The following is a 57,671-nucleotide window of genomic DNA, read 5'->3' as shown; positions in this document are numbered from 1 at the left end:
TCGCCTCACACCAGCCATGTTGCTCAAGTAAGCTTAACAACATATCTTCATAGCCGGTTGCATGTTCATCATCCCAGTATGGGATAAAAAACTGCGCTAAATAAATTGCATCATTAGCATCTTTAGCCGCCATCATATACAGGGCTTCAGCGCCAAATACCCGAGTATCATCGAGCCACATCTTACTGGTATCGTTTTCAAAGCGGGCGTAATTGACCATGGCTTGCGCGGTTATACGCAGCTGTGGGGTTAGTGAATCGTGCTCAAGCGCAAGGGCAAATAGCAGGGTTTCAGACAGATAAAGCTCGCGGTCATTGCTAACGATATAATTGCTTCGATAGCCGCCGTCTGGATTCAGGCTCAGCGCCTTCATTGCTAGCTGTTTATCTTGTAGGTTATCAAGTTGCAGATGCTCACGCGCGCCGCTGCTGTTATCCATAAATACCAAGTTTAATCGACCGCTTTTATCAAAGGCTTGATGAGCTTCTAGTTTGGCTTGATAGATTTGTAAGGCTTGCTCGATGCTAGTGGCTTGGTGGCGGTTAAACTCGATAACTTGCAGGTGGCTGAATGCGTCCATACTTCTGTCCTATTAACATTGAATCCATTCCAAATATGCTGGAATGCCGACGATATTTACATGGGAGATTAACTGATTTATTGTTTGATAGTAGAGGTTTAGCTAATAAAGTTACTTTGTAACTGGAAATGTGTGATGACAGTGGCACAACGTGCTTGTTGCTGGCGAAAATTCATTCGATGCAATGCGATAGCTTGATGAATGCGTGGTCTTCTGTATATGAATGGTACCGATTGAACTATCAGCTACCCCGAGTCATATCTAGATTAAACTGAACTAAAATAGTGACCTTATTTTAGTTCTTTTATTTTAGCTATCTTAACTTAGTTATCTTATGGGGCTTGAAACTGTGGCTTTTGATTGTTTACTATGCGTGCTAATACGATATTTATCGTCATCATAAAAAGGAACTATACATGGATTGGTATCTTCTTGCTTTTAAAAAATATTTTGATTTTTCAGGCCGCTCAAGACGTAAAGAATATTGGATGTTTGCCTTATTCAATATCATCTTCAGTATTGTTCTATCAGTGCTTGATACCCTGTTTGGTACCATGAGTTTAGAAACCGGATTGGGACTGTTTAGTGGTTTGTATGCGCTAGCGGTATTTATTCCTAGCCTTGCGCTATCCGTTCGTCGTCTGCATGACATCAACAAGAGTGGTTGGTGGTTGCTGATCTTATTGATCCCATTTATTGGTGCGATAATCCTGTTGATTTTCTTTGTGCTTGATAGCAAGACTGAAGACAATAAGTGGGGCTGCAACCCTAAACTGGCTTAATACTGTTATAGAGTTAGCGCGTAAATAAAAATGCCTGTCAGAATGTGTGACAGGCATTTTTGTGAGTGCTTTGCACCCATGGCTGGCTAGGGCTTATTTACAGCCTGCAGCGCCATTATCTACCCATACACTGGCAACGCCAGGCTCATCGCCTTTTGTCCACCACTTTGCTTGCCATTGACGGCCGTTGTGCATCGAGATGTCGTTGCCGTTATAGGCTACGCCATTGCTCCAGCCAAGCTGTACATTGCTGACTAATAACCATTGGTCTGCAGTACGCGATGGCGTGTTACCTTGAGTCCAATATTTAGCTTGCCATACTAGGTTGTCATGGCTAACGGTATCACCACCTGTGTAAACGCTAGCTGATTGCCACGCAGGGTGGTTAGCGGCATCTGGATCGGTTGCGCCGCAGCCGTTATCACCGCCATCATCTTTAACGGTCACTTTTACCATGCTTGAGGCACTGGCATCTAAGCTGCCGTCAGACACAGTTACAGAAACGCTAAACTCAGTTGCCTCTGTTACCCTTGGCGCAGTCATCGTAATGCTATGGCTGCCTTGACCTGTAAAGGCGATATCCGCTGGTACGGTCCAAGCATAAGTTAGCGCATCGCCATCTGCGTCAGCCGCTTTTGCATTTAGGCTTACTTTCTTAGCAGATTCCACTGCAACACTCGCCACTAAGGTTACGCTTGGTGCTTGGTTAGCTGCAGGGGCTTTATTGGTCACAGTGATGGTATCTGTTGCTGACAAGCCTTCGATATCGGTCACTGTCAGGCTAAATTCATATTCAGTATCAAGCTCAACTAAATCTAAGTAGATATTGGCAATGGCGCTATCGTTGTTGCTGATGGTTAGCGCAGGGCCAGAGACTTGAGTCCACAGATAAGTTAATGCGCTGTTTTCAGGGTCGCGAGAGTTGGAACCATTTAGCTCGGCATCTGCCGGGCCCGTCACTGTGATATCAGCACCGGCGTTAGCAATCGGCGCTTTGTTTACAGGTGGCGTTGTACCTTCACCATGACCTAAGCCTTCGTGCATCGCATTAAGTAAATCACCGTTATCGGCATCAATTTCCCAAGAGAAAATACCAGCAAGTTGATTGTCTAATACATATTGGCCTTTGGCTTTAACCGAACGCTCATCATCATAAGTGATTAAATCACCGCTTGAGGCTTTAAATAGGTAAGGCGCTTCAGCTGCAGTGTCGTAACCATATTCCCACTCTGGGCCCATGTGGTTATTAACGATGTCGCGGTAATCAATAACGCCATCTTCCCAAGTACCTTTGATAGGACCTGTGGCAGTACCAGTAAATGGATTGCCATTGCTGTAATCGCTGACGCCCGTCCAGCCGCGGCCATATTTAGCCACGCCTAGAACCAGTTTAGCGGGATCAACGCCTTGCTCTAGCAAGATGCGCGTGCCTTTATCGGCGGTGTACTTAGTGTTTTCTTGCCAGTGACCATCGTAAAGGGCAGTCTGATGGCCTAAATCTGTGTTCTGCCATGCGCCATTGAAGTCATAGCCCATCATAAAGATGTAGTCCATGTACTGCTGAGCGTCGGCGTAATTCACGGCCGCTAACTTGTCATAACCGACGTTGATAGCCGATGTTAGCTGGTAAGTACGGCCTGTTTCAGCGCTTAACTCGTCAAGCATTGCGCGCAGTTCACGCATCAAGGTTACGTAGGTTTCGCCGTCTTTGCTGCTACCTAGGTTAGGGTTAGCGCCGCCGCCACCTGGGAATTCCCAGTCGATATCTAGACCGTCGAAGAACTTCCACGTTAATAGGAATTCACGAGCTGACTCAATGAACGTGGCACGCTTAGCTTTGTCATCAAAGAAGAAGAAGGGATCTGACAAGGTCCAGCCGCCGATTGATGGCAAGATTACTAAGTCAGGTTGCGCTTGCTTAAGTGCCATTAACGCGCCGAAGTTACCTTTGTAAGGCTCGTTCCAGCCTGAAAGACCTGATTGTGACATTTGAATCGCCGCCCATGGATCATGGATTGCGACTTTAAAATCTTCGCGACCTTCACAGGCACGTTGCAACGCTTGGAAGCTACCTTCGATAGTTTTTAAGCTGTCGTTGATACCGTCACCACCACAGATTGGCGTAAAGCCATACAATACGTGAGTTAAGTTTTGCGCGGGCATTTTTTCAACCGGGAACTTTCGGTCGTATACGCCCCATTCAACGTAATAAGTACCGACGACTTTGCCGGTCTTATTTTGGTATGGACGGTTGTTTTCAAGCATGGGGGCATTGAGCGGTTTTAGGTGGCTACCATCGGTATCTGCAACCACAATTTCTTTGCTGGTGCTCATTGAGCAGCCATCAGCATTACATAGGCCAACCTGCATTTGATAGCGGCCACCTTTGCTGACTTTAAATGTGGCTTCACCTGACGCGGAAGCGGGGCCTTGCCAAACTTCATTACCGTCTAAAAATACCTTAGCAAGGTCACCGAAGTCACCGTTCCAAAGGTTCCAGTTAACCGACACATCAGCAGCGTCTTTGACTTTTATTAGTTTATTGTAAGCCGTTGCAGATTGGTCGACTTCGATGATTGAGAATTGTGATTCACCCCAGCCTAAGCTTGGTGTGCCTGGCAGCGCAGCATAGCTGTTAGCCGCGAGCAGTGAAGAAACCACTAATGTGGATATTGAAAGTTTAGCTTGCAAGAGAGTGTTCCTTATTGAGTTTTCAATAAGGCAAACAAAGCATGAGCACAGTTAAACTAGCGCCAAGTGTATTGGTGCTAACTTATGGTTGGCGTCCCCGCTATCTTAGGAAATTCCCTTAGACCGGAAGCTTTGCGTCCCAGCATTTCTACTGGTTTGCCTTTTTCTATAATGTCAGTGGTATTGCTGACAGAGGAATAGAGTAATCGCAAAAAAATATAATGCAATAAGTTATTGAAATTAAGGAGTTTATACTTTTATTGGTGACAGTTGGTTGACATAAGCATGTCCAGATTAGTCACAATATAAATTTGATATGAAATGAGATTAGTTATTGAATTTGCAGGGTTTTAAAATGTGTAACTTGTGGGGCTCGTTTAGTGGTTGCGTTAATAACATCCAAGTGCCAAAAACTCGGCACAAATAAATCGATATTAAAGCCTCTGTGGCAGGCGAATAAAAGCCTATTCGACTACCACAGAGTCAATGTTTTTACATCTGGTTACTCTTCGTCGTCGCCGAAGTCACCACCGAAACCGCCATCATCAAAGCCACCAAAGCTTTCATCGCCACCAAAACCTGTGTTAGCAAACGTGTCTTCGCTAGCATATTCAGAAGCAAAGTCTGAGTTGCCATCTAAGAAGCTTGAACCGCTATCTTCCGTTGCTGCCGTTTCTGTTGGCGCTTCTGTTTCTGGGGTAGCTTCTGGTGCCACTTCAGGGGTTGTTTCTGCTGTTGCTGGCTCATCTTCGCCAAACAGTGCGTTGCTAATTAGGTTACCCGCTACCATACCCGCTGCGACACCTGCTGCTGTTTGCATGAAGCTACCAAATGCACTTGGTTGGCGCACTGGTTGTGGCTGCACTGGCGCAGGGTTAGTACCGCCCATCATGCGGCTCAAGGTGCCACGCTCAGATTCTTTTCTAAAGTGGTCGACTTGGCCCTCTAAAAAGTCACTCTTTGACTTAAGCTCTTTAAGCGCCATCTCTTGCACAATTACGGCTTGAGTTAGCTTGTATACGATATCTTCTTGAGCTCCGATCTCTTGACCGATTAAGCTTTCAGCTTCAGCATCTTTAGGCTTGTTTGGGCTAGCCTTTAATTTGTTAGCAACGTTCTGGATCAGTTCTTGTTCTTGCGGAGTCATGTTTAAATTCCTAAATGTAAGGATACGTCTTTACGTATTTGACGCGCATCCTAGCCTAAGGTTCACTGAGTACGTATCACTAATAATTATTTAGCGAATCAACAGCTTAAATAACTGCCAGTTAACAACAATTAACAAACAAGCAGCTTTAAAAACTTACAAAGATTAAGAGAGTTTTATCTAAAGACGACACTATATAGCCGTTTGCAAAGGAAGGTGTTGGTAGAGGTGGAGGCGATAGTGGCCTAGTTGCAGCAAAAACGGCATAAAAAAATGCTTAGACTCGAACAATGAGCTAAGCATTTTTGGTCATGATAGCCACAGCTTGGTCATAATGACTGCGCGGCTAAAGATGACTTAGAAAGACATAAATAAACCAACAACAGTCGCTGACAATAAGTTAGCCAAAGTTGCAGCTAATAGTACTTTCATGCCTATAGAGGCGATGTAGCTAGACTTGTTAGGGATCATGGTACTTAGCGCGGCAACCACCATAGACACTGAACCTATGTTAGCGAAACCACATAGAGCAACAGTAATGACGGCAACAGACTTAGGCGACATTACTTCGCCAGTTGCGGCAACCACAGTTTCACCAGAGATATAAGGTGCAAAGCCTGCGTAAGCGACAAACTCGTTGAGCACTAGTTTTTGTGCAATAAAGTTACCGGCAACATTGGCTTCAACCCAAGGAACACCAATCAACCAAGCAATAGGTGAGAACGCGTAACCCATTAGTAGCTCAAGAGTTATGTCTGCATAGCCAAATAAGCCAGCCGCCCAGCCAATCATGCTGTTTAGCATGGCCATTAAGCCGATACAGGCAATCAAGATTGCGCCTACAACAGCAGCAATTTGCATACCTGCAATCGCGCCCTTAGCAATCGCATCGATAAAGTTAGATGGTTTTTCATCATCAGGCAGATCCGGTACATGATTCACTGGCTGCTCTGTTTCTGGGATCATCAATTTGGCAAACAGTAAGCCTGCTGGTGCGCTCATAAAGCATGCCATAACCAAATAGCGAACTTCAACGCCCATACCCGCAAGGCCCGCCAATACTGAACCTGCAATTGAGGCTAACCCCCCCACCATGATGGCAAAAATCTCTGATTTAGTTAGGTGAGGGTGCCAAGGCTTAACAAATAATGGTGCCTCGGTTTGGCCACAAACCGTGTTAGCAATCGCATTCATCGATTCAGCTTTAGATGATCCAATGACCTTTTGTAGTCCACCACCGAGAACCTTAACCACAAACGTCATGATGCCCATGTAGTGCAGTAAGCTGACTAATGATGCGGTAAAGATAATCGCAGGTAACACTTGGAATGCAAAAATAAAGCCCAGGTTTTCAACCTGGAAGGTAACCAAGTTACCAAACACAAAAGAGATCCCTTTGCTGGCAAAGCCAAGTACATTGGCAACGCCATTTGATACCGACAACAGCACATTGGCACCAAAGCTAGTGGCGAGTACAAAGCCTGCAATGGTAATTTGAATAATTAGCGCGCCACCGACGGTGCGCCAGTTGACTTGTTTTTTAGCATTACAGAAAAGGTAGCCCACGATAAGTAGAGCTGCGATACCGAGTAAAGATTGCAACATAATGATAAGACCTATTGTTTATTTGATTAATTAAGACGATTAATTGAGTTGATAAGGCGCTCAGCATGTTGCTGAGACAGCTCGATAACCGTGTTTTGATTGCCACCTTCATCGGGTGTTGAATTCATTTCAAACGTGATGATGGTGTCGACGATATCCATTTGCGCCGCTTTAATCGGATGCACTGCAGCTTGTATATATTGCTCCAGTGGTAAAAAGTTAAATTCGCCTGGTTGGTACGAGTTCTCAGTCGCGCCGCAGGTAATCGATAGAATAACTTTTTTATTTTTCAACTTGCCGCCTTCAGGGCCGAAAGCGAAGTTATAGGTAAACACTTCATCAAACCAAAGTTTCATTAATGCGGGGTAGGTGGACCAGTAAAGGGGAAACTGGAACACGACTATACCGGCTTGGCTCAGTAACGCTTGCTCTGCTTGGACGTCAATCTGATAGTTGGTACATGCCTCATCGAGTTTATGGATCGTAAATAGACGGGTCGTATCGAGTCGTTTAAGGATTTCTTTATTAGCAACGGAGCGGCTGAGATCGGGGTGGCCCGAAACAAGCAGGACGTTACTCTTCATGTCTTTCATGTTTTCTACACTTAAAATTAGTCAAAAGTAAAATTAAAGTGCACGTAGTCTCCTCTGAGTTTGATACACGAGGATGCCCATCGCTTTATAAAACGAGGATATAAAATCTGCCTAAAAGCCGAGTTTATAAATTGGTTTTATAAGCGTTATATTTTGGGTCTAGATCTACGGCGCGCTAATATTGCATAGTGGCCAGATAAAGTAGATTGGCTTGATGAGTTATTGGAATTAGAGTCACATTTAGCGGATAAGTTGAATATGCCTTAAGCGGTATTTGAATGGGGAATGGTATAAAATAGGCTTGGTTTTGTTGATTAAAAGCTTATTTATTAGTAGGTTAATTAGCTGGCGCTTAATCGTTGTAGGCGTTTTTGGGGCAATAGAGCGTAATGATGGTAAGTCGTAAGCCGCAACGTCATATCAGAGTCTCAATGGTGAACAGAGTCGTACTAGTGGGATAAACGTCTGGGCTAGTTTGGCTTTCTTCTTAACGAAATATCACCGCTAATAATTTCGACTCTTTCACCTAATAAACTAACTAGTTTGGCTTCTATATGCATCGACATAGGAAATCGGCTGTCGGGTTGCTTGATAATGACTTCTGCATAGGTTTTAACGCGATTTGATAGGAAGTAATAAGTACCATTCCATAAACAATCAAAGTAAAAATCAGACTCGCTTAAGTTAATATTCTCGAGACGATTTTTAGAATGCCTCAAGTAATTATCAGTGGTGATAATACTGCAAGTATTGTTAGGGCTGCCATCAGTGTGAGTAAACTTAAACGTCAGTGCAGACTTATTATTTAATTTGCCTTGGTGGCCACCCAGGTATTTGTTGAGCTCAATAGTTTTGGCTACATCACTATTTGATACGGTTGTTGATGTAGATACTGCTTTGGGAACAGAGCGCTCACCCGCTTGAATTGTTATGGACAATAGCAGCAAACTTGCCGCCATAAATAAAGCGCTAATCCAAAGTCGAATATGCATGTCGCTTCCTTGTCGCTTATCTAATTATGCTAGCACTCTACTGGCGCTTAAATAAATCATGCACTCGAACAAGCATTTCAGCAAGTTTTGATATGTAATTAAGTTATTGATAATTAAGAACGCCATTGAAACACTATTTGGCGATATCGGCTGATGTCATTCGAAGTTGATGTAGGTTGTCGCTCGCAAAAGGCGACGTGGATGATGCCGGCTTACTTTGCAGTCGTTACGTTGAGGAGTGGTAGGCTTAAGTGATAAATACCAAGAGGGATAAACCTAGGTTTATCCCTCTTGGTCGTTCTCTCGATAACCCATTAACGAATAACTTAGGCTAACTTTTTAAGCTAAAGCTCAGCTATTTTTCAAGCTAAAACGTGGCTAAAAAAGTGGCCTTAAAGTACGCTTAGTTGTACTTAAGTTGCGTTAATCATTATTGCTTTTGTGCACTTAGCTCGACCGTTGACTCAACGGCCGCGGCAATATCACTTTCAGTAAATAAGAAAGGACGGAACTGCTTGCTGCTAGAATAAAGTTCACTTTGGTCATTAAATTGTGGGCTTAACATATTGCTCGACTGTGAGTACGTTAAGATGCCTTTAGCCACTGGCCCTTGATCGGTAAAGCTCACCGCCATCATCCAGCTTGAACCATAACGGATAGCATAGCCTTGCTCAGATAGACCCGATGCCAATGGTTTGCCGGTAACGGCATCCATCACTGCGGCATACTCATGCTGAGGAACTAGCGTATCGTCACCCGATAAACGGGTAGAGAATACGTTAAAGCCCCCCTCGGCATTATGGGTACCAGGCCACGGCAATTTAGTACCTGATGGCGTGCCATCCGGGAGTGACTTTTCAACAAACTGCACAGTGCCCATGGCGGCATCAACATCAAAACCTGCGGCTTCAACGTTTAACGCTGCTTTGGCAAAGGCGACTAAGGCGCTGCCATCTGTGGCTAGAGTGTTTGGTGTAGTAGCGGCATTATTGGCATCAAATGGGACGGTAAGCATACTTGCTTGGTCAAATTGATGGGCGAATTCTCGTACTAGAGCACCAGCAATGCTGTCGTTATCTTGCTTGCCGTTCCACTGTTTAAGCGCCGTACAAGCTGCGCTGATATCTTTAGATAGGGCAGCGCTAACCATTACAGGTGTATCGCCTTGAGCTTCACATTGGGTAATTAAATCAGTAAACACCAAGCTATTAAGATAGATGTCATTAGCTAGTGCAGCCGCTTCTAACTCATCGATATTGAACTTACCATCTTCACCCGCCGCTTCTTCCATCAGCTTTAATGCCATACGGGTACGTAGAGACTGTTGTCCACGCTCAGCGCCATACATTGCAGAGTAACCTTCAAGTGGTTGGCTTAAGTTGGTTGACCAAAACGAGTTATTAGAGTTTTGCACAAAGTCAGTGCGCTCAAGCTTGGGTGCATGCTTGTAGGCCATGGGTTTATCAAAGGCAAACATAGAGTCGTTGCCCGGTAAGATGGTAAAGCCAGCCTGCTCACGTGTGGCAATAATACCGGGGTGAGTTTTTAACAAGCTATTGGCAATACCCGATAGGCCTGGAACGGTAGAGTCATCAATATAGAAGGTATTTCCCTCTTTATCTGCATACATGGTGTTATTAAAAATTACCCCATCGTAGTTTTTAAAGGCTTGCTGAAACTCATCTAAATTGGTCGCTCGGTTCATGGCTAACCAATGATCGATTGGATCTTTGTTAGCCATATTGGCATCTTGCAACATGAAGGCTTGGCCATCATCCCAACCAAATGGGGCTTGGTTAGCCGGCGCTTCTGCAATGGGGCCTTTTGGCGTGGTGTAGATATCTTTTTCTGCCACCAACATACCCGCTGGGCCGCCATTTACCAAAATCTGTACCGTTTCTTTAGTGATTGGCATAGCCTCATCATCAAACAGATACTGCAGGCGATCGCCACTGACTAGCTCAAGGTTATATAACACAAAATGTTCAGCGGTTGAGAAGGTATGTGTCCATGCAACATCTTTATTAAAGCCAATGTTAACCGTGGCAGGCATACCGACTAGTGAACCTCCCATTACGTCGATATGACCCGGAATCGTCAGGTGAGATTGCCAAAAACGTAGGTTACCAGTATGGGGAAAATGCGGATTACCCAAAACCATACCTTTGCCATTTTCAGTCTTGTCTTTACCTAAGCCCCAACCGTTTGAACCGAGATCGCGTGGGTTCGTCTCAGGTGTCGTAATAGCACTTTGATAAGCGATAAATTTGCTATTCACATCATTAATAAAGGCGGTTTGCGCTTGAGATGGAGCAGGGCCGACAATGCGCGGCAAATATTCTTGGCCATCCCCCGGGTTAGCGTAAAAAATCAGATCGAGAAAATTTGCAGCACCTGGCAGTAACGCGATTGAGAACAAGTAATTAGCTACATCTACGCCATCAATGGGCTTAACCCACGGCTGACCGGCACAAAAAGGTTCACCGACTTGAGTTCCCGCTTCAACATCGGCTAGAAACTGGTTATAACCAGCACTGAAACCTTCCATTAATGCACGTGAATTGTAGCTAAAGCTTGGGTATTGCGTTTCCGCTTTTTCACGGATCTTCAGTGCCTTGTAGGCAAAGTCTGAAATTAAGTTGCCGTTGTCTTCAGCCGTTGGCAAGCCCGTGGTGAAATCGATAGAAGCATGAGGACCAAAGTACATCGAGCGTTCAGAGTTAGCCTTGATAAACCCATCAGCGAGCACACATAAGTTGTCTTGAGCCTGAGCATAACCGCTGCCAAAACCTAAGCTTTCAAGATTGTCGGCTTGGATATGGGGGACGCCATAAGCGGTGCGGCGAATTTGGGCTTTAAGCTGCCCTTCTGGGGCAAAAGCTTGCAGCGGAGGGATCACTTCAGGTGTGGGTTCTGGTACAAAGAGTGAGTCACTTTTGTCAGTTTCTTCATAGCCGCAACCGGTTAAAACAACCGTCGAAGCCATCCCCAAAGCGAGCACTAACTTATTTAAGCGCATTAAAAGATCCTTTTTATTGTGTTGTTCCATCAATCATTGTTGATGGATACTTTTATTATTTCGGATGTCTTAATTTTGATAGTAAAACATATGCTTACTGAACTAGTGAACGAATAAGTACCCAAAATATTTTTATCAAATACGACAAAGACATGTTGGTTAGTTAACCAGTCATTTAAACGTTTGCCTACATCTTGTTAACTTTTGGGCGTGGGGAATAGAGCTGCCAGAAGGCTGCTGTAATTAAGATGATAATGGAACTAATAGAGTGAGCTTTTAATAGTAATTAAGTCGGTTTTTAGCGAGTTGTAGCGCCGGAGTGTGCCGGCGCATATAAAGGATTTTATGTAGAGCTGTTAATGAATGTTCTGGTGGCTGAACCGCAAATGCTTGGCATCTTTTATTAGCCTGACAAAAGCTTCGCGGTTCATGTGCACCAAGCTGTTATGATCGCCAGCCTCAAAGTAGATCTCTTTCGCTTCGACCAGTAGATCGTCGTAAACCGCCTCGAGGTTAAACGCATCGCCTAAAGAAGGGATCGCTCCTTTTTGGCAATCGCTAAACATGTCATAAACTTCCTTTTCTTCAATCAAGCGTAGATCGCGGTTTAGCTTGTCGCCTAATGTTCGTAAGCTGACCTTATGGTTAGCTGGCAAGACAGCCATGACTCTTCGTCCTTGATGGTCTTCTAAAATCACCGCTTTAGCCAACTTTGATAGGGGGATATTGGCTGCAATTGCACTACTTAACGAGCTAGAACTATGGGGGTGAGGCACAAGCTCATAGTCAACGTTATTGTCATCTAGATACTCATTTAATCGGGCTGAAATAGACATGGTGTTACCTCTTAAAGGCTAAATGATGCTATCTATTATTATAGTTCAGGGGGCTGGTCTTGACTGAGAAGGAAAAGCGGTTATAGAGACGTTTTATCGTGGCCGGCACAATATGGTAAGCTCTACGAGAGCAACGTTTTTAGACCCTACTCTCGTAATTTGGTGTTACCTCAATACCTTGCTTAAAAACGCCTGGGTCCTGGCTTCTTTAGGATTGCTAAATAAAGCTTCCGGTTCACTTTGTTCGACAATTACGCCGCCATCCATAAAGATCACTCTGTCTGATACATCCCGTGCAAAGCCCATCTCGTGGGTAACAATCACCATGGTCATGCCTTTCTGGGCGAGTGATTTCATCACATCGAGTACATCACCGACCATTTCTGGATCAAGCGCTGATGTGGGTTCATCAAATAACATCAGCTCAGGCTTCATTGCTAACGCTCGTGCAATGGCTACCCGTTGTTTTTGTCCACCTGATAGGCTCGATGGATAGGCATCGGCCTTATCTTGTAAGCCCACTTGCTCAAGTAGCTTATCGGCTTCAATGTCGGCTTCTTGTGCAGTCATCAAACCAAGCTTTACTGGTGCCAAAGTGATGTTTTGTTTCACTGTTTTATGAGGAAACAGATTAAAATTTTGAAACACCATGCCTACTTTCTGTCTTAGCTTATCAACGCAGGCGCCCGCTGCAGTAATTGATTGGCCATCGATGATAATGTCGCCTTGATTCGGCTGCTCAAGTAAATTGATGCAACGTAAAAATGTGCTTTTACCACTGCCTGATGGACCAATAACACTGACTACTTCACCTTTGTTAATTTGCTCACTAATGCCTTTGAGTACGTGGTTGTCAGCAAAGCTTTTATGTAAGTTATTTATTTTAATCACTTTGTTTTAACCTCGTTTCGAATTTAGACAGCATAAAGGTAAAAATATAGGTCAGTAGCAAGTAAATAATGGCGCAAGTAAACAGTGGCACACTGTCTTCAAAGGTGCGGCTACGGATGATTTCACCTGCCCTCATTAAGTCCACGCCACCAATAAAGCCAATCACTGCAGTCTCTTTGAGTAACACAATAAACTCGTTACCTAGCGACGGCAGAATATTTTTAATCGCTTGCGGTAAAATAACGTCTTTCATGGTCGACCAGTGTGACAAACCTAATGAGCGCGCGGCTTCCATTTGGCCTTTATCAACAGCTTGAATACCTGCTCTTATGATCTCTGAAATATAAGCGCCACTGTTAAGGCCAAAGGCGATGATTGCTGCGGTGATTTTATCAACATCTAAAGATGCCAGAACAATAAAGTAAAGGATCACTAACTGTACAACCACAGGTGTGCCCCGAATAACGCTGACGTATAGATTAGCAGGCCATCGTAAATACCATTTTGACGACATCTTCATCAAGGTGGTACCAATACCGAGAATTGACCCCATTATCATGGCAAAGAAAGTGACGATGAGCGTGACTTTTAAACCATTTAAGATGAGGTAAATACCGATTAAGCCATCTTCGCCAATAGGGGTAAATAAAGAGTTAACTATTGCATCTATCATTAGCTGCTCACTTCATGTATTTCGTCACAAGGGCGTCGTACTCGCCATTGCTTTTCATTGATTTAAGGGTGCTGTTGATGTTGCTAAGTAGCTCGGTTTTGTTCTTTGGCACAGCGAGTCCATAAAATTCGGGCTCGAAATCTAGCTCAATCATTTTCAGTTGTGGATTTTTATTCAAAAAGCTAGTTGCGGGTTCACTGTCAAAAAGCACTAAATCAACTTTGTTATTTTTAAGCTCCATGACGGCTTCAAAACCGGTATTGAATGCGGTGACTTGTTGGCTATAAGTCTTTGCCATAATGTCGCCTGTAGAGCCTAGCTGCACCGCAATACGTTTACCATTAAGGTCATCAATACTGTTGATACTGTTATTGTCTTTATTAACCAGTACCATTTGTGTGGCTTCATAATACGGAGATGAGAAGTCGACACTGGCCTGGCGTTCAGGTGTGATGGTCATGCCCGAGGCGATGAAGTCGATTTTACCTGAGTTAAGCGCGACAATTAACGAGTCAAAGTTCATGTTTTCAACCTTAAGCGTTTTACCCGCATTTTTGGCTATCTGACGCGCCAAATCGATATCAAAGCCCTTGATTTCATCTCCGCTGACACCGCCTACGTATTCAAAAGGGGGAAACGTTGCATTGGTGCCTACCACAAGTACATCATCACTTTTACCGCAACCCACGAGTAATAAAACACCTGCTAACCCCAAACCTAAACCCGCTATAGCTGACATCGACTTTTTCATTTTTAGTTCTCTTTATCAAATGACTTAACTGGCAACGACTATAATCGGATTGAAAATTAATGCAATAATTATGCGAAAATAATGACTATTAATTCATTGGTGGTGGTTTTTATGGTCGGTTTTTAGTCGTTTTAGCTTGAATTTAACGGCCTGTTAACAACCGTGTGGTAAGGGCGAGGCTTTTATTGGTACGATTTTTGGATTGTGGCGTGATAAAGTTGGAGTTGAATAGTTAGTTACTATTTTCTTAGGTGGTGAATGGTGAATGGTGAATGGTGAATGGTGAATGGTGAATGGTGAGGTGGTAAAGCATTAGAGATGGAGCTGTACATGTTTAACGATAAGGTTATCGAGATTAGCTTCTAGATAGCTGAAGTGAAATGATGTTAAATACTGTTGCACTTGTCTTTATACAGCTACTTTACTGCCATTTTGTCGCGTTGTCGCGTTGTCGCAGTTTTGCTTTGCCGTTTATAGCCCCTAATGATTAACCCAAGAGGGTTAATCATTAGTATGTAGCTGCTAGATTTTTACACAGGTAAAAATAGCATTGCCTGACTGGCCATCCCACGAGATGATCTTATCGTAATCATGCTCGAACATGTGCACTTCAAAGTAAGGTGCTAGCAATTGTTGTAACTGATCAAAGCTGACTGCCACCATAGTGTGCTCATCTTGCCAAGACTGAGTCACTAAATCAGTGGTTTTCTCGATACTGATTTTAAGCAATTGCTTCTCGCCATCGCCGCAATAATCCCAACCTGAGCTAAAGGTGAAATCACCACTGTCGTGTGCGAGTTGATGCTTAATAAATGAATCGTTAACGATCATCTTTTTTTCAACAGCATTAAAGCAAAATACACCACCAACATTCAGTGCTTTATGGGCACTTGCGATACAAGCTTTTAGCTTTTCAATTCCGTCACTATAGTGAATTGAATATAAAAAACAGGTGATTAAATCGAGCTTTTTAGCAACGCTAAATGCACACATATCCTGTAAGCTAAACTCAGCCTCAGGGCAGTGTAACTTAGCAATGTCGAGCATTGGCTGGTTAATATCTAGACCTTGGCTTTGATAACCACTGTCGATGAAATATCTAACGTGTGGACCTGTGCCGCAAGCAAGGTCAAGGTGGTTTTTGTCACCATTGCCAAAGATTTGATGCAGTCTGCGAATGCACTCACTTTGTGCTGAATAGTTAATTTCAGCGCACATTAAATTGTAGTAACTCGATAAGTCAGTATATAACGCGGTAGTTGGTGCGGTAAGCAAGGCTGTTGACCTGTAAATTGGGGTGCGGCATCTTATACCAATCAACATTATTTACGACGAATATTGCAGCAGATTGAGATCTAAATCTCGTTATATCAGCATAAACTTAATAAATTGGATTCGCTACAAGCTTGCTAAAGAAGGACTGAGCCAATAGTACATAATGGATATTATTAATCGGGCTGGATAAACCTTGCTAGTCAATGCAGCGGTCAATAAAGTCTACTGCCGTTAATGAGTGGCGGTAATAATGAGTGATGCGATTAAAAGTGAACTGAATAAACCAATGCACAAAAATGCATTGGCTATGCAAGATCGCGGTAAGTGATTTTAGCCATCACAGGCTACTTGGCGGGTTAACCCTTGTTACTCGCTAACTTGAACGCCATCATCGACTTCATCGTCACTTAACTAAGGTGTTTTACTAATATCTAGCTGCGAGAGTGGGTTGCCAGTGGCCCAAAGCGCTCTGAGTTTTTACTCAAATCTAGCTGAGTCAGCTTTGACTTAGTGATAGAGATTTCTATGAGTTTAGGCTTGTGGCTGACATCAACTAGGCTTAATTGAGGCCCTGCAATCCAAAGTACTTTTACTGCCGGAAAGTGACGCAATTCATCGACGTTATTGACCTTAGCATGACGACAAACGAGCGATTGCTCATCGCTGTAGGATCTTCAACCTTTTGTGCCAACACACAGTTTTAAAGGTACTGTCTTGGAACGGAATATCATTAACGTTCTGGTAATCAGGGCCGACGCAACTGCTACTAATAATCAGGGCTAAAAGAGCCATGGCTAGCGGTTGTGTACAATGCATTTTTTGGCATGATTCTTTATGGTGTCATTGGTGATAAAGTTAATAAAAACAACGTGTAGGCTGCTTTTTATGCGAGTGTTTATATTAGCTTTAATCCGGCGCAGAGTGCTGTTATATAGGCCGACTATGAGCAGACCGTATCAGAATATGCTGGCGTAGGGGGCTATTGAGCTAACGCAATAGCAGGATCATTGTGGAGGATGTGAATAGCGCGAATAACAATCAACATTAAGCAAATAACACTTTAATGCTCCGCTATCTGCAGGCTTTAGCTAAAAAAGTGATTTGCAAAAATGTAATACACGCAGCGTTATCGCTAAAATAGGTGGTTGCTCACTTTGTGTATTGGTTTAGCAAATCTTGCAACCCGCGAGCACTGAATAATCTTTAATATCATCAGAAAAATGGAGTTTAGTATATGTTGAGACGCTATGCCTAAATAGCCGTTTATTGACAGTTTATGCTGCGCCCCACACGGTTTTACTCACTAATATCGCCCTTGGAATTGCATTCGCTTAGGGTATTGATCGTTGTCGCTGTCGCTGTTCATGTTTTGTGTAATTCGGCGCATCATATCGTCTAATTGATCCAATTCATGACTGCTCAATGCTGATAGCATCTTCTGCTCTTGACTATGTAGTTCGGGCATAACCTCTTCGACCAAGTCTTTACCTTTAGCTGACAGCACGACTAACTTGCTGCGCTTATCTTCATAGTTATCACAGCGCTCAATTAATCCTGACTCTTGTAAGCGGACCAGCACTTTAGTCAATCCCCCAGAGCTAAATAGCAAACTTTGATACAGCTCTGTAGGCGAGAGTACGTGGGGGGCAGGTTGACGACGAAGGCAACTAAGTAAGTTGAAGTCAATGGGCTGCAATTGATAATGGCCAACGCACTCAGTGATAACTTGGATAAAAATGTTATTTACCTGAGTCAGTCGCAATAAAGCTGGGTAGGAAGTTTTTGCACACTCAGGCCAGTTCGCCGCATTCTGTTGCAGCACTTCTTCCATACTCTTTTCCACTTGCGTTACCTCTCAAAATCAATATTTTGCGCACAATATACCTTGCTGGAAAGCTAAAGGCTATCTAGTATCTTTCGAGAAAGAATCTTTCTTGAAAGGTAGTTTGCGTCAGCCTATATTTAGCTGCTGAAGCATCACTTTTCAATCGATAAAAAATGTAATTGGAAGGTCTTTCAAATAGTTAACCACAACTAATCAATAGCTTACTTGGGGAGGGTAACCCGTTACTACAGGCTACTGAAAAGTACGCTATTGAGTACGCGTGGTAACCAAGGCCTTAAGGCTTAATTGGCAGCGTTTTGGGGGCACAACATTGGTCTCCAGCGTGAAGATATTTATAAAAATGAGGAATGATATGAAAAGGTTCAAAACGGGATCAGCAATATTGCTAGCCGGGCTGGCATTAACAGCTTGTGGTGGCGATGATTCAAATTCAGTGCCATCGGTAGACAATTCTGCGCCGGTTGCTGTCGCAGATGCCACAATGGCTTTGCTAAATACCCCTGTACATATTGATGTATTGGCTAACGATACTGATGCAGACAACGATGCATTGACACTATACGACTTTGTTCTTACTCAAGGCGATGATGAAGTGACTCAGTCGGGTAACAATATTGTCTTTACGGGGAAAAATGTTGGCACCAGTATAATTGATTATACGATTGTTGATACTCATGGTGCTAAAGCTACGGCTACCGTGACCATTACGGTACAAGCACATGCGGTGGAGTTTGTTGGTTCTCAAACTTGTATCGCTTGCCATACCGATAAGCAAAGCTTTTTCGAGACAGGCCATAACTTCAAATTGAACAAAGTGGTTGATGGTAAGGCGCCAGAGATGCCATTCACCAACTTAGAAGGCTCGGTTGAGCTATTCAATGGTGTGGCAAATAGCACTAACAATATTGCTAACCCTGGTGATTTTGAGTGGACTTGGAGTGACATCAGCTATGTTATTGGTGGGTATGATGCTTGGGCAAACTTTATCGACAAAGATGGCTATATCCTAACCGGTAAGCATGTTGCGGTATCCATGCCGCAAAACGGTGAAGCGATTTCAGAAAAGCATATGCAGGGGTTTTCGTCAGGTCCGTTAACAACGCCTAAGGAATTTGATTGTGGCCTTTGTCACTCTACTGGATGGAAAGATTTCACGCCTGATTCAGAGCTAAACCCCAACCGTCAAGACGGCATGAAAGGTTTTGGTGGGACATTTAACCAAGCAGGGATCCAGTGTGAAGCTTGTCATGGTGCCGGTGGGCAGCATATCAAGAGTCAATCTAGAGATGATATCGTATTGGCAGCTAAAGGCCGTTTAGCAGCTGATTTACGTCAACCTGATATGGGCTATGGTTTGGCAATTAAGTGCTCAGAATGTCATACCAAGCAGACGAACCGATTCTTTGTTAACGACTTTGTTAGCGAGCATAACCGAGACTTTTGTGGTGAAAATGCCATCTGTGACGACACTATTGGTGGACGTGCAATCAATTACTTCGATGGCGGTCGTTTTGCTGGAGATGCACTACTGGGTTTAGATGCAAATACTGGCGAGCCTACGGGTAAAAAGCGCAATATGGCATGTCATACTTGCCACAACCCACATGCTTCTATGAATAATAGAGACAAGCCAGGCCATGAAGATGCGCTCGTCACTAGTTGTACCAATTGTCACGACAATAAGACATTCAGTGCTGATCTAGAGATGCATGCTGAGATTGACTGTACGACTTGTCATATGCCATCGAGTAAACACCTTTTCCGCATTAACTTAGCATTCCCTTCTGACGACATTAGAAACTACTCTGAGGCGAATGAGGCGACGAATACTAAGGAGAAGCAATTTGTGCAGCCTTGGAATATCGCTAAAGATAGTTGTGGTAGCTGCCATAAAGAAGACTACGATGCACGCGCAGCAGCGATTGTAGATAAGATGCATAACTAAACAGTATCTGTCCCCTCTAACTCATGCACCCAGTATTGATTTGCTCAAGCTGTGTGCATGACATTAATTGAGAGGAATAAGTGGGATTATCAGTCATCTCCTACTTCCCCCCTCATGTGTTTCATTAATTTATACATCATCACGCTATATTCATTGGGCTTGATTTGACTTTTGACTGAGCACAGTTGCTCAAGCAAGTTGCTTGCAGCGTCATAATGCCGCCAAATCTATCGCTCGTCGCCATGCTAAATACTTTGAATTAGAAACTTGTGTTAGTTGCTATAGTAGATCCTATATGAAGGGGAATGTGCGAGGTTTCAACATTTAGAGCATGTAATCCATGATAATTCTCATACTTTAGTGACCGAAAAGGCAATAAGTACACAGGTCAAAGCGTCAATGTAAGTTGTGGCGGCTGTCACTTTTAAAGTGATATAGAGCAACAAGTCGCTGATTCACACGGCTCTGAATTAACACTAGCCGCAGCTTTAATGCTGCTTGTCACTCGGATAATTTCCAAATCCATAACAGTTTTGTTGAGTCAAGTAGCGCTGTAGGTTTCACGCTTAACGACAATATGCAACTGGGTGATTGTGCTGCACTTCAACTTTGAACAAGAGCGTTAGACTCATGGCACTTGGGCCAATGCTGCAAACCAAGGCGCCATAGAGATGAAGTTACATCGCACCCATCAATCTCAGCAATCGTATCTGATTGTAGCCAATGCCACAGTAAGTTTAACCTTGCCTCATTCGAGCATAAGACGCCGTTAGCCACCCAAAAGAACTTGTACAGTTCACCTTGGGCGGCAACTTGTGGGTCTTGTCATGACTTTGATCGCAAGATGAAGGATGGCACGGTTGCTGAGCATATGATGGACTTTGGTAATGCCTTTATCAATATGCCACTAGAAAGTGCGATTAGCATGGAGTCGTGTGGTATGTGTCATACCCCATCACTTAGTGATCATAGTGCCCGCAAGTTCTAATCTTCAATGACTATATATAAGAAAAGACAGCCGAGGCTGTCTTTTCTTTATCAACTCAGTTAGGAAAGTTGTTTAGGTTGCTCTTAATTAAAACCCTTGTGACACACGTTTACAGTAACGCTGCTCAAAATTAAATGGGGTCATCTTCAATGTACGAACCGCATCGACCCAACCAACGACCATAGGCACAAGTGTCCAGCTAAATGCTAAGTATAAACTGCCCTTTAGGTGTTGACCTAAATAGAACTTGTGTAATCCCAACCCACCGAATAACAAGCTAAACCAGATTGCGAGTTTTTGGTTTTTAATATGCATATCAGGATCGACTCCCGCAAAGGATTCTAACCCTTGCGCAGCATGGCATTGTGGGCAAGAGATTGAATTTAGGTCGATTTTATGGCTGCACTGTGGGCAATCTATGTTCTGCATTGCAAACTCCAATAGTCAATATTTCTGATATCTGGCTAACACCTTATTATGCGTACAAGTGTGCGCCGAAACCTAGGTGCCTAGTTCACAAAATTAAAATAAAAGCGCTAGGTTTGGCCTTATTGAGCTAAACAGAAGGGAGCTTAAAAGTTATGCGAGCAGCTTAAGCTTAGATTCAGTTCAAATTAGCCTGAGCTTGGGTTGTGCTAGAGGTGATTAACATTAGGTTTTGAAAACTAGGGAGTGGCATATAAGTCATACCATTATTTAGCTTGTTGCTATTAATCTAAAATATCGAAATTCTGTAATCGCAATTCAATCATTCATTTGACTGATAATCCCTTTTAATTTGTGATCTAGATCAATATAATTAGCTTGTGTGCAACAAAATAATAACAAAGGTGTCCGGTATGATTCATAAACCTACTGCAGTTTCTGTAGCGATCTCCTTTTCACTCCTTACCTTAACCGCCTGTGGTGGCGGTGATGACGGCGATGTTCAGGCGCCAGTCATTAGCTTAAATGGCGACAGCCCAATGCTCGTTGCACATGGAGCTGATTTTTTAGATCCTGGCGCCTCAGTTAGCGATAATGTTGATACTAACCTTGCTGTCATAACCAGTGGTACAGTCGATACCCGTAGTGTAGGCAGTTACAATTTAACTTACAGTGCGGTTGATAGCGCAGGTAATAGCGCTGAAGTCTCAAGAGTCGTGAATGTCACCGATCAAACAGCACCTGTTATAGCGCTTAATGGTGAGGCGACAATTACAGTTGAGCAAAATAGCAGCTTTACTGATCCAGGCTCCTCAGTGACAGATAATGTAGAGCAAGCATTGGTTGCAACCGTTTCTGGAAGCGTAGATTTATCAAAAGTGGGCAGCTATACACTCACTTACGATGCCACGGATGCTGCGGGTAACCTTGCTACTAGTATCGAGCGAACCGTTAATGTGACGCCAATTACTGGCCAGCTTAGTGATATCTTAATCTCAGGTCTTGCCTATAAAACGACAACCCAATCAGGTGTAACAGACGAAGAGGGCAAGTTTCTCTATCAAGCTGGCGAAGATATCTCATTCTCAATCGGTACAACCCCAATTGGCGATACGGTCAGCGCACAAAAGTCGATGGCTTTAACCGAACTGTTGCCTCAAACCACCTTGTATACAACCTATGGTCAGCTAAAAAATCTAGAGAAACTCCCTGATTACCATAGTGATAAAGTCGCTTTCTTCCGCTTCAATAATACCCTCTCACTGCTACATAGTGTTGATGATGACTCTAACCCTGATAACGGTATTAACATCCCAGAGGGGCTGTTGCAGATGTTTACCGGTGATGCTATCGATCTTGAACAGCATTTCTTTTATTTAGCAGGTAAAGGGCGTCGTTGGGGAGAAGGAGATAAACCGTTAAAACGTATTTTGCAACCCGCGGCTGCCGAAGGTTTGTTAGATAACGGTGATATTGTTAGTTATGGAATCGCACTCGATAGCTATTATCGCATGAATGAAATTTCCCACAGCTTAGAGATCCGAACGATTACTCATACCGATAGTGACGGTGATGGCAGTGTAGATAAGGTATATAAGGAATTATACAGTGACCTGGGTGACCGCATTCATAAAGAGCAATATGAAAATGACTTGAAGACTTATACCCGCACTTATACTTACGATGATGGTGGTCGCCAGTTAAATTACAGTAATGATTCTGATGGTGATGGCAGCGTAAATAGTGCTTATTACCGCAGCTATGATTCTAACGGCAACGAAATAAAGTCTGAATCTGACGATGATGGCGATGGTGTAGTCGATAGCCGGTTTACTGAAGAGTTTGATAGTGTAGGTAATGGCATTTTGACTCATTATGACAGTGATGGGAACGGCACTCCAGATTATGTTAGCACTTATACTTATGACGCTGTGGGGAATAACCTAAGTTATAGCTATGATAATGACGGGGATGGTCAAGTCGATGACTTAACTGTTTACACTTATGATTTAATGGGCAATCGTTTAACGTCAACGGGATACTCTGACAATCGAGTGACTAAGACTTCATACCATGAGTTTACATATGATGATCGCGGTAATCAGACATCGAGTCGTTATGACTGGGATGGCGATGGTCAAGTTGAGCAGATAGCTACGACTACATTTGATAGTAATAGCAACCAACTCGTTAATGAACAGGATAATGATGCTGATGGCAGTATCGATTGGCGCAATAGCTATACTTATGACGCTAATGGTTATCAGATACTCAGGAGTTTTGAAGAGGTCGGTGTTAATAGCGGGCACTATTATTACACTTATGACGATAAGGGAAATCGCTTAACTTATGAAAAAGACACTGATGCTGATGGGACCATAGATACTCGCTATATTAGTACTTTTGATGTGGATGGCAATGAGCTAACCGATGAGTATGATAGCGATAACGACGGCACTCCTAATCATTTTTATCGTTATACCTATAACAGCAATGGCAACATGTTATCTGAATCTAGAGATACCGATGGTGATGGTGCCGTGGATGAAACTATTACTTATACACATTCCCCTTCAAGCTTTAGAGCCGTGATTTACGATATCTTTTAATCGTTAGCAATTATCTTATTGCTGACAGGTTATTGTAAAAGCCCGTAATAAAAAGGCTATTAACGAAAGTTAATAGCCTTTTTGCTCATTAGGTTTGGCTTGTTATTTTAGCTAAAGCGCTAGCCTTAAAGCCCTAGTCTTAAAGCGATGGTTTTAAAGCGTTAGCCTTAAACTCTAGCCAATATGCTTCAATAGCGACTGCTTTACTTCGTTAGACGCAAACGAGTTCTCTGCACTCATCTTGTAGATGGTAAAGTAGTCTTGTTCGCTTAAGTTAAACTTCTCTACCGCCAGCTGCAGCTCTTTGGTCATTGTGGTGTCAGACACGGTGCGGTTGTCAGTGTTAATGGTGACCAGCAAACCATCGCGGTAGAAGTCACCCAATGGGTGGCTTTCTAAACTTTCAACCGCTTTAGTTTGTACGTTGCTGCTAGGGCAAGTTTCTAGTGCTACAGCCTCTGAACGCACTAAATCGTACGCCTCTTTATGGCTATTGATATGAATACCATGACCGATGCGCTCTGCACCTAACAGTGAAATGGCATCATAGACGTTCTGGCCAACACCTTGCTCACCGGCATGAATGGTGATGCGGTAGCCGCTTTCAAGCGCATATTTTGCGTAGGGGATGTAATCATGACAAAAGCCTGGTTCTTCGCTAGCCGCTAAGTCAAATGCCACTACGCCGTTATTAAGGAACTTAGCACCTGCATCAATCACATCATTAATATCATCTTTTGGTAGTACTTTAATGATGGATAATATGTAGTTACCTTTAATATCATATTGCGCTTCAGCGCGGCGCATCCCTTTGACTACACTGCCAATAATTTGCTCGAAGTTAAGGCCTTGCTTGCGGTGAAGTTGTGGGCCAAAACGTACCTCTAAGTACTTCACATTTTCTTTTGCCGCATCTTCAAATAGCTCGAAGGAAATACGCTCAAGCGCTGCTTCTGTTTGCATAACGGATACTGGCAGGGCAAAGCGGGTAAGGTATTCATCAAGATTAGGGCAAGATTCTGGCGCCACCATTAACGCTTTAATGTCATCAACGTTATCGCTAGGGATTGTAACGCCTTGAATTTGGGCAAGGTCGATAACGGTTTGCGGGCGAACGCTACCGTCTAGGTGGCAATGAAGATCGATTTTGGGTAGCTGTAGATAATTCATGAAGCTCTCCTTTATTAAGTGGGTATACCAATCTAAGTTCATCAGTGCTCAAGTGTCGCACAGCAACAATGCAGCAAACTTATTAAATTAGCATTACATAAAGTAAAGTCTTCATAATCAAGAATTTAGGGTTCTTGGTAGAAACTCTCAAACCATATCATTGAGATTATACGAAGTGTTAAGCGTAAATATTAGCATTCATTTACCCAGTTGCGAAAGATCTCAATAACAAATAACTGCAAAGTATTCTTCATTTAGCCGCAAGATTAGGGTAGGAGTAATAGCTTATGTGGTGAGAGTCATCATAGCCAAAAGACAAAGGAACTTGTTCTTCTGGCTAGTATTGATTGCATATGACTTCGTTGTTTATGGCTTAGCTGTTTATGAATGAGCTTAGTCGTGATGTGCTTTTAGCCTTTGGAATAAAACATCTTTTAGGGTAGCGCGTTGCACCTTGAGTTGATGCATATGCTCGTCATCGGTAGGGCTACCGGCAATTTCTAGCTGACGAATGTCATAATCGAGCAGGTGGTATTGCTTGGACAGTTTGTCGAACTCTTGGTCGGTATAGTTTAAATAAACAATGTCTTGTTTAAACTCTGGGAAGTCGAAAATAAGCGCATGATTTTCATTTAACATAGATGCTCCTTGAAAGACTGAACTGGTTTATTTTAGAACTGAAATCACTATAGCACCATGAAGCAGAGTAAATAGTTAGCTTTTGGATATTTTAGCGATCCAGTTAACAAAAAAATTCCCTTTCTGCGCTGAGCGAAGCCTGACATAAAGGGGGGAGTGTTATTATCTTTAGGGCCGAGCCGTTCATTGATTCAATTAATAACGAATAAAGCATCTGTCGCGGCCATTAATGCGACTCAGATAGGTGGGAGCCGTAGGCTTAGCTTTTTAACAAGGTTCGAGTACAGAGGTGCAATTCCTCAGTCAGCTAAAAAGGTATAGCTTTCCTGTGTTTTTAATTCCGTTAACGGGTTTCCCCGTTTAACCTGAACGGTAACGGGTATAACCAAAATACAATAGGCTGGCGGCAAGCCAACTGCCAAGAGAAAACAAAATAATTTCCCACCCCGCCATAAGCATCATTAGCAGCGTAAAAGAGACTGAAAATATGGGTATCGCATAGCCAAATGGAAGGTGGAATTGCGCAGGTGCCGCCTGACTTCTGCGTAACTTAATGACGGCTAAAGCGACCGGAATATATTGCAAAAATACGGCCGCGGTCATTAATGTGGCTAGCAGTAAAAAACCACCACTTAAGAAAGTAAGTAGCACGACCGTCGTGGTTAATGTAATGGCTACGCCATAACTACCACGCGGGTTTACCCTCGCTAATCCCATCGGCGCAAACCCCTGCTCAGCTAATGCAGCCAAGAGAATTGGCGTATTAAATATGCCTGAAAAGGCAACGCCTAATATAGAAATTAGCGTCGCTAACGTAATAAACCACAAGCCACTTGCTCCCCAAAGTTGCTGGCTTGCACTGGCAACAGGCACACTCGTATGGCTTAGCGCGGGCCCCAGAATGCCGATGCAGATCCACATAATCAACAGATAAAATAAAGTGCAGACACTCACTACAACCAATAATGCAATCGGTAGATTCTTTTTCGGGTTACGCATATGTGCAGCGGCAATAGGTAGGCTTTCAAAGCCAGTAAAGGCAAAAAACAACACCACAAAAATACTGCCTAATCGCTCACCGTATAAGACATCAGAGTCAAGAGTGACAGGTACAAAGGGGATGAAGTTTGTATGCTGTACTGCCGAAAGCCCAAAAAGAATAAAGATCGTTAACGCTAATAATTTTGCGATTGATGAAAAGTCTGACACCCGTCTTGAGCTTTTCACTCCTAAATATGAAATAAAAAACAGCATAACAATTAAGGAGCAGCCCACTACATTATAAAGCCATGGCTCAGCTAGCAGGGGGAATAACGGTTTGGCCGCAGTGAGTAATGCCGCAAAAGAACTGGCAATGCCTAGGCATGATGCAACCCAAGTTAGGGTGCCGACGATAAACCCCGCATAATCACCAAATGCCGCACGAACATAAACATAGGAGGAGCCATTTTGGCTGACGCGTGATGATAGCTCTGCAAAACATAGTGCTAGAGACATGACTAACAGTGCGCACAGTAGAAAAACCAAAATGGAAGATGGACCGAGTGCTTGGTAAGCATCGCCAGGTAGCAGAAAAATACCTGATCCAATGATAGCGTTAATGCCTAACAAAATAATCGATTTGAAGCCAAATAGTGTTTTTTCTTTTTGCGGGTTAGTACCAATCCGCGTTGCCATGGTTCATCCTTTTCGTATTAAAGTTTCCCTTTTAAAGCAGGTGTTACAGGCCTAGTTGTGCTTAATATACCCAAGTTACCTCAAGATGCAGGATTCAGAGTGATCTCAGCGTGTTTAATTCAAGGAAAATGAGTGCTGGAATGGCATTCCCTTTTTAAACTTATTTGACACAGAAGTAGATACGCTGAGTCACTCCCGAAGGGCGAGTTTTATTGGCTTTTACTCTGCGTTGCCGATTTTTAACGTAGAGCGACTATGCTTACAAATTTGCGCCTTGATTAGCAGCCAATAAATTCTCGCTGAAACGAGCATCTTGAAGTAGCTTGGGTATATGATGGCTCTGTCCTTTGCGCTACCACCATGAGCGTTGCTAATTAAATGAACTAAAGTTTAGATAAATATAGTTCTAATTCTGCCCTCTTGTAGGCTAACCATCGCATCTGTTTCGAATACATAAAATATCGATTTAAAATAGAAGGTTACGTGTCTTGGGGTTTAGGTGGGAAATCACGAACATGCACATCCATTTGCGGGAAGGCAATTTCAATCTCGTGCTCTCGGAACAAGCGATCAATGTTTTTATTGATGATATGAACCGTTGATAGACGTAATTCAATCGCAGTGATATGCACTCTCAATTCAAAATCAAGACTACTTGCCCCAAATGTTCTGAACACCACGGAAGGTTGTGGTTCGGGTAACACCAATGGGTGCTCATCTGCAATTTGGTACAGCAAGGTCTCCACTTGATCGATATCAGAGCCGTAAGCGACTCCAATAGGAATGACGATTCTGGTGATGGGACTCGTCAATGACCAGTTAATTAGCTTTTCTGTAATAAAGGTCTTATTTGGCACCACTATTTCTTTGTTATCCCAATCAATAATGGTGGTTGCACGGGTCTGAATTTTACTGACTGTTCCCGATAAATCATTAATAGTGACAATATCGCCAATACGTATTGGCCGTTCAAACAAGAGAATCAAACCGGAAATGAAGTTAGCGAAAATTTCTTGTAATCCAAAGCCTAAGCCAACGCCGAATGCGGCGACCAGCCATTGCAACTTAGACCATTGAAAGCCCAAGATGGAAAATGCGGCCATTAAGCCTCCCATCAAGATCACATAGCGTAGCAAGGTTGTCACGGCATAGCCTGCACCTGGAGCCAAATCAAGACGGCGTAGGACCAACAGCTCTAAAATTCCCGGTAAGTTTCGTACTCCAACAAAGGTTACGATTAATGTCACCATTGCATAAAGCAATGATTGCAGAGTCACATCCACTAGCTTCACACCGGTTTCCGTGATCTCGTTTACCTGCCATACCACGATGCTATCTAACCAGCTGGTCATCTCCAATGCACTTGACCACAGGGTTAACACCGCAACAATTAAGCCTATCAAGGAAAAACCACGTAATAAGGTTAATGATTGCTCACTTATCTGCTCACTCGCTAAGCTGCGTTCTTCCACATCAGGAATCGTTTCTCTTAGCTCGGCAATTTCGGGTATTTCATCTGTTTGCTCTTGTTCTTGTTGCTGGGCAATCAGCTCTTCGCGTCGGGCTAGCAATCGTTGGTAGTTAAGTTGCCTATGCTCTAGCTTTAACCAGCGCTCTCCCATTTGATAGGTGAATAGCACTGCTAACACCACGTAAATAGTGAGTTGCTGATAGATAAGTAAAATCCATGACGCAATATAGAGCCCCATGACCGCCATAACGATAATGGTGATAAACGAGCCGATAATCACAAAACGAAATAGATAGAGAGAAAATCCTCGATTGAGAGGCGCGGGTAACGTGGAGGGCAAATGGTTTTCCTTCAACAGTGAAATAAACACCGTCATCATGACCCCCATCAGTAATAGGAACAGCACTCGTGATATTTCTGCTTCATGGATACCAGATATAAGCTCTGCAGCAAAAATACACATCAATAAAATGATAAACGGCCAGCGAATGCGTTGCGTTCCTCGGTGCAGGTAGTCACAAATATTTTCAGGCCAATTTAGGTGTAAAGCTAATACGCCCTGCTTATAACTTAGGGCGTTAATGAGTTCGACGACAAACAGGCCTGATGCACTGGCGAAAATGAGTGTACTGAGCTCATTCGAAGTTGGTACAGGCCAAAGCCAATAGACTAACCAAGTCGTTATCACATACCAAATAGGTAAAATAAGCGCACGCAGGATTGCTAATGCAAATAACGAAAAAGTAAAGTAAAAACGGTCTTTTAATGGGTGACCAAAGACCTTATGGAGCTCATCTTTACGTCGTGCTGCGTATCGATTGAGTCGTGCAGTCATATAGATAAGAAGGCTGGTGTATAAAGCAAACACTGTAGCCAATATTATCGACTGCCTTTGTGTCACTTTATCGAACATGTCTTTAAATGATTTATTGGTTCCAAACCAAATTTCTTCTTTAAAATCGGTAAGGTGCTGCCAGATAGGTACGTTGCTGCGCGTCCATAACTGCTGTTCTTTTAAAAAGCTGCGAGCCTTTTCAACTGTTTGCGCATATTGGTCTTTGACTAATTTTAATTGGCTCAATGCAGAAATAAGTTTTTCATAGTCCTTTGTCAATTGAGCTAATAATTGATCTAATAACGCGGCTAACTTATCAGGGGCTTTATCGCTCGCTTTATCTGCGGCAGTAGTACTTTCTAGTGCATTATCTCTTATCTGACCTATTTCGTATTTGCGAATGTGGGCTTTGGCAATACCGTCTGGGATATATCGAGTGTCCACTTTGGAAGGCAGGCGTTGCAACTGTGCTCGAATGGAAGCGCCAAAAGCGGTGCTGTCACGCAACCAGGCTAGGTTCGTTTTTATCAAGCGCTGTTCATCGGTTAAACTGCGCTGTTCCGACTCTATTTTTTGATAAGCGATCCGAGCTTTATCTATTTCTGCTAATACCTGTTCTAATTCCAAAGTATATTTTTTGAGTTGTTCTATCTGTTGTTGATCTTGTGCATCGCCTTGGGCTGACTCCTCACTAACCTGTCTTGCTTTTTCAATCAGTGTTTTAACTGAAGCTTGTTCAACTCGCGTCAATTTATCTTGTAATTTAATCAGTATTGGCGAGGCTGTTTGAATTTTTTGGTCCAACAATTGTTGCTCTAAACGCAGCAATTCAGTGCGTTCGTCTAAACTTTGTAACTGAGCGGAAGTTACTTGTCGTTGAAGTTTGAGCATGGCCAAATGGGTTGACTCAAGCCACTGATCTAACTGACTGCCTGTATCGCTTTTAATAATAGAGGCTTGTTCGATTTCTCGATCTGTTTGCGCAAGAGATTGGGGCAGAGCCGTTCTTGCATTAACCAGCTGTTTACTTTGATCACTATTGGATTGATAGGTTGAGCGCCACTCAGTCACAGCAGCCTCTAGTGTTGCGATAGATTGAGAAAGATCGCTGTACTTATTTTGTTGTCGAAAATTAAAGATCTCTAGCTGCTCTACGTCGGTTATTTTTTTTAGTAACCGCTCTCGCTGCACCGGAAACTGGCTGACAATATTTCGATATTTGTCGCGTTCGGCTTTCTGTTTTTTGTAGCCATTAACCCGGGAGAGTAAGGTCTCATATTGGTTAATTAAGGCTTCACTTTTTGGGGATTCACTATTAAGGCGAGTGATTTCACTTTTTAAAAAAGTGGCATCAGGTAGGGTTTGGGCGCTTGAGGGCATAGATAACAGCATTACCGACAAAAATAGGTAAAGCCAGCATAGTCGTCCTTTGCGCTTGAACTTGGTTACTCGACTCACGTACTTTCCCCATTTTCACTTTATTATCCATAGATATAAGTGTATACGGCTTGGCAAAAGCTGCAGGAAGTATCCCAAGATTTAAGTCGATTAATTTTGTTGTGTCACTAGGCTAGATAGTCACGTTGCGAATATAAAAATTGCAGGACTAGGTAAAATAGCTTGCTTACCACAGAGGCTTAGTGGCTCAGTAAATAGGGTATGGCTTCATAAACAGATACACTTTCTCAATATCCACTCCTTCACCTCGAAAAATCCTCAACCTGAATAACTGGATTTGATTGAAACGATTTTATTTCATAACAGGAAACATGGTGTCAGGGGTACTGCTTGTCTTTATTTACAATGGCTTGATGTTATTTCACAGCGGAGCCCGCAGCTAACCTGCTTTAAGGGGGTTTTACAGGGAAATAATTTGTACCTATAGTTAATTCAAAATGTGGTCTGTATTGATGTCGATACTATTTTATTTGTACGGATAACATACCGGAAATGAGTTTATTGAACGGAGCTGTATATGGCACTTCATAAAAGTAAGGCGGAGCTATTTCCCTTACTTCACCTGCTTGATGATTTTAGCCGTTTTCAACTACACAATGGCTTTATTCAAACATTAGCTGAAAAAGATTTGCGTCTTCAGGCTCCACCTTCTGTGGAGCTAGATGAGTCATCTGTTATACCTTGTGTCAGTGTTTATGACGATTCACTTCATGAAAACACCTCTGCTTTGCAGCAATATTTTTGCAGTAAAAGTGCAGACGATAATGCCGCCATCCAGCAGATTTTTCAAACGCTAAGCCCGGTAAGCCACCTATCGGAAAGTCGACATAAAAGACACTATCGGTTGGTTGCTTTCGCTGAAGAGGAAAAGCGCACGCCAGTGGCTTTTGTGACCTTTAATGTTGGCTTACTCGACTCTTGGTATTCAGACGATAATACCTGTCATGACCGGCAAATTGGTGGCTGTTGTTACTTATTATATGCCTATGTGGTACCAGAGTGGCGTCACCTAGGCGTGGGGAGTTGCCTGTTTCATCTGATCTCAAACTTTTTTTGGTCCCAGTTACAGTTTATCGATGCGCAGGCTAAGTCCCATGATTTAACTATGGTGCCTTTGGTTTATGAGAGCGAAGCGGCAAAAGGAGCTGAGGGGTTATTGAGTCAAGTGGCCATGAATATTAATCAGTATAAGGCGTTATCATTAACCCATGATAAATCCTCGACAAGGGTAAAGCCTTGTATGAGTAATGTTTTCTAGCTCTTTATTTTAGATCTGCACTTGGTTTCCTCTATGCCCATGCCTTTACGCACTGGGTAATATTCTACTTGCTCTCGTTCCTATTGACCGTCCTATATCACGCCGAAATTGCGTGATATAGAAGTTCAAACTTTAGACTTTAAGATCTAATCTGCAGCCGCCGGCAATGAGGTTTCTTTTGATTACTGTATCCAAGTAACTCTCGGCTTGCCCTACGGGAGCGCAGAATCGAGCATCTTGTGGTTATTTGGGTAAAAGTATCGATGCACTTACTCGTGGTTTCTATCTGGTTATAAGGAAATGTTTACAGTTAGCTCTTTGGGTGTTTTCTGTATGAGTCAGGCTCTAGGCTTATGTTCTGTTAGAATACTGCGCATAATAATACCTATAAGCACGTTTTTTGGAGCTCATGAAAGAATTTATCATTATTGGCGCGGGTCAGTCTGGACTGTCTATGGCCTATAACTTGTCTAAGCATAATCAAGATTACTTGATTTTAGATGCCAACGAACACATTGGTGCACCTTGGTTAAAGCGCTGGGATTCTCTAAAGTTGTTTACTCCGACTGAATATAACCACCTACCAGGGATGCCATTTCCGTTCCCTAAAGGGTATTACCCCAATAAATATGAAGTGGCAGATTACTTAAAGAGTTATGCCGAGACGTTTTCGATACCTATTGAATTCAATCAAAGAATTACTTCGGTAAAGAAAGTCGATGGTATTTTTGAGATCACCAGTGACACCGCCAGCTATCAAGCCAAACAACTCATTATCGCCACCGGCCCTTTTCATACTCCCTATACGCCGCCTTGCCATGTCAATATCGCAGAAGATATTACTCAATTACACAGTGAAAACTATAAAAGCCCTGCACAGCTACAAGAGGGTGACTGTTTAGTGGTTGGAGCGGGTGATTCTGGCGTGCAAATTTTATCAGAAATTGCCGATACCGGGCGCAAAGTTCACTTCTCTGGTACAGATAAAATCACCGCTATTCCGCAGTCATTTTTAGGTAAAACGCTATGGTGGTGGTTTACTCATATTGGCTTTTTATCGGTTAACCGTTTTAGCAAAATAGGCAAATGGTTGAGTAAGGGCGGGCAGCCTGTTATCGGTACTGATGTGAAATCTCTTTTGGCAAAAGAAAATGTGATTCATATGGGCAGAACATTGTCAGCTGATGCAAGTAGTATCAAGTTTCAAAAAGGCAGTATCAGCAGTATCAAAAACATTATTTGGGCTACCGGTTTTAAACCCAATTTCTTTTGGATTGAAGATATCTCTTTTGATGAGATGAACTACCCGAGTAATTATCGCGGCGTGAGTAAAGACGTTGATGGATTGTATTTTATTGGTCTGCCTTGGTTGTATACCCGCGGCTCTGCAACACTCGGCGGTGTTTGGAAAGATGCTAAATACCTGATGACTCATATTCAGGAAAGTAAGTAAACGTAATAGCAAAGTCCCACTGATAGTGTTATCAGTGGGACAATACTTGAATTCCATCTTACTCTTTCTTCGACCCTGCACGCTTGGTACAAGCGTGTTGAGGACTCTTATGGCTTTTTGTTTTAGGCCTACGGCCACCGAACAAACAAGTTTGTTCTTCCGTTCAAGGCTGTTTGCTTTAGGCCTATGGCCGCCGAACAAACAAGTTTGTTCTCCCGCTCAAGGCTGGCTCTTTACTCTGGATCATAGTCAAGCACTGGGGCTAACCATCTTTCCGTGTCTTCAATGCTCATACCTTTACGTGCTGCGTAATCTTCTACCTGATCGCGGCCAATATTGGTGACGCCAAAGTAGCGGGATTTAGGATGGGCAAAGTACCAACCCGATACTGCAGCCGTTGGGAACATGGCATAACTTTCGGTGATGTTAAGGCCAATGGTTTCATCTGGCTTTAATAAATCCCACAGCAGGCCTTTCTCGGTATGATCAGGACATGCAGGATAGCCTGGAGCTGGCCGTATTCCTTTGTATTTTTCGCGAATAAGCGCTTCGTTATCAAGTACCTCATCAGACGCATAACCCCAAAACTCTTTGCGTACACGCTCGTGCATCCGCTCGGCAAAGGCTTCGGCTAAACGGTCAGCCAAGCATTTAAGCATAATGGCGCTGTAGTCATCATGGTCGGCTTCAAAACGAGCAATATGTTCGTCGATGCCATGGCCTGCTGTTACCGCAAAGCCCCCCATATAATCGGCAACACCTGAGTCTTTTGGCGCAACAAAATCAGCTAAGCAGAAGTTGTCGTTACCGACGCGCTCAATCTGCATCCGCAGGTGGTGCAGGGTGATGATTGGTTGCTCGCGAGATTCATCCGTCCCATCGGCAGAGTACAGCTCAATATCGTCATGGTTAACTGTGTTGGCTGGGAACAAGCCGATAACCGCTTTGGCGGTAAGCCACTTTTCACTGATTATTTTATCCAGCATAGCTTTGCCGTCATCAAATAATTTACGCGCCTCAACACCCACCACTTCATCATCTAAAATACGTGGGAAGTGACCGTGTAGCTCCCAGCTGCGGAAAAATGGCGTCCAGTCGATACGCTCGACTAAGTCTTCTAGTGGATAATCATCAAACACTTGACGACCCAGTATGTTAGGTACAAATGGAGTGTAGTTTTCCCAGTCGTGTTGGCAGCGGTTTTCACGCGCCGCCTCAATAGAGGTAATAATCTTTCGTTTAGCCTGTGATAGACGCTTTTCGCGCATCACTTGGTATTCTTGATACGCTTCATCGATGGTCGCTTGACGCGTTTGGTTGTTAATCAGCTTCGATACCATAGGCACGGCGCGTGAGGCGTCAGCAATATAAATAGCACCGGTTGGCGAGTGCGGGGCTATTTTCACTGCGGTATGAATTTTTGAGCAAGTAGCACCGCCAATAATCGAAGGGATCGTTAAGCCTGCCTTATGGAAGCTCTTAACGTTATGCACCATCTCATCAAGGCTTGGGGTGATAAGGCCTGACATGCCGATAATATCGACATTTTCCGCCTTAGCGACTTCGATAATTTTCTCAACCGGCACCATTACGCCCAAATCAATGACTTCATAGCCGTTACACGCTAGCACCACACCCACAATATTTTTGCCGATATCATGTACATCACCTTTTACGGTGACCATTAATATTTTGCCGTTTGATTGGCCTGGCGTTTTTTCAAGCTCAATATACGGGTTGAGGTAAGCCACGGCTTTTTTCATTACACGGGCAGATTTTACCACTTGCGGTAGGAACATTTTGCCAGAGCCAAACAGGTCACCAACAATGTTCATCCCATCCATCAATGGCCCTTCAATCACATCTAATGGGCGAGTGGCCTGCTGGCGTGCTTCTTCAGTATCTGCATCAATAAAGTCGGTAATACCTTTAACCAGCGCATGGGCTAAACGCTCATTTACCGGCTTAGTGCGCCACTCTAAATCTTCTTTCTTAACGGTTTGGCTGCCATCGCCGCGAAATTTTTCCGCAACCTCTAACAAGAGTTCAGTGTTGTTAGTCGGCTCCCCATTTTTATCGACAGCGCTGCAAGGTAAGTTCTGTACGATTGCCTCAACTCGCTCTTTTAATTCGGTGTCGATATCATCGTAAATGGCTAGCTGACCGGCGTTGACAATACCCATGTCCATGCCAGCTTGAATCGCGTGATACAGGAACACCGCGTGAATCGCTTCACGCACGGGATTGTTACCACGAAACGAGAACGACACGTTCGACACGCCGCCGGAGATCATGGCGTGGGGTAGGGTGCGTTTTATCTCGGCGGTGGCTTCGATAAAGTCGACCGCGTAGTTATCGTGCTCTTCAATACCGGTGGCGATGGCAAAGATATTGGGATCAAAGATAATGTCTTCTGGCGGAAAACCGACTTTATCAACCAGCACGTTATAGGCGCGGGTACAAATCTCGATTTTACGTGCTTTGGTGTCGGCTTGGCCCTGTTCATCGAACGCCATGATAATTGCCGCAGCGCCGTAGCGTTTAACTAAGGTTGCTTGCTCGATGAATTTTTCTTCACCCTCTTTAAGCGAGATAGAGTTAACGATGCCTTTACCTTGGATGCATTTAAGGCCCGCTTCAATCACTTCCCACTTAGAGGAGTCGATCATAATCGGTACGCGCGAGATATCAGGCTCAGAGGCGATAAGGTTGAGGAATTTGTGCATCATCTCAACGCCATCGAGCATGCCTTCATCCATGTTGATATCGATGATCTGTGCGCCGCTTTCAACTTGCTCACGGGCAACCGACAGCGCTTCTTCATATTCGCCAGTTTTGATCAGGCGTAAAAACTTAGCCGATCCGGTTACGTTAGTACGTTCGCCGACGTTTAAAAATAGCGAATTTTTATCAATGGTCAGCGGCTCAAGCCCTGATAGACGACATGCAACTGGGATGTCGGGCAGTACGCGGGCCGGGTGCTTAATAACCGCTTCACGGATAACGCGAATATGCTCAGGCGTACTACCACAGCAACCACCAATGATGTTTAAGAAGCCGTCAGCTGCCCACTCTTCAATAATGTTGGCCATCTGCTCGGGCGTTTCATCATAGCCACCAAACTCGTTAGGTAGGCCTGCATTGGGGTGCGCCGAGACAAAGCACTCAGAGATTTTCGATAACTCTTCAACATAAGGGCGCAGCTCTTTTGGCCCAAGGGCGCAGTTAAGACCAATAGACAGAGGCTTAACATGGCGCAGTGAGTTATAGAATGCTTCGGTGGTTTGTCCGGTTAAGGTACGGCCAGAGGCATCGGTAATGGTGCCAGAGATCATAATCGGTAAGCGGAAACCTTGGGTGTCATATACCGTTTCAATCGCAAACAGTGCGGCTTTGGCATTTAGCGTATCAAAAATGGTTTCGACCATGATGATGTCGCAGCCGCCTGCAATTAGCGCGTTGATTGACTCGACGTAGGCTTCAACCAGCTCATCAAAACTCACGTTACGGTAGCCTGGGTCATTCACATCGGGGCTAATTGAGCAGGTTCGGTTCGTTGGGCCAAGTACCCCTGCAACGTAACATTGGCGACCCGTCTCTGCTTCAACTTCATTGGCCGCTTCGCGTGCAATGCGTGCACCCGCTAAGTTGATCGCAGCTGAATGCTCCTGCATGTCGTAATCGGCCATGGCGATACGCGTAGCGTTAAAGGTATTGGTTTCGATGATGTCAGAGCCAGCTAACAGGTAGTCTTTGTGGATCTGCTTGATAGCATCGGCTTGGGTGAGCACCAACATATCGTTGTTGCCCTTTACATCACAATGCCAGTCTTTGAACTGTTCACCACGAAAGTCATGTTCTTCAAATTTGCGATCTTGGATCATGGTGCCCATCGCGCCGTCGAGGATAAGGATCCCATCTTGAAGCTTTTGGGTAAGTACTGCTAAAACCTTGTCGGCAGAGTCTTGAGTATGTGCTACTGCGCTCAAGGCATGTGTTGGGGTACAGGTTGCCATAGATAATTCCTACCAGTTCGCAAATCGTTATTCTTGTAATACCAAGCAAAATAAGTCTCTGAATACTTAACTTACCTAGATCTGGTGTAAATCATGTCCGTTATTTTCAGTTAAGGTCGTTTATTATGAGTGACCTTTTATTTTGTTTGGACATTTATACGTATAGACGTCCATAATACGTGAGAGGCGATAAAAAGTGCAAGTGCTAAAGCATGATACTTTTTCAGCATTAAAAGCCAATGAATTTTAACTAAGTTGCTGATAAATAATGAAGGTCAACAGGTATAATGCAAACCACTAAGGTGATTTTACTTCGGCACGGCGAATGCGATGGTGGCAATATTTTACGCGGCCAAGTTGATGTTGCGTTAACTGAGCTTGGTCAGTTGCAGATGAAAAAGGCATTTTCCGCCTTATGCTTAACCGATTTGTCAGTCGATTTTACCGTTAATAGTGTGATTAGTTCACCGCTTCAGCGCTGCGCCAACATCGCAGAGCAATTGGCTCGTGAGCATGATTTAGACTTTTCTATTGAAGCCGGTTTTAAAGAGCTGAACTTCGGCGATTGGGACGGGCAAACCTTCGACGCGCTTTATCAAACTTGTGGTTCAGCGCTTGATAACTACTGGAAAAACCCTTGGTTGCTATCGCCGCCTCATGGCGAGTCTATGCAAGATTTTGAGGCGCGTATCGATAAAGCCTGGCAGGCGATGCTCAAGCTGCATCAAGGAAAGACGGTATTAGTGGTGACTCACGGTGGCGTAATACGTCATTTAATGAGTAAAGCTCTGGACGTCAGTCAGTGTGCGGGTTTTTACACCTCGCTTAAATTGCCTTACGCGGCCACGGTAGCGATTGATGTGCTGCACAATGATAATAAGCAGTTCATGACCCTAAATTGGCGGTAGAAGTTTAAAGATGGACCTAGGACCTAGGACCTAGAGCTTAGAACCTAGAGCTTAGAACCTAGAACCTTTTTATCGTAGGTCGGGCTTTAGCCCGTCAATCTTGGTTTTATTTATAAAACAAAGGTGATATCAGCCTTGCTGGTATGATGCTAAACTGCGGCGTTATCTTATGTAGCGCTGCTTGCGTTAAAGGCTGCGTTTGCTCTTAGCATAAAAGATAGCTAAAAAATGAAAGTTAGGTGCTTAACAGCATAAAGGGAACCGGAGGCTGGCAGTTATTCGCCGCTTAGTCCGGACTGTACCCGCAACTGTAGGGAAGGTTAGCCATAGGGCTGCGCTTCCAAGTCAGATACCTGCCTAACTTATGTTGTTCATTACGTATCATTCAGTACGTGTTGATAATTAAAAAGTGTATCCATATACACATAAACTCGTGCGGGCGACTCGAGGGAGACAATAAATGAAACTCGATACTGGGTTATTAGACTCTTGCTTGGACACTTGCTTGCTAGATGCCAGTTTTTTCTATGAATGGTTGAATGGCAACAATGGCTAATTCGAAATCACAGCAGCAAATTAAAACCGTGCTAGCGGTTAAAGATTTAAGTTGGCACTTAGACGGTAAAGCGATTTTATCGGCAATTGAGTTTAGCTTAGCTGAAGGCAAAATGCTGGGCATTATTGGCCCTAATGGCGCGGGTAAATCCAGTTTACTTCGCTGCTTATATCGCTTTATTAAGCCTAGCAGCGGCAGCATTAATTTATTCGGCCAAGATATTAGCGCGCTATCGGCTAAAGCTTTTGCCCAGCAAATCGCCGTGGTACTGCAAGACACGCCCCATCATTTTGAAATGACTACAGCGCAACTTATTGCTCTTGGTTTAACGCCTCATAAAAGTGCCTTTGATTTTACTAGCCGCAGCGATCGCGTTGTGGTTGCACAGGCGCTTGGAAAAGTGGGTCTTGAAGATAAAGCCAATCAAGCTTATGAGAGCTTATCAGGCGGAGAGAAGCAGCGGGCATTGATCGCTCGCGCCATAGTGCAGCGCCCTAAACTGCTTATTCTCGATGAACCGACAAATCACTTAGATATTCGTTATCAGATCCAAACCTTGGAGCTGCTACGCAGCCTCAACATCACAGTCATTACCTCTATTCATGATCTTAACCTTGCCAGTGCGCTGTGTGATGAGCTTTTGCTGCTAGATAACGGCTGCGCTATAGCCAGTGGAACACCCAAAATGGTACTCACTGAGCAACGTATCGCCAAGGTATTTGATGTGTGCTGTGAAATCAGGCCGCACCCTCAACATGGCAATCCACTTATCAGTTATTTCTATGGCTACGAAACGGTTTTGGCAAGCGGCGTTCATACAAGAGTCGATATAAAGAGGAGTGTGCGAGCTGAGGCTCTTGTTCAAATGAAAGCTGAGGCTCTTGTTCAAATGAAAGCTGGAGACCAAGATGAATAAGGCTTTAATCGCCAGTAACCCATTAGCCATTAATTGTCGTCGGCGAGCCGAGTATCTCGTGCTATTCATACTCACTTTCGCGGCGTTGTTCACCCCGGTTGCAGCCAGCAGTTTTGGCGCTGCCAGTATTAGCATGAGCGATGTACTGACCGTATTTAGCCACAAGCTGTTTAATCTAGGTTATCCCATAGGCGATTCTATTGGTGAATCTATAGGCGTAAAAGAGCGCATTATTTGGGAGCTACGTTTACCGCGAGTTTTGCTGGCCTTCATAGCGGGTGCAGGCCTGTCGATAGCGGGCAGTGTGTTGCAAACCGTGACCCGTAACCCGCTGGCAGACCCTTATCTGTTTGGTATTTCATCGGGCGCATCATTTGGCGCGGTAGTGGCGTTAACGCTTTTTAGTCAGAGCATGTTGTGGTTTAGTCTTCCCGTTGGCGCATTTATCGGTGCAAGCTTATCGGTATTGCTAGTATTGAGCTTATGCGGGCGTAACTTAAGCACCCAAGTTGAGCGCATGTTGCTTTCAGGCGTGGCAACCTCGTTTATGTTCGGCGCATTAGCCAGTTTGATGTTGTATTTTTCCAGCCCTCAAGCGGCGGCATCGGTACTGTTTTGGACCTTAGGTAGTTTCGCTAAAGCCAGCTGGCAAGGCTTGTGGCTACCAGCTTCGGTGGTATTGCTATCTCTGCTAATTATCTTACTCAATAAGCGCCAAATAGTGGCGATGCGCGCCGGTGATGAAACCGCCCATACCCTAGGAATTAACGTCGCTCGTTTGCGTTTATCTATGCTGCTTATCTGCTCACTCATCACAGCCATATTAGTCGCTAATTGCGGTGGCATCGGCTTTATAGGCTTGATGGTGCCACATACGGTGCGTTTGCTTTTCCCAGGTCGATTCCCATTGCTATTAACGGCACTCGTCGGCGGATTATTTATGGTTTGGGTCGATGTATTAGCGCGAACCTTATTGAGTTATCAAGAGCTGCCAGTGGGGATCATTACCTCGGTGATGGGCAGTATTTTCTTTTTGTTTATTTTAGGCGGCCGTCGTGCCAAACGTATTTAACAATTAATGTTGAGTAAGCACCTAAGTTGAGTGGTCTAGGGGACTATACATGTTTGATATAAAACCAATAAATACTGAGTTCGATGCTGAAATTCAGCAAAAAATCGATACTAAAACTAAGCCCCTTGGCGCCTTGGGAGATTTAGAAACCTTAGCGTTACAGATTGCCCGCGTATTAGGTAAAGACAAGCCGCAGATCTGCAATCCAAAAATGATGGTGTTTGCCGCAGATCACGGCATTGCTGATTCGGGCGTATCAATTGCACCAAGTGAAGTCACCACGCAGATGGTGATTAACTTTATCAAAGGCGGCGCAGCAATTAACGTGTTTACTCGTCAAGTGGGTTTTGACTTAGAGGTGATTGACTGCGGGATCTTAAAGCCGATTGAGAACCTAGAGGGTGTGATTAACCAACGTTTAGGTTCAGGTACTGGGCCTATTCATAAGCGCGCGGCGATGACTCTCGGTGCGGTAAAGCAAGGCTTTAAGATGGCCACCGACAGAGTGGAACTACACCATCAAAACGGTTGTAACCTGATAGCGCTTGGTGAGATGGGCATAGGCAATACCTCATCAGCGGCAGCGATTATGGCAGCACTAACAGGAATGAAGGCTGAAGATTGTGTCGGCCGAGGTACAGGTATCGACGCGGCGACGTTTAAGCGTAAGAAGATGTTGGTTGAGCAAGCGCTGCTTGTGCATCATAGCGAGCTTGACGAGCCTATGCAGGTACTAGCTTGTCTCGGCGGCTTTGAAATTGTGCAGATGACAGGTGCAATGCTGGCTGCAGCAGAACGTAATATGCTGATTGTTGTTGACGGTTTTATTGCTAGTGCAGCAGCACTTGTGGCGGTAAAAATTAACCCTAACGTGCGTGACTACATGATTTTTGCCCATCAGTCAGATGAGAAAGGTCACTTTTTAATGCTAGAGTTTTTGCAAGCTAAGCCTCTATTGAAGCTCGGTATGAAGCTTGGTGAAGGCACGGGCGCTGCCTTGTCGTTACCGCTTATTCAAGCGGCGACCAACTTCTATAACGAAATGGCTAGCTTTGAAGATGCAGGCATAGAGATTTAGTTTTAGAAAAGAAGCGGCTAGGTTCTAGGAAAAGAAAAAGCTAGGTACTAGGGCGTTACAGTTAGCCTCTTTTGTAGGACCTAGGACCTAGGACCTGAAATCGGAGATTTACATGCAAGCTTGGCAAAAACAACTGAATCTATTTTTTATCGCGATGGGCTTTTTTACGCGTATTCCGATGCCGAAATGGATTGAGGTTGACGCAGATAAGCTAAATAAAGCCAGTCGATACTTCGGCTTGGTAGGTCTGCTGGTGGGCGTAATTAGTGCGCTGGTTTATAGCTTAATGCTGCACTGGGTATCGCCATCTGTTGCGATTGTGTTTGCCATGATAACCAGCGTGATAGTGACAGGGGGCTTTCATGAAGATGGTCTTGCCGATACGGCTGATGGCCTAGGTGGTGGCTGGACGGTAGAGGCCAAACTTAACATCATGAAAGACTCACGTCTGGGGAGTTATGGCGCGTTGGCTTTGGTGTTAGCATTATTGCTTAAATGGCAACTGCTGACAGAGCTTGCGCTGTTTGCCCCAAGAAGTGTCAGTTTGGCATTGATAGTCGGGCATTGTCTAAGCCGCATTGTGGCCGCCAGTTTTATCTTTTCTGAGCAATATGTCAGTGACTCTGACACCAGTAAGAGCAAGCCGCTAGCCCAGCAGCAAGGCATTAATGAGTTATCGATATTGTTAGCAACTGGCGTATTGGCACTCTTGTTAGTCGGTGTTTTTCCTGCGCTCATTTTAATCGTGGGGCTTTTTCTGGTGCGATTTGGCTTTGTAAAACTGTTCAGAAAGCAGATCGGCGGCTATACCGGCGACACCTTAGGCGCAGCGCAGCAAGGTAGTGAACTGGCTTGCTATCTATTGTTACTCATCTTAGGAGTTAGCTGGTGATCCATCTGGTATTAGGCGGCGCCCGTAGTGGTAAAAGTGGCTTTGCTGAGTCGCAAGTAAAACAATTTTTAGCCGAGCAGAGTAAGAAACAGCAGGCAATAGATTGCTTGTACTTTGCAACGGCGCAGGCGTTAGACACTGAAATGGATGAGCGTATTTCTCATCATCAAACTCAGCGTGAGTCAGATACCATTCCATGGCGCACTATCGAATGTCCCCTCAAGTTAAGTGCTGGCTTAAAGGAGCATGCATCTGAAAATAGCATCATCTTAGTGGACTGTTTAACTCTATGGTTGACCAATCATTTATTAAAGCCTGGGGACGACTGGCTACAGGTGAAGGCGGAATTTTTGCACACTTTGACTATGCTGCCAGGCAGCGTGATTTTGGTCAGTAATGAGGTCGGTTGCGGCATCGTGCCGCTCGGCGAGATTAACCGCCGTTTTGTCGATGAAGCGGGCTGGCTGCATCAAGATATTGCTGCGATTGCAGACAAGGTGACTTTGGTGACAGCAGGCTTACCGTTTAATTTGAAAGGTTAAAAAAACAATCTCATGGCAACAATAAATAACACTGAGTTATATAAGGCTGAGCTAGATAGGGCTGAGTTAGATAAGACACAGTTTGATAAAAATAAAGCCAAAGTGCTGATGGTGCAGGGCACCACATCCGATGCAGGTAAAAGCACGTTAGTGGCCGGCCTGTGTAGAATGTTTGTTAGACAGGGTGTGAAGGTTGCGCCGTTTAAGCCGCAAAACATGGCACTTAATAGCGCGGTCACAATAGATGGTGGTGAAATAGGCCGTGCGCAGGCGCTGCAAGCAATCGCTTGTCATTTAGAGCCGAAAATCGATTTTAATCCGATTTTGTTAAAACCTAGCTCAGACACTGGCTCGCAAGTCATCGTACATGGAAAAGCGTTAATGCAGATGGAAGCTGAGGACTACTTTGGTAAAAATGCCGAGGGTTATCGAGTTAAGGCTATGGCGGCAGTGCTTGAGTCTTATCAGCGCTTAACCGCCGATTACGAGATGCTGCTGGTAGAGGGCGCGGGCAGCCCTGCCGAGATTAATCTGCGTGAAGGCGATATTGCCAATATGGGCTTTGCCGAAGAGGTGAACTGCCCAGTCATTATCATCGCCGATATCGATAAAGGCGGCGTATTTGCCCACTTGGTTGGCACTTTGGCGCTACTGAGTGAATCAGAGCAAGCGCGGGTTAAGGGCTTTGTGATCAACCGTTTTCGTGGTGATGTCAGCCTATTGCAAGGCGGCCTAGACTGGTTAGAAAACTACACCAACAAGCCAGTGCTTGGCGTATTACCTTACTTGCACGACCTGCACCTCGACGCCGAAGATGCATTGATTGCCGCGCCTGAAAAAAGCCGTGAAACCAAGCTTAAGGTGTTAGTTTTGGTATTGCCGCGCATTAGTAATCACACCGATTTTGATCCGTTAAGGCTTAATCCGCAGATCGACTTTAATTACGTCTCTTTGCAGACACAGGCTGAAGCGAGCAGACTGAACAGCTTGCAATCACTCCCTGCTGCGGATTTGATTATTATTCCGGGCAGTAAGAATGTGCGCGGCGATCTCGAGTTTATTCGAGATCAAGGCTGGGACAGTGCGATAGATAAGCACTTGCGCTATGGCGGCAAGTTATTGGGTATTTGCGGTGGTTATCAAATGCTAGGTCAATTGATCGACGATCCAAGTGGCATTGAAGATAGCCCAGGGGCCAGTGAAGGCTTAGGTCTACTGCCAATAGTGACTGAATTAACCAATAACAAAGTATTGCAGCAGGTTGAAGGTTATTTGAGCTTGTTAGGCGAAACTGCACCGCTAGAGGGTTATGAGATCCACTGCGGCCGCTCTAGAATGCTTTTGCCATTAACTCAACCAATAAGTTTAACGGTTAAAGCATCTAGCGAGCAGCAAGCAACAGCAGCGACCGAAGCCGAAGGCATGTTATCGAGCGATGGCAATATTTTAGGCAGCTACGTACACGGCCTATTTGATTCTCCGCAGGCATGCCAGCTGATTTTAAAATGGGCGGGGATGCAAGACGCCGAAGTGGTCGATGTTAATCAGGTGCGTGAGCAACAACTCGATAGATTGGCTGATATGCTCGAGCAGCATTTAGATCTTGATCGCCTCGTTCAGATCTGGGATCCCAACTGATGTTAGCTCTAATGTTAGGGCTAACATTAGAGCTAACGCTTATATCAGTGCTGGGTATTTTTGCTAAGCAGCGCTAAATGTATTTATAGGCTGTTAAAGCACAAAAATCACTGAGTGCTATAAAAGTCGTCTTTTTGACTGAAACTTAAACGTTAATTGCGTGCAAACTAAACATATAAAATATGATGTACGGTCGCTATAAATTAACTTGCTCAAAGCCTCGCCAATGCTGGGTTTACTTAGGTTTGTTGGTAACTCATGAGTATGGGGTGATTGGTTGCAAAAGCTGACGATTTTACAGTGGTGCTTAATTGAACTATGTAAAATAACCCAGCAAAATCAGATCGGTATTTAAGGGATAAAATAGGAACATAATATGGAAGATAACAAGTCAGCGGATACGATAAAAGCAGAGCGTCATAAAGCGCGTCAGCAGCGAATTAAAGAGGGCGTAGATGCCAAGATCGCTCGCGCCCAAGAAGAGAAAGGCATCTTGCTGGTATTAACCGGTAACGGTAAAGGTAAATCGACTTCTGGTTTTGGCACCGTAGTCCGCGCAGTCGGTCATGGTAAAAAAGCGGCGGTCGTGCAGTTTATTAAAGGTAACTGGGATTGTGGCGAGCGAACTTTACTTGAAGGCGCTGGCGTAGAGTTTCACGTGATGGGCACAGGCTTTACCTGGGAGACCCAAGATCGAGAAAAAGACACCGCAGCCGCTGTTAAAGCTTGGGAAGCCACCGAGAAGTTACTGCAAGATGAAAGCATTGATTTAGTCATGCTAGATGAACTGACCTACATGGTGAGCTATCACTACCTAGAGGTAGAACGAGTTATTGAAGCGCTAAAGAATCGCCCGCCAATGCAGCATGTCATCGTCACGGGCAGAGCCTGTCACCGCGCGATAATCGAGCTGGCCGATACGGTGAGCGAGGTGCAAGTTGTAAAACACGCGTTCGAGGCAGGGATTAAAGCCCAGCCAGGCTTCGATTACTGATCTTTCTTCGCTTTCTTTGTTGTGGCGTTATTGGCGGTGTTGGTTGAGTTTGGAGGAGAGTTCACTCCATCAACCGGCAGTTAGAATTAGCCGTATGCTTACGGGCTGTGGCCTTTGGACAAGCTTGACGGTTTAGCCACAACTTCGAATGCTGTGAATTATCACGACTAGCTTTGTTACGGCCGTAAACCGTTTGAAATTACTTTCTTAAGCTTGTTTGTTGTAGCGTTATTGTTGGTGTGGGTAGAGTTTAGAAGAGAGCTTACTCAATCAACCGGCTCTTAAAATGAGTCGAATGCTCGGGGGGAAGATCTTTTTGCGTAGCTGTTCGCGTTGTTTATTGAGTTGGTGTTATAGCAGTCCGCTCTAGCCGCGAAGCGTTCTCGAAGTGAGCTTGCGAATGCTCTAGGAAAGTGAGAGAAACATGCCGAAATTAGAACTAAAAAGGATTTTAATGAACAGAATTACCAGATTATTTATGTTGCTGACGGCTTGCGCCTTACCGTCGGCTTTTGTACTTGCAGATATCGCAGCTCCCGCTAAACGTATTGTCGCACTGTCGCCGCATTCGGTTGAGATGTTGTATGCGATAGGGGCGGGAGACACAATTGTGGCGACTACAGACCATGCCGATTTTCCAGAGGCCGCGCTGCAAATTCCGCGCATTGGTGGCTATTATGGTGTTCAAATTGAGCGGCTGTTGGAGCTAGAGCCTGACTTGGTGGTGGTATGGGGCAGTGGCAATAAAGCTGAAGATATAACGCGTATCAAAGAGCTGGGTTTTCGGGTGTTTGATAGTAACCCGAGTACACTCGAAGCGGTGGCCGACGAGCTTGTCTCTCTTGGTGAGCTAACGGGGCATCAAGCAAAAGCTGCAACAGTTGCCAATGACTATCGTCAGCAGTTAACCCAGCTGCGCAGTAATAACTCTGCCAAGCCTGAAGTGAAAGTGTTTTATCAACTCTGGTCGACACCATTAATGACAGTGGCTAAGAATAGCTGGATCCAACAGATCATCGGTGTATGCCACGGTGATAACGTATTTGTTGATGCCGCCAACGACTACCCACAAGTTAGTCTAGAAACCGTAGTGCTAAAACAGCCTGAAGTGATCTTACAAAGCCAAGATGAAGGCAACATTATCGGTGTCGATTGGAGTCAATGGGCCGAGATCCCCGCGGTTAAAAATCAACATATTTACCAGCTCAATGCAGACTTACTGCACCGCGCCGCACCAAGAGCGCTACTTGGTGTAGAAGCCCTATGCAATGCGTTAGATAAGGCGCGATAAAAGTCAGTGATTCAAAACTCGCAAGCCTGCCGAATCAGGCTTGCGTAGGCTATTAAGTCATCCGCTAACGGCATTCAAGCTTATATTGATATGAAAAATATAAGCTTGGTGAGCATAGCTAAAGTCATGTTTTTGGGTTGTTTGCGATATGAGTCACATTTGTTTTTTGTGTCGAACTTTACCATATCAGCTTATCTGGGTGTATATCGCTAATAGTGGATGTATATCCCGAGTTAAAAACCTATAAAATCTCACTAAGTGCTAGATTACACCAATAAATAATCACCTTACCGCTAGTCATATTTTTATTGATGACCGATACTTGAGGTTGTATCGCCAATTCACATTTTTGTATTGGTTATTGAGTAAGCTATCCCAACAGAAGATAAACTCTTAACTCAACCCTTAATGCTCAATATTTAACTGCAAATTAATTGCTTGATTATTAAAGGAAATAATATGGAAAACCCAGTAAATACCATGCTCACTAAAGGCTGGAAATGGTTTATCATGGTTGGCGTCGTTGTTACCCTTGCCGGCTTTTTTGCCATAAGCCTACCAGTAGCAGCAGGAATGACGATTACCACCATTATTGGCGTAATCTTTTTAGTTATTGGTTTAGTGCAGCTATACCACACCTTAAGTATTCCAAAATGGAAAGCCAAGTTTTGGTATGTCGTTAGTGCTCTTTTTTATCTTATTGGTGGCATACTCATCCTGGCTGAACCCTTTGTAGGTCTGTTTACTATTACGGTCATGATGATTGTTATCATGCTGTTTAACGGGGTGACTAGGATGTTTTTTGGCTTCAATAGTCGTGGCAACTTAGAGGGATGGCGTTGGATTGTTTTCAGTGGATTGTTATCCACGGCTATTGCCGTTTACTTTTTTACTCTAATGAATAACCCTGAATTTTCACTATCTCTATTAGGGATCTTTATGGGGGTTTCATTCATCTTTGAAGGGATTAGTTTTATCTTCATCGGTATGCAGATGAAAAATGTGGTCGCTAAATAATCCTCTAAATCAACATAGTGTTGGCACTGCTAGATATCCGCTAGCTGTGCCTGCATTATGCCTATAGTAAAAGAGACACAAGCTAAGCTTGTAGTACTTCTTTCTTTGGCTTGTGCCATCTTAAATGTAACTCACTCTTCGGTAAAAATGACGGCATAAATGCCGACCTACAAAAGCATCTTCGCTGTCCCGTAGCTGTTGCTTTTCCCGCTTTTCTAGAACCTTCTTTTATTATGCGGTAGTGTTATACCAATCGTACTAACGATATGATTAGTATTAACTAATAAAAACATGACAGATAAATAAAACAATAAGAAAGGACTTCAATTATGACGACGCTACTCATCTGCCTATTTATCGCTATGTTGCTACCTTATGCAGCAAAAGGCCCAGTTGCGGTGGCAATGGCTAAGCTCGGTGGTTACGACAATAATCACCCTCGTGAGCAACAGTCTAAATTGACAGGCTTTGGCGCAAGAGCGGTTGCAGGGCACCAAAATGCCTTTGAGTCATTACTGATTTTTGGTTTGTCAGTATTAGCCGTTATAGCGACAGATAAAGTTAACGCAATTGCTGAAACTGCGGCGATAGTGCATGTGCTGGCTCGCATTGCTTATCAGTATTTGTACTTGGTGGATAAAGGTACGCTGCGTTCACTGTCTTGGTTTATGGCAATCTTGGCCTCATTTACCGTGTTTTGGTAGGCGGTTTAAAAGAAGGTACTAGGTCCTAGGAAAAGCAGGTCATAGGAAGAGCTAAGACGGTAAGAGCCGAACGGCCTGCGGCCTAGGGAACGTGCCTGCGTCACTACGGAACGCTGCGCTTACGGAAAGGCAAAGAAAGGTCCTAGGATCTAGGTCCTTATTTTGAAGCTAAGACGGTACAAGCTGAGTCAAAGATTTGGACAAGACAGAAGAGAGTGGAAGCTTTTAGCTTTTCCGTGAGGTCGAGGACCGTTCGTCTTTGCTTTAACCCGTTCTTATCTGTCTTTGTTTATTCGACTCTTTTACCGTCTTAGCTTTACTCTAGGATAAAATCTATCGCTTCATATCTGGGTATTCAAACTCATGGCACTGGTTGCAGTAAACTTTGCTCTCTTTGTGCTCAATATGGCAATAAGTACAAGGTAGATCGGTACCATAATGTAAGCTGTCATGCGGGTTTGGTTCTATGTCGTGCCCCGCATCTGCTGGGCGCTTGGTTAACTCAGCAACGTCATCTGCGGTGCCATGGCAGCTTTCACAGGTGCTTGAGTCTGGAATGGTTTTACGCTTTGCATCACCGTGACAAGCACTACATTCCACTTTTCCGTTATCACCTGTCATAATTTCTTGGTGGTAATTCTTAATTTTCATAGCGTTAGCGGCTGGGATAGACATCAGCATTAACATGCAGATTGTCGTAAGTACTTTTAACATCTTTATTCCTATTGGTTCTTTTGGGCGCTAGCGCCAGTTTATTGATGCAAGATCATTGCTAGGCTGCTATTAGCTTGAGTTATTAGTTGGTTGCAGCTTGCTTGACGTCATAAATGGGAGCGGTATCTACTCCGTCAAGCAAGCGCAAATAACTCGTTCTAATAAAACTAAGCAGCCTCTACTCTCGTTCTAATATTGTTATTCTTAGTACTGAGTGATGAAGCTTGTTGATGCTTGAATATCGGGTGTAAATGGACGGTCTACATCAACAAATGGCACTTGTTTACGGAAGCTTTCGTACATAGCTTGAGTCGCTTCGCCTTGTTTCAAATCTTTGTTGGCAAGTTTGCGTAAATCGATAGCTTGAGTTGAGTGCATTAGCTCAAGACCATACATTACGTTTGTGTTATCAACGATTTGGATTAGGTTCTCAGAGGCAAGCTTTAGGTTAGTAAAGGTATCTTCAATATTACCAGCAATGGCAATACCGTCGAACGATACAGGATTTGCTAGGGCTTTATTACGAACCTGCATATCAACAAATGTCTTTTGGATTGCACCGAATGCATGGCCGTTGTTACCTGGCGCACTTAAGAAGCGGGGTAGACGAGTAAAGTGGTCATCAGACAGGTGAATTGTGCGCATGGCACTGTTATGCGATACGTGAGTTAGCGCGATGCTTAACTGTTGTACGGCAAGTGCAACGGGTAATGGCTCAAAGTTGGTGGTTGGGAATACGCCACCTTTACCTTCAACTAAGTATTTTGATACTTGTGAATTGTTACCATAATCAATACCGGCCCCCACGATAACGCCTGGGTTATCGTCAGAATGGTTAATCTGAATATCAATCACTTGATCAAGATCTGCCAATGCCTTGTATGCGCTGGCAAAGGTGTAAGCCGTCGTTCTGTAGCTTAATGGATCTTGTAGTGAACGCTCAGGATTTGCGTCCCATAAGTAGCTGCCTGATAAGCTATTTAGTACATCAGTCGTCGCTGCCTTTAGCTGAGGAAACGGACGAATATCGTTAGTTTGTGGCAAGAATGGTGATACGTTACCGTTCAGGCCTTCAAGACTTAAACTAAATACCGTGGGGGATACTTCTAGCAGGTGCTTAGCATCGTGGTAACCTTTCATTGCGTAAGCTACGCCAACAGAGTTGTTTGATAAAATAGACAAGGCATCTTTACCGACAGGATCCAGTAATTTAATACCCGCTTTTTTCATCGCTAACGCACTGTTCATGCGCTCACCTTTGTAGATCACGTCCCACTCACCGATCATGGCAAGGCCCACATGTGATGCAAGCAAGATATCTGCTTCACCCACGGTGCCCTTTGACGGAATAATTGGCGTAATATCGTTATTTAAATAAGCCTGGTATAGCTCGGCAACATACGGCTGTACGCCAGTATGACCAGACAAAATGGTGTTTAAACGGACCGCTAGTGCAACGCGAGTTAAGCTCACTGGCATCGCTTCACCTACACCGGCGCTATGGGCGCGCAGCGTGCTGTAGTTAAATGATTTTGAGGCCTTTAATACTTCAGGGCTTAGCTCGCCGTTCGCGTCAAATAGTTTATGGTCTTTGTTTAAGCCCACACCAACCGTTAGGCCGTATACTGGCTTACCAAGACGCGCAGCTTCCATCAAGAGTTCATGAGACTTAACAAGCGCAGTTGCTGATTGCGCGGCCACTTTAATTTTAGCGCCATCGGCAATTTCCCAAGCCTGATCTTGAGTAAGGCTTTTACCGTCTAATATTACAGTGTCGCTAGCCATGGCTTGACCTGCTGTTAGGGCGAGTGCAAGTGTAGTTAGGGCAACATTTTTAGTAGCTTTCATATTCATCAATTCCATAATTTTTTTAAATTGGTTTCAGTGTACTAAGCGAGGCTGAGCTTTACGGCTTGGCTCTGTGCACAATGGCGGCCTGCGTTACGACCTGTAACAACGCCTTCGGCTACCGCACAAGCGCCTAAGCGGCTTGCACCGTGAATACCGCCAGTGGCTTCACCCGCTGCGTATAGACCTGCAATCGGTTTGTTAGTGACAAGGTGTAATACTTCAGATGCGGTATTTACTTTTACGCCGCCCATGCAGTAATGAACTTTTGGCCACATGCGCACGCCATACCATGGACCTTTATCGAGTAGCATGGCTTTTTGCATTGGGCGACCAAACTCACTGTCGTTGCCTTTGGTAACAGATTCGTTCCAGCGGGCAACCTGATCTTTTAGTGCCTTTGCTGGCATGTCGTAGATTTTGGCTAGCTCATCAAGGCTGTCTGCTTTCTTAATAACCTTGTATTTCAGGCCCCAATCTAGAGTTTGTGCATCTTTTGCACCTTCGGCGTTAGTAAAGCCGATTGGGTAAACAGGCTTACCTTGATCGTCACGGCGAGTCATGATGGCATCGGCACGTGCCTTACGGTCGGCAAGCTCGTTAAAGAAACGCTCGCCAGTACGAACGTCAACCACGATACCGCTTGGGTAAGTGGCAATGGTGTTAAACTGTGATGCAGTACCAAAGCCTTTCTCATCAGGAGAAGCCCATGGGCCTAATTGGATTTGATCTAAGTGGATTGGGTTTGCACCGAGTAGCATCATCTGTTTCAGTGCTTCAGATGTGGCGCCTGCATGGTTGGTTGAGTCTAATTCACTAGTGTATTCAGGCTGCTGCATTTGACGATATTCGATATCGCGGCCAAATCCACCCGTCGCCATAATAATGCCTTTACGGGCACCGATTTTGACCATTTTACCCGTGCGCTCTTTTGGGAAGTAATAACCCTGACGTACATCTAGGCCAATAACGCGGCCGCTTTCATCTTTAATGAAACCTTCAAGTTTGGCTTGGTTACGCATATCGATGCCACTTTTCTTAGCCGCCTTAATAAGTGGACGAATAATGCCAGCGCCTGAACTTTGTACGGTTTGTAGCACGCGAGGGATAGAGTGACCGCCGAAGTGTTGTACAAAAGGCTTCCACTCAACACCGTGGTCGATAAGCCATTCACATGACTCGGCAGTGCCATTGCACACTAGCTTAAGCATCTCGACATCGTTCATGCCGCGGCCTGACTCCAGCATATCGGCTACCATGACATCGACAGAGTCTTCAATACCTTCTTGCTTTTGTAGCGGTGAGCCCGCAACCGCCATCGCGCCGCCGTTAATGGTTGAGTTACCACCAAATACTGGCATTTTGTCAATCACCATCACGCTGGCGCCATTTTCTCTAGCTTGCAGCGCTGCAGACATACCTGCAAAGCCACTACCGACAACGATAACATCAACAACTTCATCAAACTTTGCTTCATCTTGGGAAACACAAGCAGCATTTGCCGAAAGGGCAAGGGTACTGCCTAGGCCAGCAACTGCCATTGCCGCTCCGCCTTTAAGTAGTTGGCGTCGGCCAAGACTTACCAATTCTTTCTCGTTCATCTATCTGTTTCCCTTTGAGTATTTTTAATTATGTTTCTGAGTCATTTATGCTCTGACTGATACAGATAAAGTTGCAGCGACTGTGCCAACTACCTAATTGGCGCTATAAACCTAGTGATTTATGAACAGGATCCTGAAATCACGAAATATCATGATTTACTGTCATGATATTTCGTGGTGAGCCTGACATATCAATAATAAAAATGAGTTATTATTAACGTTAAAACTGAAGTTGGTATTTTTATCTTAAGTGATTAATGAGTCATTAATTATAAAACTGTAATGTTGATCACTGTATAAGTGAACTTGGTGTCAGTTATTAATTTATATGTTCGGTCAATTATAGAGAGCCGTGTTCCAATTTTTGCGCTCATTGATTGAGATGCTAATTACTTGCTATGTAATCTGGCTGGGATGACTTATTTAATCGATTGTTTGATTAATGAATTCAGTTATAGCATATGATTGGTGTAGCGCCAGGCTTAGTGGTTAAGTCTTTGTTTGCAATGCTAACCTTTATATTCGCACTAAAGTCGTTAAATTTTTATTAGGTTTTATAAGTTAATCACATATTTTTATTAAACAGAGGGTTGCTCACACATTCTGAGTCACTTTATTTATTTCTTTTATTATTTTTAATGACCAATTTATATATGTGGCATAGACCACGGTTTTATATCTGTTCACTCAAGTTACTTTGCATTTTATACTATTTATGAACAGGTGCACAGAATCATGAAATACAATGTTCTACCATCACGAAACTTCGTGGCCACTTTGACTATCAATGAAAGAACAATTTTATTATCAGGCTACCCAGTGCTTATGCAGCAGTTTGTCGCTGGAAGTCGCTCTGCAAAATTACTATGAATACGTTAAACAGTATCTGCCAATAGATGGCTTATTTCTTAACATCTACCGACCGGAACATGCAGATATTCAATTTCTTGCTCATATCAACGAGCAGCAGGCTGTAGCAATCGATAAACAGGTGAAAATCTCATCTGAAATGGAACAGGTTCTACTGCAAAATGACCGCCCAGTGATCCGCATTATTAATGAAATTCATCTGGATCAAGTCACCAGCTTTGTCGCGCCCAAAGTGATCCCTGAGATCGCGTCAGTTATTTTGTTGCGGATGATCAGTGGTAACACCCATCTAGGTGTGGTGGGATTTTATGCTAAAAAGTCTGGTCAGTTTACCCCCCGTCATGCAGATTTAATTGAGCCACACAAAGATACTTTTTCTTTGATCACAGCCTTTAATTTACGTGGTCGTAATTTGCTAAGTGCTAACCAAGCGCTAAGCAAAGAGAACGTCAACTTAAAGCGAGCCATGTTTAGCCCAGACGGAGTCGTTGGCGCTGAAGGCGGTTTAAAAAAGGTGATGGAGCAAGTTGCTGCGATTGCTCAACTCAATACGACGATTTTGATGCAGGGAGAAACGGGCTGCGGTAAAGAAGTGATTGCTAATGCTATTCATGCAAAATCTAACCGTGTAGGGAAACCTTTTATTAAAGTCAATTGTGGCGCGATTCCTGAAACCTTAATTGACTCCGAGCTATTTGGTTATGAAAAGGGTGCCTTTACTGGAGCCGAAACACGTAAGGCGGGTTATTTTGAGCAAGCTAATGGTGGCACTATTTTCTTAGATGAGATTGGTGAGTTGCCATTATCAGCACAAGTACGTTTATTACGCGTGTTACAAAATAGCTCTATAACCCGTGTTGGCGGCTACGATAGTGTGGACTTGGATATTCGAGTTATTGCGGCAACCCACAGAAATCTACAAGCCATGGTACATGAGAAAACGTTTAGAGAGGATCTTTGGTACCGTTTAGCTGTGTTCCCTATTGAGATCCCGGCGCTGCGTCAACGTCGCAGCGATATTCCATTACTCGTGCAGCATTTTATTGAGAGTTTGGCGGCTAAGTTTAACCTTGACCAGTTACCTAGAGTGATGCCAGAGCAGTTGGCTATTTTAAATAATTACAGCTGGCCTGGTAACGTACGCGAGCTGATTAACGTACTTGAGCGAGCCATTATTCAAAAACCTCAAGGACCATTAACTTTTGAGCTGTTGCAGGCGCAATCTGATGAAGAGATCATAATTCAAACTGGGCAAACCATTGTGATCGATCCGAGTCATGCGAGTGATAAGTTAGTGCCGCTTGAGACCATGATAAGTAAATATATCAGCCATGCGATGCGTATAACCGGCGGCAAGTTATATGGCCCAGGTGGCGCAGCTGAGCTGCTCGATATCAACCCGAATACGCTTAAGAGTAAGATGAAAAAATTAGGCTTATGTTAGGGCGATAATCTACAGATGTTTTACTGTTTGTAGGTCGGTATTGATGCTGAAACGATACAGCGGACTGAAGCTTGTGGCGGTTATACAACTAAAAAAACACTTCCGAAGAAGTGTTTTTTATTACAGAAAACAACTCAAGATGATGAGGTTGAGTTGTTATGGGGGACTAATTTGCTGACTTTATGGTTTAGAAGAAGTAGCGAATACCTACGGCATAGCTGTTGTCTTGTAGCGCTTCGTAACTCTTATCATCCATGTCGCTGAAGTCGATTTTGGCTTCGGCAAACATAATGGTGTCATTGCTATAACGGTAATGCAGACCTAGTACCGCAAATTGACGAGTCCAATCACCTTGAATCGTTGTCGACGCATCGGTATCTAGGTCTTGGTAAGACAGTAAGAAGCTAGGAACAAAGCCATTTTCATACTGATAAGCTATTAAGAATTCGCCGCCGGTTGAGTCATATAACTCACCGCCTACTAACTCGTTTTGCTTACTCTTATGGGCGTTAAAGCCTACATAGAAGCCGTCTGCATCACGGTTAGGTGCATATTGATAGAATGAACCATACTGTGCTCCAATACCGATGATTTCGTTAGTGTCGTCAACACTTTCACCCGCGAGTTCGCCGGTGAAGTCACCGCGGTTGATTGCGGCAATCACTTTAAATTTATCGGTGAAATGGTAAGTCACGTTAGCGCCATAGCTGGTATCAAAATCAACATGTGAACCATCATTAATTGCCATACCGTCTTTATCAAATAGCGCCACATCACCGTTTTGCTTTGCGGCGTATTGCACGGCAAAGCTTAGGTCACCAAAAGAGTTACGGTAGATAAATGCTGAATCAGCGCGTCCTGCGCCAGTCAAGCCACCGTCACCAAAGGTATAGGCACCGACCGAGTAACCGGTATAAACATTAAGTACGTCGGTGGTGTAAGCCACATCATAATAGACGCCCCATTGCTTACCAAACGTAACGCTACCCCATTTATCGTTAGCTAGGCCGACATAGCCTAAACGATTGAATAAGAAATCAGAGCTTTTCTCTGCACCTAGTTGGCCGCCTGTATAGTTCAGTGAATCATCACTAGTGACCATGTTAATGCCCCACTCAGTGTGAGCAAAACTGCGCCAGCCATTCTTTTCTTGGCGGTCAAAGCGAAAACCAACGCGAGAGAAGTTATCCACAACAGCGGTGTCGTGAGTATCATTAATCGCTGCAAATCCCAACCAACCCATCATCTTGATACTGTTAGTTTGGTCATTGTAAATCTCAACAGCTTGCGCAGAACTCGCCATCAAAATTGACGGTATTAGTAGCGCCAATAGTTTCTTATTCATATCATTTTCCCTATTTTTTTATTTTACTAAAGCTTGTTAGCTTTTGATTTATTTTAATAACCCATAGGAGAGCAGCTAGTGTGCCAAGGTGGAAAACTTGCGACTTAGAGAGGATAAATTGGAGCAAGATCGATGGATCACGAAATATCATTAAAGTGGGTCGTTAAATATCGTGTTGAAAGTTAAATATCGTTGTTAAAAGGTTAAAAAGAAGGCCCTAGGTTTAAAGAAGGTTCTAGGCCCTAGGAAAAGCAGAAAAGCAAAGACGGACGGCCTGCGGCCTAGGGAACGTGCCTGCGCCACTTACGGAACGCTGCGCTTACGGCAAGCTCAGGAGAGGTGAAAGGTGAGAAAGAGCTGGGAGAGCAGGTGTTACGCTGTTTATTATTGCTTTTCTATCTTAGCTTTTTTCTAGAACCTAGAACTTAGAACCTAGAACTTAGAACCTAGAACTTAGAACTTAGAACTTAGAACTTAGAACCTAGAACTTAGAACCTAGAACCTAGAACTTAGAGCTTAGAACCTAGAACTTAGAACCTAGAACCTAGAACCTAGAACTTAGAACTTAGAATCTAGAACTTAGAACTTAGAACCTAGAACTTAGAACTTAGAACT

Annotated in this window: 41 protein-coding genes and 3 riboswitches (1 of these 44 running past the window's edge); of the genes, 18 read left to right on the top strand and 23 right to left on the bottom strand. The window is 44.0% G+C overall.

Features of this window, described 5'->3' with window-relative positions:
• Nucleotides 1–580, bottom strand: partial view of a hypothetical protein gene (locus tag ACVBIL_RS08840; protein ID WP_447166611.1) — the start only. The gene continues 3,077 nt to the left of window position 1, outside the view; only the first 580 of its 3,657 coding nucleotides appear in the window; its start codon is at nucleotides 578–580; the stop codon falls past the left edge of the window.
• 416 nt (nucleotides 581–996) lie between these two features.
• On the opposite strand from ACVBIL_RS08840, the gene ACVBIL_RS08835 reads away from it, so the two are divergent.
• Nucleotides 997–1,362, top strand: coding sequence for a DUF805 domain-containing protein (locus ACVBIL_RS08835; RefSeq protein ID WP_447159479.1), 366 nt, complete (start codon nucleotides 997–999; stop codon nucleotides 1,360–1,362).
• Between the two features lie 93 nt (nucleotides 1,363–1,455).
• Here the strand turns inward: ACVBIL_RS08835 and ACVBIL_RS08830 are convergent, their stop codons facing one another.
• The 12 genes from ACVBIL_RS08830 to ACVBIL_RS08775 form a co-directional block, all read right to left on the bottom strand.
• The gene (locus ACVBIL_RS08830) at nucleotides 1,456–4,053 is read right to left on the bottom strand and encodes a glycosyl hydrolase family 18 protein (protein ID WP_447166610.1); all 2,598 of its coding nucleotides are present in this window, start codon (nucleotides 4,051–4,053) and stop codon (nucleotides 1,456–1,458) included.
• 87 nt (nucleotides 4,054–4,140) lie between these two features.
• Nucleotides 4,141–4,224, bottom strand: a riboswitch (cyclic di-GMP riboswitch).
• A gap of 331 nt (nucleotides 4,225–4,555) precedes the next feature.
• Nucleotides 4,556–5,200: a DUF2076 domain-containing protein gene (locus ACVBIL_RS08825; RefSeq protein WP_447166609.1), complete on the bottom strand. Its 645-nt coding sequence runs from the start codon at nucleotides 5,198–5,200 to the stop codon at nucleotides 4,556–4,558.
• A gap of 357 nt (nucleotides 5,201–5,557) precedes the next feature.
• Nucleotides 5,558–6,805 carry a NupC/NupG family nucleoside CNT transporter gene (locus tag ACVBIL_RS08820; RefSeq protein WP_447166608.1) on the bottom strand — a complete coding sequence of 416 codons (1,248 nt, stop codon included), beginning with the start codon at nucleotides 6,803–6,805 and terminating at the stop codon, nucleotides 5,558–5,560.
• A 26-nt stretch (nucleotides 6,806–6,831) separates the two neighbouring features.
• The gene (locus ACVBIL_RS08815) at nucleotides 6,832–7,398 is read right to left on the bottom strand and encodes an NAD(P)H-dependent oxidoreductase (RefSeq protein WP_447166607.1); all 567 of its coding nucleotides are present in this window, start codon (nucleotides 7,396–7,398) and stop codon (nucleotides 6,832–6,834) included.
• Between the two features lie 470 nt (nucleotides 7,399–7,868).
• A complete protein-coding gene (locus tag ACVBIL_RS08810; protein WP_447166606.1) occupies nucleotides 7,869–8,390 on the bottom strand; it encodes a hypothetical protein in 522 nt (173 codons plus the stop codon).
• Nucleotides 8,391–8,820: 430 nt separating this feature from the next.
• Nucleotides 8,821–11,409 (bottom strand): acylase, encoded by a 2,589-nt coding sequence (locus ACVBIL_RS08805; protein ID WP_447166605.1) that lies wholly within the window; start codon nucleotides 11,407–11,409, stop codon nucleotides 8,821–8,823.
• A 356-nt stretch (nucleotides 11,410–11,765) separates the two neighbouring features.
• Complete coding sequence (locus tag ACVBIL_RS08800; RefSeq protein ID WP_447166604.1) at nucleotides 11,766–12,245, bottom strand: aminoacyl-tRNA deacylase; 480 nt, start codon at nucleotides 12,243–12,245, stop codon at nucleotides 11,766–11,768.
• A gap of 165 nt (nucleotides 12,246–12,410) precedes the next feature.
• Complete coding sequence (locus tag ACVBIL_RS08795; RefSeq protein WP_447166603.1) at nucleotides 12,411–13,136, bottom strand: amino acid ABC transporter ATP-binding protein; 726 nt, start codon at nucleotides 13,134–13,136, stop codon at nucleotides 12,411–12,413.
• The gene (locus ACVBIL_RS08790; RefSeq protein WP_447166602.1) at nucleotides 13,129–13,809 is read right to left on the bottom strand and encodes an amino acid ABC transporter permease; all 681 of its coding nucleotides are present in this window, start codon (nucleotides 13,807–13,809) and stop codon (nucleotides 13,129–13,131) included. The genes ACVBIL_RS08795 and ACVBIL_RS08790 overlap by 8 nt, the downstream gene beginning before the upstream one ends.
• Before the next feature lie 7 nt (nucleotides 13,810–13,816).
• Entirely contained in the window at nucleotides 13,817–14,560 is a 744-nt protein-coding gene (locus ACVBIL_RS08785) for a basic amino acid ABC transporter substrate-binding protein (protein ID WP_447166601.1), read from the bottom strand.
• A 522-nt stretch (nucleotides 14,561–15,082) separates the two neighbouring features.
• Nucleotides 15,083–15,778, bottom strand: coding sequence for a class I SAM-dependent DNA methyltransferase (locus ACVBIL_RS08780; protein ID WP_447166642.1), 696 nt, complete (start codon nucleotides 15,776–15,778; stop codon nucleotides 15,083–15,085).
• Nucleotides 15,779–17,138: 1,360 nt separating this feature from the next.
• Nucleotides 17,139–17,678, bottom strand: coding sequence for a MarR family winged helix-turn-helix transcriptional regulator (locus ACVBIL_RS08775; protein ID WP_447166600.1), 540 nt, complete (start codon nucleotides 17,676–17,678; stop codon nucleotides 17,139–17,141).
• A 355-nt stretch (nucleotides 17,679–18,033) separates the two neighbouring features.
• On the opposite strand from ACVBIL_RS08775, the gene ACVBIL_RS08770 reads away from it, so the two are divergent.
• On the top strand, nucleotides 18,034–19,626 hold the full coding sequence (locus tag ACVBIL_RS08770) for an Ig-like domain-containing protein (protein WP_447166599.1): 1,593 nt from the start codon (nucleotides 18,034–18,036) through the stop codon (nucleotides 19,624–19,626).
• 637 nt (nucleotides 19,627–20,263) lie between these two features.
• On the top strand, nucleotides 20,264–20,614 hold the full coding sequence (locus ACVBIL_RS08765) for a multiheme c-type cytochrome (protein WP_447166598.1): 351 nt from the start codon (nucleotides 20,264–20,266) through the stop codon (nucleotides 20,612–20,614).
• Nucleotides 20,615–20,701: 87 nt separating this feature from the next.
• Here ACVBIL_RS08765 and ACVBIL_RS08760 read toward each other — a convergent pair whose 3' ends face one another.
• On the bottom strand, nucleotides 20,702–21,043 hold the full coding sequence (locus tag ACVBIL_RS08760) for an NINE protein (RefSeq protein ID WP_447166597.1): 342 nt from the start codon (nucleotides 21,041–21,043) through the stop codon (nucleotides 20,702–20,704).
• A 410-nt stretch (nucleotides 21,044–21,453) separates the two neighbouring features.
• Between ACVBIL_RS08760 and ACVBIL_RS08755 the strand changes: the two genes are divergently transcribed.
• Nucleotides 21,454–23,649 (top strand): immunoglobulin-like domain-containing protein, encoded by a 2,196-nt coding sequence (locus ACVBIL_RS08755; RefSeq protein WP_447166596.1) that lies wholly within the window; start codon nucleotides 21,454–21,456, stop codon nucleotides 23,647–23,649.
• A gap of 174 nt (nucleotides 23,650–23,823) precedes the next feature.
• Here ACVBIL_RS08755 and add read toward each other — a convergent pair whose 3' ends face one another.
• The 4 genes from add to ACVBIL_RS08735 form a co-directional block, all read right to left on the bottom strand.
• Complete coding sequence (gene add, locus ACVBIL_RS08750; RefSeq protein WP_447166595.1) at nucleotides 23,824–24,819, bottom strand: adenosine deaminase; 996 nt, start codon at nucleotides 24,817–24,819, stop codon at nucleotides 23,824–23,826.
• A 94-nt stretch (nucleotides 24,820–24,913) separates the two neighbouring features.
• Nucleotides 24,914–25,013: riboswitch (purine riboswitch) on the bottom strand.
• Nucleotides 25,014–25,212: 199 nt separating this feature from the next.
• Nucleotides 25,213–25,458, bottom strand: a complete 246-nt coding sequence (locus tag ACVBIL_RS08745; protein ID WP_447166594.1) for a YdcH family protein — start codon at nucleotides 25,456–25,458, stop codon at nucleotides 25,213–25,215.
• A gap of 360 nt (nucleotides 25,459–25,818) precedes the next feature.
• Nucleotides 25,819–27,135 carry an APC family permease gene (locus ACVBIL_RS08740; protein ID WP_447166593.1) on the bottom strand — a complete coding sequence of 439 codons (1,317 nt, stop codon included), beginning with the start codon at nucleotides 27,133–27,135 and terminating at the stop codon, nucleotides 25,819–25,821.
• 479 nt (nucleotides 27,136–27,614) lie between these two features.
• The gene (locus ACVBIL_RS08735) at nucleotides 27,615–30,899 is read right to left on the bottom strand and encodes a mechanosensitive ion channel domain-containing protein (RefSeq protein ID WP_447166592.1); all 3,285 of its coding nucleotides are present in this window, start codon (nucleotides 30,897–30,899) and stop codon (nucleotides 27,615–27,617) included.
• Nucleotides 30,900–31,416: 517 nt separating this feature from the next.
• On the opposite strand from ACVBIL_RS08735, the gene ACVBIL_RS08730 reads away from it, so the two are divergent.
• Complete coding sequence (locus ACVBIL_RS08730) at nucleotides 31,417–32,157, top strand: hypothetical protein (RefSeq protein WP_447166591.1); 741 nt, start codon at nucleotides 31,417–31,419, stop codon at nucleotides 32,155–32,157.
• A 409-nt stretch (nucleotides 32,158–32,566) separates the two neighbouring features.
• The gene (locus ACVBIL_RS08725; protein ID WP_447166590.1) at nucleotides 32,567–33,610 is read left to right on the top strand and encodes a flavin-containing monooxygenase; all 1,044 of its coding nucleotides are present in this window, start codon (nucleotides 32,567–32,569) and stop codon (nucleotides 33,608–33,610) included.
• Nucleotides 33,611–33,843: 233 nt separating this feature from the next.
• Here the strand turns inward: ACVBIL_RS08725 and metH are convergent, their stop codons facing one another.
• On the bottom strand, nucleotides 33,844–37,626 hold the full coding sequence (gene metH / locus ACVBIL_RS08720) for a methionine synthase (protein WP_447166589.1): 3,783 nt from the start codon (nucleotides 37,624–37,626) through the stop codon (nucleotides 33,844–33,846).
• Between the two features lie 287 nt (nucleotides 37,627–37,913).
• Here metH and ACVBIL_RS08715 point away from each other — a divergent pair, with 287 nt between their 5' ends.
• The 11 genes from ACVBIL_RS08715 (at nucleotide 37,914) to ACVBIL_RS08665 (ending at nucleotide 49,234) form a co-directional block, all read left to right on the top strand.
• Nucleotides 37,914–38,534 (top strand): histidine phosphatase family protein, encoded by a 621-nt coding sequence (locus tag ACVBIL_RS08715; RefSeq protein ID WP_447166588.1) that lies wholly within the window; start codon nucleotides 37,914–37,916, stop codon nucleotides 38,532–38,534.
• Between the two features lie 220 nt (nucleotides 38,535–38,754).
• A riboswitch (cobalamin riboswitch) is annotated at nucleotides 38,755–38,909 on the top strand.
• Between the two features lie 164 nt (nucleotides 38,910–39,073).
• Nucleotides 39,074–40,006, top strand: a complete 933-nt coding sequence (locus ACVBIL_RS08710) for an ABC transporter ATP-binding protein (protein ID WP_447166587.1) — start codon at nucleotides 39,074–39,076, stop codon at nucleotides 40,004–40,006.
• Nucleotides 39,999–41,078 (top strand): FecCD family ABC transporter permease, encoded by a 1,080-nt coding sequence (locus ACVBIL_RS08705; RefSeq protein ID WP_447166586.1) that lies wholly within the window; start codon nucleotides 39,999–40,001, stop codon nucleotides 41,076–41,078. The genes ACVBIL_RS08710 and ACVBIL_RS08705 overlap by 8 nt, the downstream gene beginning before the upstream one ends.
• A 49-nt stretch (nucleotides 41,079–41,127) precedes the next feature.
• A complete protein-coding gene (gene cobT / locus ACVBIL_RS08700; RefSeq protein ID WP_447166585.1) occupies nucleotides 41,128–42,156 on the top strand; it encodes a nicotinate-nucleotide--dimethylbenzimidazole phosphoribosyltransferase in 1,029 nt (342 codons plus the stop codon).
• A gap of 112 nt (nucleotides 42,157–42,268) precedes the next feature.
• Complete coding sequence (locus ACVBIL_RS08695) at nucleotides 42,269–43,048, top strand: adenosylcobinamide-GDP ribazoletransferase (protein ID WP_447166584.1); 780 nt, start codon at nucleotides 42,269–42,271, stop codon at nucleotides 43,046–43,048.
• Nucleotides 43,045–43,590 carry a bifunctional adenosylcobinamide kinase/adenosylcobinamide-phosphate guanylyltransferase gene (cobU, locus tag ACVBIL_RS08690; protein ID WP_447166583.1) on the top strand — a complete coding sequence of 182 codons (546 nt, stop codon included), beginning with the start codon at nucleotides 43,045–43,047 and terminating at the stop codon, nucleotides 43,588–43,590. Before ACVBIL_RS08695 ends, cobU begins: the two co-directional genes overlap by 4 nt.
• A 12-nt stretch (nucleotides 43,591–43,602) precedes the next feature.
• Entirely contained in the window at nucleotides 43,603–45,228 is a 1,626-nt protein-coding gene (locus ACVBIL_RS08685; protein WP_447166582.1) for a cobyric acid synthase, read from the top strand.
• Nucleotides 45,229–45,604: 376 nt separating this feature from the next.
• The gene (gene cobO, locus ACVBIL_RS08680; protein ID WP_447166581.1) at nucleotides 45,605–46,222 is read left to right on the top strand and encodes a cob(I)yrinic acid a,c-diamide adenosyltransferase; all 618 of its coding nucleotides are present in this window, start codon (nucleotides 45,605–45,607) and stop codon (nucleotides 46,220–46,222) included.
• A 478-nt stretch (nucleotides 46,223–46,700) separates the two neighbouring features.
• Nucleotides 46,701–47,513, top strand: coding sequence for a cobalamin-binding protein (locus ACVBIL_RS08675; RefSeq protein ID WP_447166641.1), 813 nt, complete (start codon nucleotides 46,701–46,703; stop codon nucleotides 47,511–47,513).
• Nucleotides 47,514–47,972: 459 nt separating this feature from the next.
• The gene (locus ACVBIL_RS08670; RefSeq protein ID WP_447166580.1) at nucleotides 47,973–48,530 is read left to right on the top strand and encodes an HdeD family acid-resistance protein; all 558 of its coding nucleotides are present in this window, start codon (nucleotides 47,973–47,975) and stop codon (nucleotides 48,528–48,530) included.
• A 329-nt stretch (nucleotides 48,531–48,859) separates the two neighbouring features.
• Nucleotides 48,860–49,234 carry an MAPEG family protein gene (locus ACVBIL_RS08665; protein WP_447166579.1) on the top strand — a complete coding sequence of 125 codons (375 nt, stop codon included), beginning with the start codon at nucleotides 48,860–48,862 and terminating at the stop codon, nucleotides 49,232–49,234.
• Between the two features lie 333 nt (nucleotides 49,235–49,567).
• Here ACVBIL_RS08665 and ACVBIL_RS08660 read toward each other — a convergent pair whose 3' ends face one another.
• The 3 genes from ACVBIL_RS08660 to ACVBIL_RS08650 all read right to left on the bottom strand — a co-directional run bounded on the left by ACVBIL_RS08660 (nucleotide 49,568) and on the right by ACVBIL_RS08650 (nucleotide 53,397).
• Nucleotides 49,568–49,948, bottom strand: coding sequence for a cytochrome c3 family protein (locus ACVBIL_RS08660; protein WP_447166578.1), 381 nt, complete (start codon nucleotides 49,946–49,948; stop codon nucleotides 49,568–49,570).
• Nucleotides 49,949–50,152: 204 nt separating this feature from the next.
• Nucleotides 50,153–51,802, bottom strand: a complete 1,650-nt coding sequence (locus ACVBIL_RS08655) for an HAL/PAL/TAL family ammonia-lyase (protein ID WP_447166577.1) — start codon at nucleotides 51,800–51,802, stop codon at nucleotides 50,153–50,155.
• Nucleotides 51,803–51,837: 35 nt separating this feature from the next.
• Nucleotides 51,838–53,397 (bottom strand): flavocytochrome c, encoded by a 1,560-nt coding sequence (locus ACVBIL_RS08650; protein WP_447166576.1) that lies wholly within the window; start codon nucleotides 53,395–53,397, stop codon nucleotides 51,838–51,840.
• A gap of 787 nt (nucleotides 53,398–54,184) precedes the next feature.
• Here ACVBIL_RS08650 and ACVBIL_RS08645 point away from each other — a divergent pair.
• Complete coding sequence (locus tag ACVBIL_RS08645; protein ID WP_447166575.1) at nucleotides 54,185–55,711, top strand: sigma-54 interaction domain-containing protein; 1,527 nt, start codon at nucleotides 54,185–54,187, stop codon at nucleotides 55,709–55,711.
• A gap of 187 nt (nucleotides 55,712–55,898) precedes the next feature.
• Here ACVBIL_RS08645 and ACVBIL_RS08640 read toward each other — a convergent pair whose 3' ends face one another.
• Complete coding sequence (locus ACVBIL_RS08640) at nucleotides 55,899–57,056, bottom strand: porin (RefSeq protein ID WP_447166574.1); 1,158 nt, start codon at nucleotides 57,054–57,056, stop codon at nucleotides 55,899–55,901.
• Between the last annotated feature and the right edge of the window lie 615 nt (nucleotides 57,057–57,671).

It is taken from the genome of Shewanella sp. 125m-7 (assembly GCF_052977045.1).
The sequence above is the reverse complement of the archived record's forward strand: the minus strand, read 5'-3'. Positions and strand labels throughout refer to the sequence as shown.

Coding starts and splice junctions, on each gene's coding strand:
- ACVBIL_RS08835 (WP_447159479.1), top strand. CDS start 997: ATGGATTGGTATCTTCTTGCTTTTAAAAAATATTTTGATTTTTCAGGC.
- ACVBIL_RS08825 (WP_447166609.1), bottom strand. CDS start 5,200: ATGACTCCGCAAGAACAAGAACTGATCCAGAACGTTGCTAACAAATTA.
- ACVBIL_RS08820 (WP_447166608.1), bottom strand. CDS start 6,805: ATGTTGCAATCTTTACTCGGTATCGCAGCTCTACTTATCGTGGGCTAC.
- ACVBIL_RS08815 (WP_447166607.1), bottom strand. CDS start 7,398: ATGAAAGACATGAAGAGTAACGTCCTGCTTGTTTCGGGCCACCCCGAT.
- ACVBIL_RS08810 (WP_447166606.1), bottom strand. CDS start 8,390: ATGCATATTCGACTTTGGATTAGCGCTTTATTTATGGCGGCAAGTTTG.
- ACVBIL_RS08805 (WP_447166605.1), bottom strand. CDS start 11,409: ATGCGCTTAAATAAGTTAGTGCTCGCTTTGGGGATGGCTTCGACGGTT.
- ACVBIL_RS08800 (WP_447166604.1), bottom strand. CDS start 12,245: ATGTCTATTTCAGCCCGATTAAATGAGTATCTAGATGACAATAACGTT.
- ACVBIL_RS08790 (WP_447166602.1), bottom strand. CDS start 13,809: ATGATAGATGCAATAGTTAACTCTTTATTTACCCCTATTGGCGAAGAT.
- ACVBIL_RS08785 (WP_447166601.1), bottom strand. CDS start 14,560: ATGAAAAAGTCGATGTCAGCTATAGCGGGTTTAGGTTTGGGGTTAGCA.
- ACVBIL_RS08780 (WP_447166642.1), bottom strand. CDS start 15,778: ATGTGCGCTGAAATTAACTATTCAGCACAAAGTGAGTGCATTCGCAGA.
- ACVBIL_RS08770 (WP_447166599.1), top strand. CDS start 18,034: ATGAAAAGGTTCAAAACGGGATCAGCAATATTGCTAGCCGGGCTGGCA.
- ACVBIL_RS08760 (WP_447166597.1), bottom strand. CDS start 21,043: ATGCAGAACATAGATTGCCCACAGTGCAGCCATAAAATCGACCTAAAT.
- ACVBIL_RS08755 (WP_447166596.1), top strand. CDS start 21,454: ATGATTCATAAACCTACTGCAGTTTCTGTAGCGATCTCCTTTTCACTC.
- add (WP_447166595.1), bottom strand. CDS start 24,819: ATGAATTATCTACAGCTACCCAAAATCGATCTTCATTGCCACCTAGAC.
- ACVBIL_RS08745 (WP_447166594.1), bottom strand. CDS start 25,458: ATGTTAAATGAAAATCATGCGCTTATTTTCGACTTCCCAGAGTTTAAA.
- ACVBIL_RS08740 (WP_447166593.1), bottom strand. CDS start 27,135: ATGGCAACGCGGATTGGTACTAACCCGCAAAAAGAAAAAACACTATTT.
- ACVBIL_RS08730 (WP_447166591.1), top strand. CDS start 31,417: ATGGCACTTCATAAAAGTAAGGCGGAGCTATTTCCCTTACTTCACCTG.
- ACVBIL_RS08725 (WP_447166590.1), top strand. CDS start 32,567: ATGAAAGAATTTATCATTATTGGCGCGGGTCAGTCTGGACTGTCTATG.
- metH (WP_447166589.1), bottom strand. CDS start 37,626: ATGGCAACCTGTACCCCAACACATGCCTTGAGCGCAGTAGCACATACT.
- ACVBIL_RS08715 (WP_447166588.1), top strand. CDS start 37,914: ATGCAAACCACTAAGGTGATTTTACTTCGGCACGGCGAATGCGATGGT.
- ACVBIL_RS08710 (WP_447166587.1), top strand. CDS start 39,074: ATGGCAACAATGGCTAATTCGAAATCACAGCAGCAAATTAAAACCGTG.
- ACVBIL_RS08705 (WP_447166586.1), top strand. CDS start 39,999: ATGAATAAGGCTTTAATCGCCAGTAACCCATTAGCCATTAATTGTCGT.
- cobT (WP_447166585.1), top strand. CDS start 41,128: ATGTTTGATATAAAACCAATAAATACTGAGTTCGATGCTGAAATTCAG.
- ACVBIL_RS08695 (WP_447166584.1), top strand. CDS start 42,269: ATGCAAGCTTGGCAAAAACAACTGAATCTATTTTTTATCGCGATGGGC.
- ACVBIL_RS08685 (WP_447166582.1), top strand. CDS start 43,603: ATGGCAACAATAAATAACACTGAGTTATATAAGGCTGAGCTAGATAGG.
- cobO (WP_447166581.1), top strand. CDS start 45,605: ATGGAAGATAACAAGTCAGCGGATACGATAAAAGCAGAGCGTCATAAA.
- ACVBIL_RS08675 (WP_447166641.1), top strand. CDS start 46,701: ATGTTGCTGACGGCTTGCGCCTTACCGTCGGCTTTTGTACTTGCAGAT.
- ACVBIL_RS08670 (WP_447166580.1), top strand. CDS start 47,973: ATGGAAAACCCAGTAAATACCATGCTCACTAAAGGCTGGAAATGGTTT.
- ACVBIL_RS08665 (WP_447166579.1), top strand. CDS start 48,860: ATGACGACGCTACTCATCTGCCTATTTATCGCTATGTTGCTACCTTAT.
- ACVBIL_RS08660 (WP_447166578.1), bottom strand. CDS start 49,948: ATGTTAAAAGTACTTACGACAATCTGCATGTTAATGCTGATGTCTATC.
- ACVBIL_RS08655 (WP_447166577.1), bottom strand. CDS start 51,802: ATGAATATGAAAGCTACTAAAAATGTTGCCCTAACTACACTTGCACTC.
- ACVBIL_RS08650 (WP_447166576.1), bottom strand. CDS start 53,397: ATGAACGAGAAAGAATTGGTAAGTCTTGGCCGACGCCAACTACTTAAA.
- ACVBIL_RS08645 (WP_447166575.1), top strand. CDS start 54,185: ATGAAAGAACAATTTTATTATCAGGCTACCCAGTGCTTATGCAGCAGT.
- ACVBIL_RS08640 (WP_447166574.1), bottom strand. CDS start 57,056: ATGAATAAGAAACTATTGGCGCTACTAATACCGTCAATTTTGATGGCG.